Annotated in this window: 42 protein-coding genes and 2 pseudogenes; 18 read left to right on the top strand and 26 right to left on the bottom strand. The window is 56.4% G+C overall.

The genetic code is table 11. From position 1 onward, the window contains the following. Window positions 1-92: 92 nt before the first annotated feature. Together IGS16_RS09240 and IGS16_RS09235 are read right to left on the bottom strand one after the other, a co-directional pair. Window positions 93-2,021: a bluetail domain-containing putative surface protein gene (locus IGS16_RS09240; protein WP_297085092.1), complete on the bottom strand. Its 1,929-nt coding sequence runs from the start codon at window positions 2,019-2,021 to the stop codon at window positions 93-95. A gap of 191 nt (window positions 2,022-2,212) precedes the next feature. After that, window positions 2,213-4,327: a serine/threonine-protein kinase gene (locus IGS16_RS09235; protein WP_297085091.1), complete on the bottom strand. Its 2,115-nt coding sequence runs from the start codon at window positions 4,325-4,327 to the stop codon at window positions 2,213-2,215. Between the two features lie 405 nt (window positions 4,328-4,732). Here IGS16_RS09235 and IGS16_RS09230 point away from each other — a divergent pair, with 405 nt between their 5' ends. The 4 genes from IGS16_RS09230 to IGS16_RS09215 all read left to right on the top strand — a co-directional run bounded on the left by IGS16_RS09230 (window position 4,733) and on the right by IGS16_RS09215 (window position 9,534). Then, on the top strand, window positions 4,733-5,686 hold the full coding sequence (locus IGS16_RS09230; protein WP_297085090.1) for a glycosyltransferase family 2 protein: 954 nt from the start codon (window positions 4,733-4,735) through the stop codon (window positions 5,684-5,686). A 154-nt stretch (window positions 5,687-5,840) separates the two neighbouring features. Beyond that, complete coding sequence (locus IGS16_RS09225) at window positions 5,841-6,989, top strand: AAA family ATPase (RefSeq protein ID WP_297085089.1); 1,149 nt, start codon at window positions 5,841-5,843, stop codon at window positions 6,987-6,989. Further along, complete coding sequence (locus IGS16_RS09220; protein WP_297085088.1) at window positions 6,986-7,591, top strand: hypothetical protein; 606 nt, start codon at window positions 6,986-6,988, stop codon at window positions 7,589-7,591. Before IGS16_RS09225 ends, IGS16_RS09220 begins: the two co-directional genes overlap by 4 nt. Before the next feature lie 341 nt (window positions 7,592-7,932). Further along, entirely contained in the window at window positions 7,933-9,534 is a 1,602-nt protein-coding gene (locus IGS16_RS09215; RefSeq protein WP_297085087.1) for a hypothetical protein, read from the top strand. A 43-nt stretch (window positions 9,535-9,577) separates the two neighbouring features. Here the strand turns inward: IGS16_RS09215 and IGS16_RS09210 are convergent, their stop codons facing one another. The 5 genes from IGS16_RS09210 to IGS16_RS09190 form a co-directional block, all read right to left on the bottom strand. Next, a complete protein-coding gene (locus tag IGS16_RS09210) occupies window positions 9,578-10,663 on the bottom strand; it encodes a hypothetical protein (protein WP_297085086.1) in 1,086 nt (361 codons plus the stop codon). 71 nt (window positions 10,664-10,734) lie between these two features. Then, window positions 10,735-11,883: an SH3 domain-containing protein gene (locus tag IGS16_RS09205; protein WP_297085085.1), complete on the bottom strand. Its 1,149-nt coding sequence runs from the start codon at window positions 11,881-11,883 to the stop codon at window positions 10,735-10,737. Window positions 11,884-12,048: 165 nt separating this feature from the next. Continuing rightward, a complete protein-coding gene (locus IGS16_RS09200) occupies window positions 12,049-12,513 on the bottom strand; it encodes a hypothetical protein (protein WP_297085084.1) in 465 nt (154 codons plus the stop codon). Window positions 12,514-12,804: 291 nt separating this feature from the next. Beyond that, the gene (locus IGS16_RS09195) at window positions 12,805-14,022 is read right to left on the bottom strand and encodes a hypothetical protein (protein ID WP_297085083.1); all 1,218 of its coding nucleotides are present in this window, start codon (window positions 14,020-14,022) and stop codon (window positions 12,805-12,807) included. A 48-nt stretch (window positions 14,023-14,070) separates the two neighbouring features. Continuing rightward, complete coding sequence (locus tag IGS16_RS09190; protein ID WP_297085082.1) at window positions 14,071-15,309, bottom strand: SH3 domain-containing protein; 1,239 nt, start codon at window positions 15,307-15,309, stop codon at window positions 14,071-14,073. A gap of 290 nt (window positions 15,310-15,599) precedes the next feature. Between IGS16_RS09190 and IGS16_RS09185 the strand changes: the two genes are divergently transcribed. Continuing rightward, the gene (locus IGS16_RS09185) at window positions 15,600-16,163 is read left to right on the top strand and encodes a hypothetical protein (protein WP_297085081.1); all 564 of its coding nucleotides are present in this window, start codon (window positions 15,600-15,602) and stop codon (window positions 16,161-16,163) included. Between the two features lie 110 nt (window positions 16,164-16,273). Here IGS16_RS09185 and IGS16_RS09180 read toward each other — a convergent pair whose 3' ends face one another. Both IGS16_RS09180 and IGS16_RS09175 read right to left on the bottom strand, forming a co-directional pair. Next, window positions 16,274-16,927, bottom strand: coding sequence for an SH3 domain-containing protein (locus IGS16_RS09180; protein ID WP_297085080.1), 654 nt, complete (start codon window positions 16,925-16,927; stop codon window positions 16,274-16,276). A gap of 345 nt (window positions 16,928-17,272) precedes the next feature. Then, the gene (locus IGS16_RS09175; RefSeq protein WP_297085079.1) at window positions 17,273-17,908 is read right to left on the bottom strand and encodes a hypothetical protein; all 636 of its coding nucleotides are present in this window, start codon (window positions 17,906-17,908) and stop codon (window positions 17,273-17,275) included. Window positions 17,909-18,582: 674 nt separating this feature from the next. On the opposite strand from IGS16_RS09175, the gene IGS16_RS09170 reads away from it, so the two are divergent. Beyond that, window positions 18,583-19,113, top strand: a complete 531-nt coding sequence (locus IGS16_RS09170; protein ID WP_297085078.1) for a hypothetical protein — start codon at window positions 18,583-18,585, stop codon at window positions 19,111-19,113. 154 nt (window positions 19,114-19,267) lie between these two features. Here the strand turns inward: IGS16_RS09170 and glcD are convergent, their stop codons facing one another. Further along, window positions 19,268-20,743: a glycolate oxidase subunit GlcD gene (gene glcD / locus IGS16_RS09165; RefSeq protein ID WP_297085077.1), complete on the bottom strand. Its 1,476-nt coding sequence runs from the start codon at window positions 20,741-20,743 to the stop codon at window positions 19,268-19,270. Window positions 20,744-21,063: 320 nt separating this feature from the next. On the opposite strand from glcD, the gene IGS16_RS09160 reads away from it, so the two are divergent. Then, complete coding sequence (locus IGS16_RS09160; RefSeq protein WP_297085076.1) at window positions 21,064-22,290, top strand: homocysteine biosynthesis protein; 1,227 nt, start codon at window positions 21,064-21,066, stop codon at window positions 22,288-22,290. Between the two features lie 26 nt (window positions 22,291-22,316). On the opposite strand, the gene IGS16_RS09155 is transcribed toward IGS16_RS09160, so the two are convergent. After that, window positions 22,317-23,612 (bottom strand): hypothetical protein, encoded by a 1,296-nt coding sequence (locus IGS16_RS09155; RefSeq protein ID WP_297085075.1) that lies wholly within the window; start codon window positions 23,610-23,612, stop codon window positions 22,317-22,319. 387 nt (window positions 23,613-23,999) lie between these two features. On the opposite strand from IGS16_RS09155, the gene IGS16_RS09150 reads away from it, so the two are divergent. Both IGS16_RS09150 and IGS16_RS09145 read left to right on the top strand, forming a co-directional pair. Then, window positions 24,000-24,956 (top strand): tetratricopeptide repeat protein, encoded by a 957-nt coding sequence (locus IGS16_RS09150; RefSeq protein ID WP_297085074.1) that lies wholly within the window; start codon window positions 24,000-24,002, stop codon window positions 24,954-24,956. 64 nt (window positions 24,957-25,020) lie between these two features. After that, window positions 25,021-26,082 (top strand): low specificity L-threonine aldolase, encoded by a 1,062-nt coding sequence (locus tag IGS16_RS09145; protein WP_297085073.1) that lies wholly within the window; start codon window positions 25,021-25,023, stop codon window positions 26,080-26,082. 305 nt (window positions 26,083-26,387) lie between these two features. Here the strand turns inward: IGS16_RS09145 and IGS16_RS09140 are convergent, their stop codons facing one another. The 5 genes from IGS16_RS09140 to IGS16_RS09120 all read right to left on the bottom strand — a co-directional run bounded on the left by IGS16_RS09140 (window position 26,388) and on the right by IGS16_RS09120 (window position 30,539). Further along, window positions 26,388-26,792: a hypothetical protein gene (locus IGS16_RS09140; protein WP_297085072.1), complete on the bottom strand. Its 405-nt coding sequence runs from the start codon at window positions 26,790-26,792 to the stop codon at window positions 26,388-26,390. Between the two features lie 758 nt (window positions 26,793-27,550). After that, window positions 27,551-28,951: a hypothetical protein gene (locus IGS16_RS09135; RefSeq protein ID WP_297085071.1), complete on the bottom strand. Its 1,401-nt coding sequence runs from the start codon at window positions 28,949-28,951 to the stop codon at window positions 27,551-27,553. Between the two features lie 98 nt (window positions 28,952-29,049). After that, complete coding sequence (locus tag IGS16_RS09130) at window positions 29,050-29,586, bottom strand: hypothetical protein (RefSeq protein ID WP_297085070.1); 537 nt, start codon at window positions 29,584-29,586, stop codon at window positions 29,050-29,052. A 4-nt stretch (window positions 29,587-29,590) separates the two neighbouring features. After that, a complete protein-coding gene (locus IGS16_RS09125) occupies window positions 29,591-29,977 on the bottom strand; it encodes a hypothetical protein (RefSeq protein ID WP_297085069.1) in 387 nt (128 codons plus the stop codon). A gap of 106 nt (window positions 29,978-30,083) precedes the next feature. Beyond that, a complete protein-coding gene (locus IGS16_RS09120) occupies window positions 30,084-30,539 on the bottom strand; it encodes a hypothetical protein (RefSeq protein ID WP_297085068.1) in 456 nt (151 codons plus the stop codon). Between the two features lie 528 nt (window positions 30,540-31,067). Between IGS16_RS09120 and IGS16_RS09115 the strand changes: the two genes are divergently transcribed. The 3 genes from IGS16_RS09115 (at window position 31,068) to IGS16_RS09105 (ending at window position 33,434) form a co-directional block, all read left to right on the top strand. Continuing rightward, window positions 31,068-32,003 (top strand): carbohydrate ABC transporter permease, encoded by a 936-nt coding sequence (locus IGS16_RS09115; RefSeq protein WP_297085067.1) that lies wholly within the window; start codon window positions 31,068-31,070, stop codon window positions 32,001-32,003. A gap of 286 nt (window positions 32,004-32,289) precedes the next feature. Continuing rightward, window positions 32,290-32,850: a pantetheine-phosphate adenylyltransferase gene (gene coaD, locus IGS16_RS09110; RefSeq protein WP_297085066.1), complete on the top strand. Its 561-nt coding sequence runs from the start codon at window positions 32,290-32,292 to the stop codon at window positions 32,848-32,850. After that, window positions 32,751-33,434, top strand: coding sequence for an ATP synthase F0 subunit B (locus tag IGS16_RS09105; protein WP_297085065.1), 684 nt, complete (start codon window positions 32,751-32,753; stop codon window positions 33,432-33,434). The genes coaD and IGS16_RS09105 overlap by 100 nt, the downstream gene beginning before the upstream one ends. A gap of 23 nt (window positions 33,435-33,457) precedes the next feature. On the opposite strand, the gene IGS16_RS09100 is transcribed toward IGS16_RS09105, so the two are convergent. Both IGS16_RS09100 and IGS16_RS09095 read right to left on the bottom strand, forming a co-directional pair. Then, window positions 33,458-35,686, bottom strand: coding sequence for a hypothetical protein (locus IGS16_RS09100; protein ID WP_297085064.1), 2,229 nt, complete (start codon window positions 35,684-35,686; stop codon window positions 33,458-33,460). 85 nt (window positions 35,687-35,771) lie between these two features. Next, window positions 35,772-39,752, bottom strand: a complete 3,981-nt coding sequence (locus IGS16_RS09095) for a hypothetical protein (protein WP_297085063.1) — start codon at window positions 39,750-39,752, stop codon at window positions 35,772-35,774. A gap of 998 nt (window positions 39,753-40,750) precedes the next feature. Between IGS16_RS09095 and IGS16_RS09090 the strand changes: the two genes are divergently transcribed. The 5 genes from IGS16_RS09090 (at window position 40,751) to IGS16_RS09070 (ending at window position 49,491) form a co-directional block, all read left to right on the top strand. Continuing rightward, window positions 40,751-42,661, top strand: coding sequence for a SpoIID/LytB domain-containing protein (locus IGS16_RS09090; protein WP_297085062.1), 1,911 nt, complete (start codon window positions 40,751-40,753; stop codon window positions 42,659-42,661). Between the two features lie 612 nt (window positions 42,662-43,273). Continuing rightward, a complete protein-coding gene (locus IGS16_RS09085; protein ID WP_297085061.1) occupies window positions 43,274-45,736 on the top strand; it encodes an Ig-like domain-containing protein in 2,463 nt (820 codons plus the stop codon). Between the two features lie 370 nt (window positions 45,737-46,106). Beyond that, window positions 46,107-48,737: an alpha-glucan family phosphorylase gene (gene glgP / locus IGS16_RS09080; RefSeq protein WP_297085060.1), complete on the top strand. Its 2,631-nt coding sequence runs from the start codon at window positions 46,107-46,109 to the stop codon at window positions 48,735-48,737. A 109-nt stretch (window positions 48,738-48,846) separates the two neighbouring features. Then, the gene (locus IGS16_RS09075; RefSeq protein WP_068512486.1) at window positions 48,847-49,200 is read left to right on the top strand and encodes a type II toxin-antitoxin system prevent-host-death family antitoxin; all 354 of its coding nucleotides are present in this window, start codon (window positions 48,847-48,849) and stop codon (window positions 49,198-49,200) included. A gap of 3 nt (window positions 49,201-49,203) precedes the next feature. After that, window positions 49,204-49,491, top strand: coding sequence for a type II toxin-antitoxin system RelE/ParE family toxin (locus tag IGS16_RS09070; protein WP_297085059.1), 288 nt, complete (start codon window positions 49,204-49,206; stop codon window positions 49,489-49,491). Window positions 49,492-49,497: 6 nt separating this feature from the next. Here the strand turns inward: IGS16_RS09070 and IGS16_RS09065 are convergent, their stop codons facing one another. The 8 genes and pseudogenes from IGS16_RS09065 to IGS16_RS09030 all read right to left on the bottom strand — a co-directional run bounded on the left by IGS16_RS09065 (window position 49,498) and on the right by IGS16_RS09030 (window position 55,313). Continuing rightward, a complete protein-coding gene (locus tag IGS16_RS09065; protein ID WP_297085093.1) occupies window positions 49,498-50,172 on the bottom strand; it encodes a response regulator transcription factor in 675 nt (224 codons plus the stop codon). A gap of 71 nt (window positions 50,173-50,243) precedes the next feature. Next, window positions 50,244-51,677 carry a HAMP domain-containing sensor histidine kinase gene (locus IGS16_RS09060; RefSeq protein WP_297085058.1) on the bottom strand — a complete coding sequence of 478 codons (1,434 nt, stop codon included), beginning with the start codon at window positions 51,675-51,677 and terminating at the stop codon, window positions 50,244-50,246. A gap of 407 nt (window positions 51,678-52,084) precedes the next feature. Then, window positions 52,085-53,233, bottom strand: coding sequence for a cysteine desulfurase family protein (locus tag IGS16_RS09055; RefSeq protein ID WP_297085057.1), 1,149 nt, complete (start codon window positions 53,231-53,233; stop codon window positions 52,085-52,087). Then, window positions 53,230-53,385 carry a hypothetical protein gene (locus IGS16_RS09050; protein ID WP_297085056.1) on the bottom strand — a complete coding sequence of 52 codons (156 nt, stop codon included), beginning with the start codon at window positions 53,383-53,385 and terminating at the stop codon, window positions 53,230-53,232. The genes IGS16_RS09055 and IGS16_RS09050 overlap by 4 nt, the downstream gene beginning before the upstream one ends. Beyond that, on the bottom strand, window positions 53,382-53,981 hold the full coding sequence (locus tag IGS16_RS09045) for a Uma2 family endonuclease (RefSeq protein WP_297085055.1): 600 nt from the start codon (window positions 53,979-53,981) through the stop codon (window positions 53,382-53,384). The genes IGS16_RS09050 and IGS16_RS09045 overlap by 4 nt, the downstream gene beginning before the upstream one ends. 303 nt (window positions 53,982-54,284) lie before the next feature. Further along, window positions 54,285-54,617 (bottom strand): annotated as a pseudogene (locus IGS16_RS09040) (DUF86 domain-containing protein); the annotation flags it as partial. Next, window positions 54,589-54,921, bottom strand: coding sequence for a nucleotidyltransferase family protein (locus tag IGS16_RS09035; protein ID WP_297085053.1), 333 nt, complete (start codon window positions 54,919-54,921; stop codon window positions 54,589-54,591). The pseudogene IGS16_RS09040 and the gene IGS16_RS09035, both read right to left, overlap by 29 nt. Before the next feature lie 143 nt (window positions 54,922-55,064). Continuing rightward, window positions 55,065-55,313 carry a hypothetical protein gene (locus IGS16_RS09030; protein ID WP_297085052.1) on the bottom strand — a complete coding sequence of 83 codons (249 nt, stop codon included), beginning with the start codon at window positions 55,311-55,313 and terminating at the stop codon, window positions 55,065-55,067. Window positions 55,314-55,402: 89 nt separating this feature from the next. Between IGS16_RS09030 and IGS16_RS09025 the strand changes: the two are divergent. After that, window positions 55,403-55,776 (top strand): annotated as a pseudogene (locus IGS16_RS09025) (ISKra4 family transposase); the annotation flags it as partial. Window positions 55,777-55,832: the final 56 nt, after the last annotated feature.

The raw sequence follows: 55,832 nt of genomic DNA, 5'->3' as shown, positions 1-55,832 counted from the left end.
GAGCTTCATAGGGTCAAATGTAAAGTTTTATGTCTCAATTCAACACTTCTGGTCTTGCTGCGAAACAAAACACAGTTACACACAAAATATGGTTACACAAAATAATTGCTAACCCGCAGCGCCCCCCGGTTGGCATCGCCCCCATCAAACTGCATTCCCGGCATCGCCACCAGAAAATCATTGCGGGGACTGAAGCCTGCCTTTTGGTCATTCAAGGTCAGATACGCTGTACCTCGATAGATAAAGAACGTCGCCTCCAGCGCCCTCAGCGCTTGATTGCCTCGCTGCTTCTGGTTTTTGTCGGCAAAGGCGAGCCGGGTGGCATCCAGCAGCGTTCTGGCGCGAATTCTGCCTGCGTTGAAGAGCTTCCTGGGCAGATCGGGAGTGGCAAGATTATTGTCAAAATCAAACTGAATGACATCGGTCTGCCCAAAGTTCAAAATGCGATCGGGTCTGCGAACTGGAGAGGTTCGCAGGGCTGCTCTGAGCGTTGCGCCTGCAAATACATGCACATCCGCCCCCGGCCCGCCGTCGTAGGTATCTTGCCCCAGCCCGCCAACCAGCGTATCGTCGCCGTCGCCGCCCATCAGCAGGTCGTTGCCTGCCAATCCCCAAATTCGGTTATTCGCGGCGTTGCCTGTCAGGGTGTCGTCGTTTTCTGTGCCGATAAATTCGATTTGCAGGGGTGTGCTACCCGTACCGCCGCCTGTACCGCCGCCTGTGTCGCCGCCTGTTCCACCACCTGTACCGCCGCCCGTACCGCCACCTGTTCCACCACCTGTACCACCACCTGCGCCGCCGCCTGTTCCACCACCTGTGCTTCCGCCCGTACCGCTATCTGTGCCGCCGCCCGTGCCGCCGCCTGTTCCACCTGCTTGAATCGTGATAGTCGCGGTTTCAAAGGCTGCGCTGAAGGGAGTAGAGCCGCCGTTTGTGCTAGTATTCGTGCGATCGCCATTCGATTTGCCATCCGTCGTATCCCACGCCCGAAAGGTGAAATTCGACGTGCCACTAAATCCTGCATTCGGCTGAAACCGCACCCGCGTCTGGGTTTGCAGCGCCAGTTGATAGAAATTTACCGAGGCCCGCGCCGATGTCGTATTGTCGCCCAGGAAAATGACATTGGGTTCTTCGTAGGGATCGATCGGTTCCGTACCGCCCGGTGGCGTAACTCCTTCAAACGCCGTATAGTTTCGCAATGGCCCAGACAGAATTTGATTGCCGTCGGCAAACAGCGTGTAGCGATTGCCCAGAATTGTCAGTCGGTAGTCGGCAACCTGATTGGTGTTAAAACTGACGGACTCTGCTGCTACAAACAGGTTGTTCGGCTCTCCGCCGGGATTGGGCGTGATGCCGTCGCCCTGGGCAAAGATCTTGCCCGTTGAGCTACTAATCTGCTGAAAGCCCAGTTCAATCGCCTTGGTGTTGGCCTGGGTTGTCACGAGGATGCTGAAGCCGGCCCGGTTTTCGTTGCTGCGAGCCTCCGAGACTAAGTTAATGCTAAAGGCAACCGTAAAACCCTTCTCAACATCTAGTGTTGGAAAACCGGGGTTGACCAGATTGCCGCTGGTGTTTTTGTTGCCGTATCCAGCATAGGTCAAGTTTCGGATGCCTCCAGGAAGCGCAGAGTTACCTAGCGTATTCAGATTTACGCCTTCAGCGATCAGTGATTCGGTGGTTGTCCCCAAATTGCCAAAGGCCAGCCAGGGCTGGTCGGTGGGTTTGGTGCCCAATAGTCCGCTGTAGAGGGTGTAGGCTCCCAGGATGAGGGAAGAACTCTCGGAGACAGAGCCGAAATCAAGCCAGGTGGTGCCGCCGTCGAGGGAATATTGCCAGGTGCCGTTGGTATTGTCTGCGCCCGTGATGGCGATGCCCGTGGGGTCGCCGTTGGTATCGGTGATTTGGCTGCCGACGAGCTCCGACAGGCTGATGCCGAGGTTGGCGGCTGGGGAAATATCAGAGGCGATCGCTCCCAAGGTGAGCGTTCCTGACGGAGCCAGCACAGGTGCGAGATTTGCCATAAAACCTTCCTATTTCCCCTAGTTTCCGAAGCCAACGAAAATTCTCTCGCAGCGATTCCAGATTGGCACAGTCAGTTTGAGGTTTTCGTGAAGTGCGGCTAACGCTACGTAATCTTTGGGAGAAGGTTCCTTATAAACAATTCAGCAGAGGATTTATTTCCGATTTCGTGGAAAGGCTCACTGCTAATTCCTCAGTTCCCTGGCCGCACTGGCTCATCAGACTGGCGCGGCGTGGGGCGATCGGGGTTGGCGGGGGTCGTGATCACGCGATCGACTGCCAGATTAAGCCGATAGCGCAACCCATCCCGACCTCTAGGCACCACGACAAATTCGTAATAGCCGCTCTGGGGCAAGGTTCCCGCCCAGCGGGTCGTCTCAGAATCTTCCAGCATCGGCGGCACCTGGGCGCTGGGGCTAGGCGGGTAGATGGAAAGCAGCGCTGCGCCAGCATTGGTTTCCAGGTCAAACCGGGCGGGTTGGTCGGCTTGCAGGTTGGCAATGTAGACCCTGCCTTCCCCAGGTTTCAGATTGCCGGTTGCCGATTCGCTCAGCGCTCCGGGTGCAAACTCGATGCGGCTAAGGGTTTTGCCTGCCTGCATCGCCGCCACTTGGTCGGCCGCCATCCCCTGCCACACCTGGCCGATGGGGGCGTTGATAAAATCCTGCCCGCGCAGGTCGGGGAAGCGGTTAAAAAACTGCGCGTCGGTTAGGTCATTGAGGGCGCGGCTACTGACGTAGAGCTTGTTCACAGCCTCTCGCCAAGCCGTGCGATCGCTCGCCGAATATTTCCCCAGTTTGCGCCGAGCCGTGCTGCTGAGTTCCTGCTCGAAGATGTCCAGCCATTCAGCGGCGATCGCATCCCATTTTTCGCGCCATTCCGCATCTTCCTCGCCCTTGCTGAGGCTGCGGCCACCCAGTTCGGGATAGCGCTGGTGAAAGGTGGTGTCGGTAATTCGTACCAAAAAGCCAGAGTCTATGCCCAAATCTTGCCGTCGTTGGGTGAGGGCTGCTTTGCGCTGGCGCTCCTCTGCCGAAAATTCTGGCTCTGGCGAAGGGCTGACGGTTTCCACCGCGTCGGGCGGCGACTCGCCTCCTGGCAGCAGCGATAGCCACACGTCGCGCGTGCCCCACACCGCAGCAGACACCCCAGCGGCGATCGCCACCGTCGCCAAAATCGGCCCAATGCCAATGCCGCCCAAGGGAGCCTTCGTCGCAGGCAGACGGGGCGCGGGCGCAGGCGCAGGCACGGCCGCCGTGGGTACTGGGTTCGGCGGCGGCGAAGCCGGAGGCTGGGGCGAAACGGCGTAGGTCGGCTGGGTCGAGGGCGGCCCGTAGGCTCCAGGCGGCAGCGTTCCCGGTGTGGGCGCAAGGCTGGGATTCGCGCCGGGAAGTCCTTGCAGCGCTTGCAGCACCTCAGCGGCGGTCTGGAAGCGATCGCGCGGCGAGTCCGCCAGCATTTTCATCAGGGTACGGCTAAGCGTCGGACTCAGCTTCACCCATTGCCGCCAGTTGCCCGCCGACAGATCGCCCAACTCCCCTGGCTCCTTGCCTGTCAACAGCACCAGCACCGTCACCGCCAGCGCGTACAAATCGCTGTGGGCATAGACCTGACCGTGATCCATCTGCTCATCGGGCGCGTAGCCTACCTTCCCGACGCGGGTCGGCGTAGGGGCGCTGGGGGTATATTGCGAGGCGACGGACGCAGCGACCTGCTTTACGCCGCCAAAGTCGATCAGCACAGGCAGTTGATCGGCGGTTCTCAAAATCAGGTTATCTGGCGAAATATCACGATGCACCACGCCTAGCCCGTGGATGTAGTGCAGCACGGGCAGCAGGTCGCGCATCAGTTGCGTCACTTCGGCTTCGGAAAAGGTTCGCCCCTGGAGGCGGCGCTGATCCAGCAGTTGGCGATAGGTCTGCCCATCCACATAGTCCTGCACTAGAAACAGGCTGGGCTTGCCGTTAAACTGGGTTCGGCAAAGTTCTCGAAAGCGCGGAATCTGGGGATGCTGGAGCTGATACAGCACGCCCGCTTCTCGCTGAAACAGTTCCTCTGCCTTTTGCAGGGCGTAGCTGCTTTGCACCTGGGGCGCAAACTCCTTCAGCACGCAGGATTCCCGAAAGCGGTTCTGGTCTTCGGCGAGATAGGTCCGCCCGAAGCCGCCGTGCCCCAGCTCGCGCACAATCTTGTAGCGATCGCCCAATAATTCCTGCCCGCCCGCCACCGCCGATAGCGCCTCTCCACACCAGTTGCAAAAGCGACTGCCGGGGGTGTTGGCGTGGCCTTGGCTGCAATAGAGCGACATGGCGGGAAGGGTGGGGGGGTTAGGGTTGAGAAATCTGGAATGGCTGAGCAGTCGTTTGATTCTGGTAATTCTGAACTGCAAGCTGACCTGGCTAAACCTAGCCTAGTCTAGCAAAGGGAGTCGGGAGGAACTGCAAAGGAGCCTGGCCGATCGATAGACGAATCGTCCCGGGCGAATCTGCCCAGGCGAATCGGCGGTTGCCCATTCGTGTTTTACTGGCATTTATGATTGGGTGTTTAATCCTTCTACAACCGTTTTTGCGAACGGTCTGGACACTGGATCAACGTAGTAATCTGGATCAACTGTTGGAACTGTTTTGCGCCTGCGATCGCCCTCTATAGCAATCGGGATGGGGGGCAATCGGGATGTGGGGCAATCGGGGTGTGGGGGCGATGGGCTGAACCTATGACCAAGCTGATTATTCAAATTCCCTGCTACAACGAAGAAAAGACGCTGGGGCTAACGCTATCGGAACTGCCGCGCCATGTTCCGGGAGTAGACGTGGTGGAATGGCTGATTATTAACGACGGCAGCCGCGATCGCACGGTGGACGTGGCCAAAGCCTACGGGGTCGATCACATCGTCAACTTTTCGACCAATCAGGGCTTAGCCAAAGGTTTCATGGCAGGCTTAGAGGCTTGCCTCAGGGCAGGGGCCGATATTATCGTCAACACCGACGCAGACAATCAATATTGCGCCGAAGACATTCCCCGGCTGATCCAGCCAATTTTGCACAAGCAGGCGGAAATCGTCGTTGGCGAACGCCCGATCTGGGAGACAAAACACTTTTCCACCACCAAAAAGGTGCTGCAAAACCTGGGTAGCTCCATCGTGCGCCTGGCCAGCAATACCGACGTGCCCGACGCGCCCAGCGGGTTCCGCGCCTTTAGCCGCGAGGCCGCCATGCAGCTTAACGTGTTCAATAACTACACCTACACGCTGGAAACCATTATCCAGGCGGGGCAAAAAGGAATGGCGATCGCCTCAGTGCCGATTCGCACCAACCCCCAAACCCGCAAATCGCGCCTAGTTCGCAGCATTCCGTCCTATGTGTGGCGATCGGCCACCACCATTCTGCGAATCTTCATGCTCTACCGGCCGCTGCGCTTTTTCCTGATGGCGGGCACGCTGCCGATGGGACTGGGCGCACTGCTGGGCCTGCGCTGGCTGCTGCTGTATTGGTTTGATGACCCCACCCGCGCCCGTGCGCCGAGCCTGATCCTGGCGGCGGTGCTAGTGCTGATTGGTTTCCAGCTTTGGATGTTTGGGCTGGTGGCAGACTTGATGGCGGCAAATCGGCAACTGCTGGAGGAAAATCGGCTGCGGCTGCGGCGCATCGAGTTGGAGAATAAGGAGTGAGATCATGTCAAGCTGCTTTGACCCTCGGTAAAGGTAGGTGTGAATTCTTGCTAAATTTGGAGTACCTATCTAAAAGTACTCAACAAGCATTAACTCAAGGTAGAAAAGAAATCGCTAGGAAACTGAAAGCTAAAGAGGTATTCATTCGTAGAAAATGATTATTACTCACATAATCTTAAAGAACTGGAGAAACTTTCGAACAGTAGATGTAAGCCTGAGAGATCGCGTTTTTCTTGTTGGGCCTAATGCTTCAGGTAAATCTAATTTTCTCGATTCTTTAAGATTCTTACGGGATCTTGCAAAAGACGGAGGAGGATTACAGAAAGCCGTAAGAGATCGAGGTGGACTTTCCAAGATCCGATGTCTTTATGCGAGGCGATATCCCGATGTTGAAATAGAAGTGCGTCTATCAGAGAATGAACTGGTAGAACCCACTTGGAGGTATGGCGTTGGAATTAAGCAAAGAAAGGGAGGACAGAATGAGCCTATCCTCTCTTATGAAAGGGTCTGGAAAAATGGTGAGCAGTTAATTAATCGCCCAGATGCTGAAGATGAGAGAGATGAGCTACGGTTAACTCAGACGTATTTAGAACAGATTAATGCAAACGCTGAGTTTAGAGAGGTTTCAAAGTTTCTTGAATCTATTTTATATCTTCATCTAGTTCCTCAGTTGTTACGATATCCAGAGGCTTTTAGTGGGCCGGGAATTCAAGATGATCCATTTGGAAGAAACTTCTTGGAGCGGGTTATTAGAACGCCGGAAAAGACTCGCCGTTCTCGCCTGAGAAAGATTGAAGACGCTTTGAAGATTGCAGTTCCTCAGTTAAAACAGTTGACTGATGTCAAAGATGAAATGGGTATTCCTCATTTAGAAGCAGTTTATGAACATTGGAGACCTGGAGCTGGCAAACAAAGGGAAGACCAGTTTTCAGATGGGACATTACGCTTGATTGGTTTACTGTGGTCTCTTCTTGAAAGCAATTCTTTACTGCTTCTTGAGGAGCCTGAGTTGTCCCTAAACTCTGGAATCACAGCTAAACTGCCTTCTTTAATACATCGTTTACAAAAGTCAAGAAAAAGACAGGTTATGCTGAGTACTCATAGTGCTGATTTGCTTTCCGATGAAGGTATTGGAGGTGAAGAGGTTTTATTGATGACCCCAACTTCTGAAGGTACAAAAGTTGAAGTGGCTTCTTCAATTCAAGAGATTCGTGATCTTCTTGATGGCGGCCTTACCATCGCTGATGCAGCCTTACCTCGTGCTACACCTTCGCAGGTTGAACAGTTGAGTTTACTCAAATGACAGATATCCCTATTAATTTAGCGGTTGAGGATGATTTAAGCGAAGCAGTGTTGAAGGAAATACTTAAGCAGTCTCAACGTCCTTTTTCTATTGGAAGTTGTCTAAAAAGAAATGGTTATGGTTATCTTAAAAAAATTCTTCCAGGTGTAAACCAAGCTGCAAAGGGCTCACCCTACTTGGTGCTAACGGATCTGGATAAGAATGAATGTCCATTGGCTGTGCTCTCAGATTGGCTGCCTTGTCCAAAACACCCAAATTTAATTTTTCGAGTTGCAGTTGTAGAAGTAGAGGCTTGGTTGCTGGCACATCGTGAAGCATTTGCAGAGTTTTTGGGCATTTCAGTAAACTTAATTCCTCACAATATAGATTCTGAGCCTGATCCCAAACGTTTGTTGATTGAGTTGACTAAAAGGTCAAGGAAGCGCCACCTGCGTGATGCGATTGTTCCTTCTCAAGGTAGCACTGCCAAGATTGGCAGAGATTACAACGGTCAACTGATTCAGTTTGTTAACCAAAACTGGCAGGCTAATACCGCAAGAGCTTGCTCTCGAAGTTTGGATAGAGCAATGAGCGCAATCACTCATTTTGAACCTACTTGGTAGGTTCAGTACACGAAATGCTCAGGGTTCGGCATTGTCTAGGAGATCCGTTCTCCCTTTTGAATCAAGCAGGAAAAATCCTCAATAGCAGGGCTTTTTCATTCTAAATTTCGACTTTTGTGTATCTACGAGAATGCGACGTTCCAGGATTCGGTGATTTTAACCTTCGATGACTGAAATCGCCTAAGCTCGTCGGCTAAATCTAGAATGAAATGACCCTGTCCTCAATAGTTAGTTGCTAAAGTTAGTTGCTAATTTGTGCGTTGCACTAGGTGAAAAGAAACGAAAATCTAGCGTCACTATTTCTCTAGCAAGCCGCTCTATCTCCCTATTACTCTGAAGCAATGCGTGACCTCTTCGCCCGCGAGGCGCTGTCCCAAATTCCCAAGATCCTGACGCTGGGCGATCGCAATCCCCACAGCCCTACCTACGGTTGCTTTGACCGCAACTTCTGGCATTACAAAATCATCGACTTTCCCAGCGGCATGGCGCAGGAGTTTGTGCTGCCGCTGGCGTTGGTCTACGAGACGGACGCGCCAGAGAATCCTTATTATCGGCAGGCTGCCATCCGCGACTGGGTGGAGGCAGGAATCCTCTACGCGGCGAAAAGCGCCCACAAAGATGGGTCGTGCGATGACTATTTCCCGTTTGAGCGGGCGGGCGGGGCGGCGGCATTTTCGCTGCTGGCGTTTGTCGAGAGCTATCGGCGGCTGGGGCTGCAAAACGACGAAATCATCCGCTTTCTCGTGCGGCGGGCAGACTGGCTGGCGCACCACCAGGAGAGCGGCCGGCTGACCAACCACCAGGCGCTGATTGTGCTGTGTCTGGAGCTGTTGTCGCGGATGCTAAACACGTCCCACTGGGACAGCGCCAAGGCGCAGCGGCTGGAGCAGGTGTTGTCCTGGCAAAGCCCGGAAGGCTGGTTTCAAGAATACGAAGGCTGCGATCCGGGCTATCACACGCTGACGATTTCCTGCCTGGCGTGGCTGCATCGGCTGATTCCCGATGTTCGCCTGAAGGAGTCGCTAGAAAAAGCGGTGGGGCTGGCGGCGCATTTTGTCCATCCCGACGGCTCCTTTGGCGGCGAATACACCAGCCGCAATACCTACAACTTTTTCCCCTACGGCTTTGAGTTGGCGGGGCAGTGGATGCCGGAGGCGCTGAGCATCAACGATCGCTTTTTGCGCGGGCTGGCAAATGGCAAAGCGCCCTGCTATGCCGACGACCACATCATTGGCCACCACACCTGGAACTATCTGCTGGCGTGGCAAGACTTTGTGCCGCAGCGCCCGACGGTGGACTATCGCCCCAAGGAAAGCCTGTGGCTGCCAGAGGCGAAAATCCTGATCGATCGGCGGGGCGATACGGAGCTATATCTGGGGCTGAATAAGGGCGGCGTGTTTAAGCTGTTTCGGGGCGATCGCCTCCTGCTCTCCGACACGCAATTTTCCTTGCAAGTGCGGCAGGGGCGCAAGCTAAAGAATGCCGTGGCCCACCTCGTCGGCCGCTACGACATTCACCTGGAACCCGATGACATCACGATTCAGGGAAATCTTGGCTGGGCCAAGCAAAAGCAGATGACCCCGCTCAACCTGATGATTTTGCGCGTCGTCATGCTGACGGTGGGGCGCTTCTTCCCCAACCTAATCCGCAAACTATTGCAAAAAATGCTAATTGTCGGCAAAAAGCCAGCCCCCTTCCGCTTTTCGCGGCGGCTGCGCTGGGTGGGCGACGGAGAGAGCGGACACTGGCACATTACCGACGAACTTCGCGCCGAGGATTGGCGACCTGTGGTGAACGCAGGCATCGGCGGCGACCAGACCTCGATCTACGTCGTCATGAGCCGCACGTTCCAAGCGGGCCAGCTTCAGCCTTGGCTCGACCTGACCGACCGAGTTAGGGCATTGCGTCCCAGTGAAACGCTAGTGGTGGAGCGGGAGATTTAGCAGGTCAGGGGCGAAGGGCGATCGCCCCCTTTTCAAAACCGCCCTAATTCAGTAAGGTTTCGTATGTGATTTCCACAACGCGCCCGTTTTCTAGCGCGAAGGAAAACCACTCGGATTCATACGCTCCGCTGACGTAATAAGTCAGCATTTCGCCACTTGCCACAGAAGGCGAACCATAGGCATTAGTCACCGCCTCGTGGGTGTCTCCCACGCGCACCCCTGCCCCCGTCGCCACATCACGATGGGTGGCAGTCATTTGAAAAACGCCATCCTCGGATAGCCCCAGCGAAAAATTGGGATATTCCAAGTAAATTAGGGGGCCGCAGCAGCCCGTGTCCTCAACCCTTTCAGAGAGCGGCTGGCCTAACCGCTGCTTTACCTGGGCGACTGTCATATCGACAGAAATGCCGCCCAACACAACCTGCTCTCGCGAAATCACTGGTGTGTCAGAGACGATAAGATCCGCGTCAGCCGTTTGCAGCGCATCGAGTAAGCTAGAAATGACCTCGTTCGACAAGCCCAGGAGCGTCAGTTGACCGGTCTCAATGCTGGAACCGTGACCGATCTTGTCCATAATCGTCCACTGACCATTTTGCTTCCTGAGCAGGTAATACCCATTAATAATGGGCAGGTCTTCATATCCCCCCTCAGCTTTTGCCAGAGCATAGTTCTCGACAATGGCGATCGCTCCCACCGACAGCGGCACCAGTGTTCGATCTGGCGTGTTATAGTCTGCCAGAGCTTGCTGAAGTTCTGTCTTAAGCGATGGTTCATTGAGCAAGGCCTGTCGTACTGCTTCTTGCTCGCTGGCGCTACTTTTAGCCGCTGCTGCTGGGGTGGCTGGTGTCTGTAAGCGATCAGCCTTCGCCGCTAATCCTTCAGGTGATGTCCCAGTGGACGTAGACGCTGCCGATGCACTGGCTGTCTGCTGGGCAGGAGCGCTGGGTGCACCGTCGGCACCATCTTCTTTCGACAGCGAGGCTGAGGTTGTAGATATTGGGCAACCCGCGAGCAGAAGGGCGATTCCCGCAGGGATCGCTTTGCGAATCGCCCCTGGCAGCGCCATCAGCAAAATCCTGACGGGTCTGCCCATCTGTCGATCTGGAACCGAGGGAGTCTGTGTTTTCATTGCTGTCATAAAATCTTTTGGAAAGGTTCTCTACAGCTCGTTTGGTTCGTTTTAGCTGGGTGCTAACAGGCTTAGGGGTTGAGCGATCGCCACGTTTTGAGGGTCGGCGACAAATCCAATCGATTGAGCAGCGCCTCGTTAAAGTTGGCCCTAGCTTGGGGATGCATTCCTGGGGCGATCACCTGCTGCAACACCTGGCGGCGAACTTCTTCTGTATGTCGGTTGAGGGCTGCTTCGAGGGCGTAGAACTTATCGATGGCGAACCCATTAAAACGGGCGATCGCCGCTTCAGCAAAGGCTCCATCCGCACCGCGATAGAGATAGCGCACTAGTGTATCGGCGGCTTCGACAGCGAGTTCTTCTTCCTTTGCCTGCAATTCATCCAGGTTCCGTTGCACTTCTGCAAGCGAACTGCCGCAGGACACCCGCGTCAGATTCATCGACACCCAGCCCACCAGCGGCTGCCGAATTTTGAGCCAGCCGTCCAGCGGTTCCATAACTGTGAGCGCTGTCCCGTTGGGGAGTTGCCCGATGACATTATCCGAAGCCACCCCAGGTGCAAGTCGGATATTGGTCGGTGGATTGGGGTCGTCAAGTCGGGTCACACAGGGCATGATGGGTTCGCGCATGGGGAAATCGGCAATCGAGAAGTCTGCCCCAGCTTGCCGAAATGCATTCAGCAACGGTTGAATCATTGCCTCTGGCACCCCTAAAGTTGCCATCCGATCTGTCACGATTTCTCCTGCAATGCCAGCACCGTCGAGCATGATCCATCGCCCATTTTGCCGGATAAGCAGGTAATACCCATCAATCACTGGGAGGTCACCAACGCCCCCAGATGCTTCCGCGAGGGCGTAGTTTTCGACAATAGCGATCGCCCCCACTTGCAGCGGACGGATATCTGCTGGGTCGCGCCCTGGCACGCGCTCAAATTCTTCTCTGATGGCTGCATTGAGCAATGGATCGTTAAGTATTGCCTGCTGCACAGCCCAATTCTCCTCAGTGCTGCTTTTGGTGGCTGCCGTTGGTGATTCAGTGGTCTGCGAACCGCTTTCTGTGGGTGCTGATGGTGTCTTAGAACTCGCCAAGTCTGCTGCTGGCTGCGGCGATGCTGAATTGCCAGCAGCGCTCCCATTTTCAGCTAGCGAGGCTGGGGTTGTTGCGGCGGGGCAACCCGTGAGTAAGAGAGCGATCGCCCCTACCGCTGCTATTGAGGTCATTTGGCTTAGAACCAGGGGTGGTTTACCGGCTGATTTGCTCGAAGCTGGACGAGTCCAGGTTTTCATAGAAGGTCTTGGATAATTTCGTATTAGGTGTGAATGGGTGGGTGCTTCGTCTACAGCGTCAAGTCCAGAGTATTCAATGCATCCTCAGAACCGCCAGACTTAGTTCAGCAGAGCGTCGTAGGTAATCATCTGAATGCGATCGCCCTCCAGCCTAAAGCAGAGGTTTGACCCTTCAAACTCAACGACGTAGCACATCCACTCTGCGGTTGAAGTCCCCGCTTGTCCGTAGGTTGCAATCAGCTTTTGACGAGTGTCACCAACGCGCACACCGTCAGCCGTTGCCATCTCTGAGCTGGTTATCTCGTAGGAATACACGCCATCTTCAGTCAGCCCCAGCGAGAAGGTGGGATAGTCCAGAATAGTTAGGGTGCCACAGCAGCCAGTTTCGTCTCTTAAAACTCTCATGGGTTCTCCAAGGCGCTGGCGGACTGCGGCTTCGTTCATCGAGAGTGAAATTCCGCCAATGGTGGCCTGCTCAAACGACAAGATGGGCCCGTCTGCTTGGGCGATTGCTCCTTCCTGGACTCTCTGGGGGCTGGGTGCAGCGGCAGTATAGTTTGACAAGGCTACCGCTTCCGGTTGCTGTTCAGAGATTGATTCAATTGGCGATGCCACGCTAATGCGGATTGGCAAACTACAAGCAGAGAGCAGCAGAAGACCGAGTGTTGAGCAGCCTAGCATCGCCGGGATGGCGATCGCCTTGGTGCAGCATTGGACAATAGTTGTAAGTGCTTTTTTCATACTTGCTTGGGCTAGTGCGAGGTTAGGTTAGATAGGTTAATCAGTCTGAGCAATCTCATGAGCAGAAATATAGCTCTTGGGGATGCAGCCCTTTTCGGGAACGAAAGACCAAGATCAATTCAGCGATCGCCAGGTTTGCAGAAGCGGCGATGGCTCTGCGCCTAGGTCGCGGCTTTGCCAGGCCCGCTCAAAGCTCTCTCGGGCTTCGGGATGCATTCCGGCAGCAATCACGCGCTGCAATACCTGGCGGCGGACTTCTTCACTGTGCGGGTCGAAGGCTGCCTCTAGGGTATAGAAGTGATACATCGCAAACTCATTGAATTTGGCGATCGCTGCATCAGCAAAGGCTCCCTCTGCACCGCGATAGAGATAGCGCACCAGCGTGTCAGCAACTTCGACGGGCAAAGGGCCAAAATCATAATCCATGTGCGTCGGCGGTGTCAGCGCTTCTAGGTTTCTCAACACCTCTGCTAGCGAATCGCCGCAAGACACCCGCGTCAAATCCATCGACACCCAGCCCACCAGCGGCTGCCGAATTTTGAGCCAGCCGTTGTAGGACTGCATCACGCGCACCGGAGTGCCATTGGGCAGTTGACCAATGACTTGCCCCAGCACGCCTGAGGCAGGTGCGAGCTGGCGCACGTTGGTCGGTGGGTTGGAGTCCTCTATCTGCGTCGTGCAGGGCATCGGGGCATCGCCATAGTCGTAGTTCTCGTTCAGGTAAATCTCAGGATCTTCAGCCCGGAGCGCATCTACTAGCTGGGTAATGATGTCCTCTGGCACTCCCCAGTAAACGAGATCGGCTTTGGTGATTTCTGTACTCATGCCCAGGAAATCTGCTACGACCCAAAAGCCGTTTTGCTTGACCAGCAGCACATTGTAGTAGTCCAGTCGATCGCTCTCCTGAATGCTGTATCTTGCGATCGCGTAGTTTCCATCAATGGCAATTGGTCCGACCTCAGTCGGCGGCAAGGGCCCCGAAGAACCGTCTAATCGCGCTGCTAAACGCCGATGGTATTCAACAAGTGCTGGGTCACTGATCACCGCTTGTCTCACGGCATCTTGCTCACTGGCGCTGCTTTTGGCAGCAGTAGAGGTTCCAGGAGTCTGCAAGGAATCGGCTTTGGGCAGAGAAGTTTCGGCAGCGCTAGCGGCTGATTGAGCAGAAGCATTGCTAGGTGAATCGGCTACGCTCCCTGTCAGTGAGGCAGAAGGAGGGGTCGTGGGACAACCCGTGAGCAGAAGGGCGATCGCCCCTGGCAACAGCATCAGCAACCGTCTGACAGGTCTGCTCGGCTGCTGACCTGGCACTAAGTGGGTCAATGTTTTCATCACTGTCATACTTCTGGAAATATCCTTTACGGTTCCACCAGGTCAATTTCAATTCAGCGAGTCTTGAGGATTCAGTTCTTCCCAAGTCGCGAGAGAGGGCGAAAAATCTAGTCTCTCTAGCGATGCACTGGCAAAATTTGCTCTGGCATCGGGGTGCATTCCAGCAGTAATTACCTGCTGCAACACCTGGCGGCGCACTTCTTCGGTGTGTTGGTTGAGGGCTGCTTCGAGGGCGTAGAACTTATCGATGGCGAACCCATTAAAATGGGCGATCGCCGCTTCAGCAAAGGCTCCATCCGCACCGCGATAGAGATAGCGCACTAGTGTATCGGCGGCTTCGACAGCGAGTTCTTCTTCCTTTGCCTGCAATTCATCCAGGTTCCGTTGCACTTCTGCAAGCGAACTGCCGCAGGACACCCGCGTCAGATTCATCGACACCCAGCCCACCAGCGGCTGCCGAATTTTGAGCCAGCCTTCCAGCGGCGCGATGACTGTAAGAGAAGTGCCGTTGGGGAGTTGCCCGATGGCATTATCCGAAGCAACTACAGGTGTGAAACGAACATTGGTCGGTGGATTGGGGTCGTCAAGTCGGGTCACACAGGGCATAATGGGTTCATACATGGGCATATCAGAAACCTCAAAGTTTGCCCCAGCCTGCCGAAATGCGTTCAACAACCGTTGAATCGTCGCCTCTGGCAAGCCCAAATTTGCCATCTGAGCCGTCACAATTTCTCCTGGAAACCCGATGCTGTCGAGCATGAGCCACCGATTGTTTTGCCGGATAAGCAGCCCATAGCCATCCATTGGCAAATCGCCTACGCCAGCAAAGTATTCTGCCAAGGCGTAGTTTTCAACGACGGCGATCGCCCCCACTTGCAGCGGATGGATATCTGCCGGGTCGCGCCCTGACACTCGCTCAAATTCTCGAGTAATAGCTGCACTGAGCAATGGATCGTTAAGTATTGCCTGCTGCACAGCCCAATTCTCCTCAGTGCCGCTTTTGGTGGCTGCCACTGGTGATGCAGTAGCTTGCAAACCGCTTTCTGTCGGTGTTGATGGTGTCTTAGAACTCGCCAAATCTGCTGCTGGCTGCGGCGATGCTGAATTGCTAGCGGCGCTGCTAATTTCAGATTGTGAAGCAGAGGTTGTAACTGCTGGACAACCCGTGAGCAGGAGGGCGATTCCCGCAGGGATCGCTTTGCGAATCGCCCCTGGCAGCATGTCCGAAACTAGACTCCAGCCCAACGTCCATTGCCGAGTCGTCGCCGAACCGACTTGCGTTTTCATAAAAATTTCCTGAAAATTCTGTGCGTTTTGGAGCGTGCGTCTCGTGACCGTGACCCAACAAACAATCGATCCGAATCCAGCGCCACCGGATGCCTCGCGGCTCCTGAAGGGACATTCCCATTCACAGTTCAGAATTCCCAAAATTCACGCTCAAAGCAGGATGGTTTTACGTGAACTTTGCAGAAAAATAAGAAATTGACGAAATCGAGGGCGATCGCCTTGATTTCATAATTAAGAGCATTTGTGGTGTGACTATGGCAAACTCCCTATGAGAAATGCATGAGGTAGATATGCCCCTCTCACGACAGTTTTGGCGTTTGATGGTGACGACGATCGGCGTGATTGGACTGGTGACGGGTTGTGCCCACTTGGATAGTTCTCAGCTTGAGCTTGCTCAAAGTGGCTGGATCGATACGCTACGGCGGTTTGGCGAATGGTCTACCCTCTGGCTGTGTTCTGTGGTTGGGGTGTGGATCTTCTTTCGGCTCCCCCAAGTGGATCTGGGCTGGATCGGTTCAGAAGTAGGGGGTCACCATCGAGATCAAAACTTCGGGCTGCTGGAACGTTGGGAAACGCAGCCCCTCCCTGGCGATGAAGAAAAAGCCAATGCCCTGGCGACCTATTGGGCGATCGCCTATCTCATTGGCGCAGCCTACATCCCCTGGGCCAGCACGCTCCAGCTTCCCGTTGTGGTCAAAAATCTGCTGATTCCAACCGCGCTAGCCATTTTGCTGGCGTGGCTACTGTGGAAAATTGCCAACTCCAACGCGCCTGCCAGCAAAGCCCTCAAGCAGCTATGGCGTACGCTAATGATTCTTAGCTTGGTGAACTGGCTGGTCTGGTTGATCGTGTGACGGGTTCCCAGAAACGGAAAAAACTGCTGTGCAGCGATGCTGCACAGCAGTCTTGAAAACGAAATCGAATCAGTCGTCTAAACGCGGTTGGTCAATCCCAGAGGCAGCCCCTAGCGGTTGGCATAGCCCGTGAACGCTGCGTCAATGTACTGAGACTGCACCCAGCCGCCCTCGGCCAGTTCCACCCAGTTGTTTTCGCGGCGACCTGTCAGCGCAACGCGCTGCCCGTCGTAGAGCGTGCTGGTGACGCGGTAGCTGCTGTCTGGGCCAGAGTGGACATTGACCGACTGGTTCGCAGAACGGACAACCCCCTCCGGACGCACTTCACGAGCGCCCACATAGCGGGGGTCTTCGGCGACCGTGCGGGTCACGGTATCCCGGCCGCGGAATAACGCCAGCAAGAGGGGGAAGCCCACGATCGGCAGCAGCAGCCACCACCAAGGGAAGTTCCGGGCAGCACCCACCGCATCGTCAAACGTCACGCCGCCATCGGCCACGCTGTAGTAGCAGGTCTGACGAGCATCTGCACCGTCCTTGGTCACCATCAACACCACCTTCGCATCCTTACCAGGACGGTCAGAAGCACCCGCTTCCACTACTTCCTTAAGGGCAAAGCCATTCTGCTGAGCATTTCTAATGCAGGAATCGGTAGCCGTCTGCACCACCGCTGGATCTTGAGCAAAAGCAGGAGCCGCCAGCGTTGCACCTGTCAGCAGCACAGCCACGCCAGCCGAACGAATTGCTAAAGACGTTAAGTTCTTCATGTTCAAACAATCCTATTTAGAAAAGAGGGGCAAAAAACTAAATGGGAATCAATATTTGGACGAAATTTGGACAAAGTAGACGAATTGGGCGGATAAGATACTTCTCCAAAATCGCCTAACCAACTAGAAAACCAAGCGTTAGAAAGGACAAGTCATCAAACAAAATCGTTAAATCGAGTTCGTCAAGCAAGCAATCCAAATCAACAACTCAAGCCAACATTTGTTGTAAAGCAGATGCACCCAGGCTTGATTGAGGACGGGCTATCAGGTCGCAACTGCAATCACAACTGCAATCACAACCGTCACCACAACTGCAAAAGCAGTGTGACCCGATAAACCACCCTGCTATTTGCTAGTCAGCGAAGAAGCCAGCTCGACGACCTTGCTCAAACCAGCCAGATGATCAGAAATCGACTTGACATCGACAGAACCCGTGCTGATGCTGCTGGCATCGTCTGCGAGCTGCTTAATCGCCTGAGCCGCCTGAGAAACCAGATCCTTGGAGCCGAAGACCTTGGTTTCGATCTGCTCCTTCAGAGCGTTTCCAGCATCGTCAGCAAACGCCTTCAGATCAGCCTGGAGCTTGCTTGCAGCAGCCTTAGACGCATCAGCCACGGTGTCAGATTCGACTTTTAAGGCATCCAGCGCAGCGACCGACTCATTCAGCTTGGCGCTAGCTTTAACAAAACTCTTGGAGAGTTTGGCTTGCTCAGCAGAACCCGCAGGCGCAGTCGCCAACTTGTCCAGAGTTAGCTTCAGGTCATCTGCCAGCTTCTGAGCATCTTTGAGACTCTTCGGCACGAGTTTGCTGACATCCGAAGCGTAGTCATCAATAACTTCCTGGGTATTGGACAGGGTTTCGATGAAGCTCTTGAGTTGGGAGGACAGCGTTGGCTCGGCAACCTTGGCTAGCACTGGAGGTGTGATGCTCATCGGAGCGGCGATCGCCCCATCGCCGACTACCGCAGACAGCAGTAACAAAACTCCAGCGAGGAATCCAACAAGAACCCGATTGAAAAATGAAGTCATAAAACTACAAAATCCCTTTGAACTCAATAAAGCTGACTCAGCAGAATCTAATCACAGAACGTAGACTCGCCCTATTAAGAAATCCCAAAGAAATTAATGGTATTGCATCACAACTAGAGTCGAGCAAGCGCGATGGAATAGACCGAAACCTTCAAACAATGAGAATCCTAGAAACAGAATCCCTAGAAGTGGAATTAATAAAACATTAGAAAATGAACACTCTATCGATCGCGCTACTCCTGCACTACTCCACGCAACTTAACAATGACATCGCAGCAACTATTTCTATGTTTGAGCAGAGTCAGAAAATCTTTAAGAAACTTGATGACCGTAGATTAATAGAGCGCACTCCTGAGGTCAAGTCGCCTGTGCTACAAGGAGGAAGGAGGGGTGATCTACGAATTTTTCAAGCGTCAATCTCAAATTTACTCTTTGAACTTACGGAAGGTTTTCGATTTAGATGTATCCGATTTTTGTCAACACTACGGAATCCCGAACCACCTGTTTGAAGAATAGATCTGAAGGGCGAATTTCATCCTTTTCTAGACAATCAACGTTTCAAATCCAATCCAAGCTCCGCTTCTGACTTCATGCGAACGCAAGAAGCTAACAGGTGTGATTGAACCATGCAAACTTACCTACTGCTTAGTCTGGTTGTCAGTCCGTTGATTGTCGGATCTGTGCTTGCTTTTGTGATCAGCGCATCGTGGGTATCGATTTTGATGGTTTTGCTGGGTGCGATCGCCGGAGCAATTTTGACTGTGCCCTCAGGGATTTTCTGGTTACAAACGCTGCACCAGGAGTGGATACAATCCCAGGCTGCCGGGTTTGTTTTTGTCCCGATCATTCTTCCATTCTTTGCGTATATCGGGGCGATCGCAGGCGCAAGTTTGGTGATTTTCCTCTATGGCTACGGCGGAAACCTTGCGTCTGGCATGTGGCTTCATCTCGTGGCAAGTTGCCTCACGGTTGTCGTGGCTGGGTTGATTCCCTCGGCGATCGCCGCGATTCCCTCTTTTCCCAATTCCGCGAATGCAGCAGGGCAAGCAGACGAACGATTGGTGTTTGTCCCTCTGTTTGCCATAGGCGCTGGAATTGCAAGTTCCTGGCTGGCAAGCCAACTCGCTTACCGGCTGATCCTCTTAATCATTCACTAATTATTCAGGGATACAGCAGCTTGGTTAACTAAAGCCCAGCGCCGAAGAGATAAAGCGAGAAATAGGCGAGCAATAGTTCTATCAACTCATTTTGGGCGAAGATGCTTGGGCGCAAGTCAGATCGTTGGTTCGGTCATGAGGCTTATCTTATCCTCTAGAACCGTTCTAGGGTGGGAAATGCGCTAGGGGCGATCGCCCTTGCGGCTTCTCCACAGGTCTTGGGCGTAGGAAAGATCTTGCCCGGATTCGCCAGTCCTTTGGGGTTAAACACCTGGCGGACGTATTGCATCGTCTCCAGATCGGCAGCAGAGAACATTTCGGGCATATAGCAGCGCTTGTCTGCGCCAATACCATGTTCACCCGAAATACTGCCGCCTACTTTCACGCAGAGCTTCAAGATGTCGCCGCCCAACGCTTCGACTTTCTCCAGTTCTCCAGGAATCGCGTTGTTATAGAGAATCAGCGGGTGCAGGTTGCCGTCGCCCGCATGAAACACGTTCGCCACACGATAGCCGTGCTTTTGGCTCAGCGCCTCAATTTCTTGCAGCACATATTGCAACTTCGTCCGGGGAATCACGCCGTCCTGCACGTAGTAATCGGGGCTAATCCGGCCCATCGCAGCAAAGGCGGCCTTGCGGCCTTTCCACAGCGTCAGCCGCTCTTGCGGATCGCTGGCGGCAGTGATGTTCCGCGCCCCGTTTTGGCGACAGAGGGCTTCGACGCGCTGCGTGTTGGTGTCCACTTCTATTTCAGAGCCGTCTAGCTCAATCAGCAAAATCGCCTCAGCATCGCGGGGATAGCAGTTCGTGCCGACGACATCTTCCACGGCGTTGATGCTGAAGTTGTCCATCATTTCCATGCCGCCGGGGATAATGCCCGCGCTGATGATGTCTGACACAGTTTGTCCCGCTGCTTCCACGCTAGAAAAATCCGCCAGCAGCACGCGGATGGTCTCCGGGGCTTTTAGAATCCGCAGCGTAATTTCTGTGGCAATACCCAGCGTCCCTTCGGAGCCGACGAAGATTCCAGTCAGGTCGTATCCGGGCATTTCAGGGATCTTGCTGCCCAGATCCACAATCTCGCCCGTCGCCGTCACCCCCTTCAGCCCCAAGACGTGGTTCACCGTTACGCCATATTTCAGGCAGTGAACCCCGCCGGAGTTCTCCGCAACGTTGCCGCCGATGGAGCAGATGATCTGGCTAGACGGGTCGGGTGCGTAGTAAAAGCCTGCGCCGCTGACGGCTTGCGTCACCCAGTTGTTGATCACACCCGGCTGCACGACGACGCGCTGATTTTCTAGGTCAATGTCCAAGATCTGGTTCATGCGGGCGGTGACGATCAGCACACAGTCTTCCACAGGCAGCGCCCCGCCGGAGAGTCCCGTGCCTGCTCCCCTGGCGACAAAGGGAACCTGATGGCGATCGCACACTCGAATCACCTGCGCTACTTGCTCTGTTGTGCGCGGCAGCACCACCACCGCCGGCCGCTGCTTGTAGCTGGTCAGCCCGTCGCATTCGTAGACCAGCAGTTCTTCCTTGCGCCGAATCACGCCGGACTCGCCCAAAATCGCGTCAAATTCTCGCAAAATCGGGGTCCAGTCGCGTTGGGAAGACGTTTCGAGTGCCAGCATGTCCAGATGTTCAGAGTAATAGGAGAAGGAGTCAGGAATTGAAGATTAACTATAGATAAGGGGTTGACCGAGATGCGAACGAATCATTTGCCCTAACCTTATCATCAGGCGTTTTGCTGAAAGATGCTAGTCGTCGCCAAGGATGCAGATTCTCCTATACCTTTCCTATCTAGCCTATCTAGGAAGGACTTGAAATCCGCCCAACTCTTGCGCCCCTAGCGTAAAGATCCCCTCCCCCTTACCAAGGGGGACTTCTAGCGCCCCCATCCCGAAGCCTGACTCCTGACCCCTGCAACCCCACTCCTGCAACCCGATCCCGTATGAAAACGATCGCCGAAATTAATGACAAGATTCAGCAGCAAACAGCCGTGGTGTGGACGGTGGAGGAGCTAAAGGCGCGGGTGGCAGAGTTGGGTGTGGCCCAAGTGGCAAAGATGGTGGACGTGGTGACGACGGGCACATTTGAGCCTGCGGAGTCATCTGGGGCAGTGCTGAACCTGGGGCATACGGACCCGCCGATTAAAATTCGCCAGTGCTGGCTGGATGGCGTGATGGCCTATTCGGGCTTTGGGGCGGTGGACTTGTATCTGGGCGCGAGTCAGATGGCGGAGATGGGCGGCGCGTGGGATACGCCTGATCCAGAGGAACTGCGCGAGGGCAAAGGGCGCAATGTGCCGCGAGAGCGGGGTGGCGGCCACGTCATCGCCGATTTGATTGCTGGCAAACCTGTAAAGCTGCGGGCAATCGGCCAGGTGACAGACTGCTATCCCCGTGCATCGGTGGAGACGACGATTACCCGCGACACGATTAACCAGTTCTACTTGTTTAACCCGCGTAATTTATACCAGAACTTCATCGTGGGCGTGAACGGGGGCGATCGCCCACTTTATACCTACCTGGGCCCGCTCCAGCCGCGCCTGGGCAATGCGGTCTATGCCAATGCGGGAGCGCTGTCGCCCCTGCTAAATGACCCGGATTTGAACCTGGTAGGCATTGGCACGCGAATTTTTCTGGGGGGCGGCGTGGGCTATGTGGCCTGGGAGGGAACCCAGCATTTTCCGCTGCAAAAGCGGCTGCCCAACCGCACACCCATCGGCCCAGCAGCGACACTGGCGCTGATTGGCGATGCCAAGCAAATGAGCGATCGCTGGGTCAAAGGCTGCTATTTCAGAGGCTACGGCCCGTCGCTGATGATTGGCATTGGCGTGCCCCTGCCCGTCCTCAACGAAGCAGTGGTGGAACGCTGCGCCGTCCAAGATGCCGATCTGGTGGCTCCAGTGGTGGATTTTTCGATTCCCCGGCGGGTGCGCCCCACCTTTGGGCTGGTCAGCTACGCTCAACTCAAATCAGGCCGCATTACTATTGATGGCCGCAGTGTCCGGTCTGCGCCGCTGTCTAGCATTTTTCTGGCGCGGCAAATAGCCCAGGAGCTAAAGCAGTGGATCGAGGCGGGCGAATTCATGCTGGCGGAACCTGTGGCCCCCATTCCGGGCGATCGCACGTTTCTGGCACAAGATCGACTGGGGTCGCAAATCAGCCTAGAGTAGCGATCGCTCCAGGAACCAAACCCACACTAAGAATCTTTCTGGCGCTTCACAGGCTTAGATATGCCCTCACGCCGCACGGGAGCCGGCGCTGCCCCACCCTCGCCAGCGCGAACGGGACGAGACGGCCCACCGCCCCGATCGGGGAATCGCTTCTTGCGAGCGAAGTTGTTGCGTGGGCCGCCACCCTTAGACTTGCGCTTCTTGGGTGGTACCAGACCAATCAGCGTGCCGCCTTGCAAAGTCAGGTTGTTACCCTGTCGCTGTACGTGCAAATCCCAGAAATAGCCGACAGTTTTGCCTTCCAGAGTTCCATGCAGGATGATTTTGAACATCCGCTCCTTGTCTTCACCAGGTTTGTCGGTCTTCTTGGGGGACTGTTGTACACGCACAACGACGCGGTTGTCTTCGGGAGAAACTGACATTACCTCGCCCCGCACCGAGAAGTAACCGTCGGTAAGTCCATCCGGCATCGCGGACTCTGGCACTGTTTCAGATTCAGATGAGGCTTCACCCGTTTCTGGCTCATCTGCCTCTTTGGGTTTGGTTAAACTTTCGGGTTCCCAGACTCCCACAATCTGAGCATGAAGATCCGTCGCCTTTTCGCGAGTGCGGGGATACACCACCCACAGGTGAGCTTGGGTCAGGTCGAGATGCTTTTTCACCAGGCTCATCACTCGACCCAGCAGCACAGCATCGATCACAGTGCCGTCTTCTGTTGCTAGCGTGCCACGGGTAAATTGCTCTTCGGAGGGTGTATAGATGCCGCGTACCAGCCCAATTGCGCGATACTGCATGGGTTCGCTAGCAGGCGGAATGGGGTGATTTCGCGGGGTGTTCTTTTCAGTTACGCCTGCGTCAATAGCTTTAGAGGCTGCCTCAGCGTTCTCTTGAGTTTCCACCTCCGCCACGGGTTCAGTCGTCGCTGGGGACTCAACCAGTGTTTTGTCTGGCGTTGCTGCGGGTTCTGCGACCGAAGGCTTGATGCTCTGAGGCTTGGGGTCTTCTTCGGGTTTGGCGGCGGCCGGGCGGGCAGGCGGCTTGGGCGGCTTGGGTGGTGTTAGCGGCTTCACAGTAGCCGTCTTGTCATCCTGCGATAGGCTTTCTGAGGCATCCGGCTGGTGGGCATGAGCGTCAGCACCGTTGGGCGTGGGCAAATCGGATGGCACGGTCGGGGCATCGCTGGACAAAGCGGGGGCGGAAATCTGATCCATATCGGTCGGTACTGGTGAGGATAGCTCAGGTGCAGATGATGCCTGAGACGGTTCATTGGGGGACGACGATGACCCAGAAGACTTGGACGACTGAGCGCGAGACGAACTCATGCAACCTCCTTATTGCGGGAACCCATCCACCCGCAAACGCTGACAGGTAAATGCCAGTGAAACAACAAGCGAACCACTTGGAAATAAACACTAGGTTAACATCCAGGTTGATGCTGGCTGCCAGTCTTGATAGGCATTTTTATCGATTGGGCGGTTTCTGGGCCAATCGACTCAGGGTGGCTGGGGCATTTCCCCCCCTAGCAGGGAGTGGACCTAGACAGAGCCAGGCCTGCCCCATTGCATAGCGCGGGGCATCATTATTCCCTGCTGACTTATACAGAGGCGATCGCCCCGCGTCAGGGATTTCGGCTGATGTTTTCAATGTTGGATCATAATGGAATGGCATTTGACAAATGACGAATTTCTATTTGAGTTTGGGGTTTGGCCGTGTTTGACAAGCGCAATCGTTGGATTGTTAACGGGGTGATGGCGATCGCCGCCTTCGCTTTCTTGGCCCTGCTGTTTCTGCCGTTCATGACGGCGCTGCGGTCAGGAGTGGCCAGTTCGGGTGCGTCGCCCAGCGCCACGCCCGGCGCGTCTCCTGCGTCGCAACAGGCGGAACTGGCAGATCAGGCGCGGGGCTATGAGCTGGTGCTGCAACGAGAACCCGACAATCAAACCGCGCTGCGGGGGCTGCTGGAAACCCGCATTCGCCAGGGCGACGTGCAGGGCGCAATCGAGCCATTGGAAAAGCTGGCCAAGCTCAACCCTGACCAGAGCGACTACACCGTGCTGCTGGCCCAGGCAAAACAGCGCGTGGGCGATCGCGAAGGAGCCGCCCAGGCCTACCGCAGCATTTTGGACACCCAGCCGGGAAATATCAACGCGCTGCAAGGGTTTGTTGACCTGATGCTAGAGCAGCAGCGCCCCGAAGCGGCCGTCAGCCTGCTGCAAGACACGCTCCGCACCGCCGATGAGCGAAATCGGGTGGCTCCGGGCAGCGTCGATGTGGTTTCGGTGCAACTGCTGCTGGGGCGGGTCTACGCGCAGCAGGGCAGGACGCAAGAGGCGATCGCCCTCTATGACCAGTCCATCGAGCAAAACGCCCTCGATTTTCGCCCAGTGCTGGGCAAGGCGCTCGTTCTGCAAGCCGCCGGACGCACCGAAGAAGCCAAGCCCCTGTTCGACAGCGCCGCTGCCCTAGCTCCAGCGCAATATAAAGATCAGATCAATCAGCTTGCCAGCGGCGGACAGGGGCAAACTGCTGCATCGCCCTTGGAATCGGCTCCAGCGGATGCACCCGCAGGCACAACGCCCCTGCCCAGCCCAACGACCCTCCCAGCAGGCAGCCCTGCGTCCGAGAGCAGCCCTTCTTCGCCATCCCGCGTCACAGGCAATCCCTAAACGGTTCACAATCTGCCACATCCAACCCCCTTAAAATCTGCAACCAGCACTCTCTCAGCCACCCATGAACTTTTGCAGCGATAACGTGACCGGAGCGTCGCCCGAAATTCTGTCTGCGCTGATTGCTGCCAATGGCGGGGCCGCTATGCCCTATGGTGATGACGAAATCACGCAGCGACTTCAGCAGCGGTTTTGTGACCTGTTTGAAACGAACCTGTTGATGTTCCCGGTGGCCACGGGGTCTGCGGCAAACGCGCTGGCTCTGTCGGTCGTTGCGCCGCCCTATGGCGCGATCTACTGCCACGCCGAAGCCCACATCAACGTAGACGAGTGCGGCGCACCGGAACTGTTTACTGGCGGCGCAAAGCTGGTGACGCTCCCAGGGGAAAACGGCAAAATCACGGCGGAGGCACTGGCCCACGCGCTGGCCCATGCAGGCATTGGGTTTGTGCATCATGTCCAGCCTGCCGCCGTCAGCATTACCCAGGCAACCGAAGCGGGCACAGTGTATACGCTGGAAGAAATTCGGGCGATCGCCCAGGTGGCCCATCAATACCACCTGCCGCTGCACATGGACGGGGCGCGGTTTGCCAATGCCTTGGTCAGCTTGGGCTGCACGCCCGCCGAGATGACCTGGAAAGCGGGCGTAGACATGCTCTCCTTCGGGGCAACCAAGAATGGGGCGATCGCCGCCGAGGCCGTCCTCTTTTTTAATCCAGAACAGGCTGCCGGATTTGAATATCGCCGCAAACGGGGCGGACACCTGTTTTCCAAGATGCGCTTTCTCTCCGCCCAGCTAGAAGCCTATCTGACCGAAGACCTGTGGCTGCGAAACGCCGCCCACGCCAACCGCCTGGCCCAGCGCCTCGCCTCTGGACTGCGGCAAATTCCCGACGTAACTCTCGCCTATCCTGTCGAAGCCAACGAGCTATTTGTCCGCTTTCCCGACCCCATCCTGAAAGGACTCCAGGCAGACGGCTTTCAGTTCTATGCCTGGGAGTCAGACGGTCGCTCGATGGTGCGCCTGGTAACCGCGTTTAACACGGCCGAAGCAGACGTAGACGCATTCCTCAGCGCCGCTCAGCACCACAGCCGACGGATGGTAGAAGGGGCGATCGCCTCCTGACCCTGGGAACTCTTACCAAAAAGCTGGGATTTATGACCTGCGTATTTGTGCGGCGATTTTGGTGGCGATCGCCCTCAAAAAAACACATGGGCATCGTTCTGTAAGATCCGAACTCTAGGGCGATCGCTCCCGTTGCTTATCACCTCTCTAGAGACCAGTGCTGACCTCAACATTAGCCAGGCCGCTTGAGCCTGTTTTTCCTTCCGCCGGGCACGCGTCAGATGCCCTTAGCGTCTAACCGAGCCCTTTTTGCGCCTTGTTTGAGCAACCTTGCCCTTTTTGATCTGCTCTTTTTTCTCTTTCAACTAGCCAGCTCGGTGCAGCGACGCGGGCACGCTCAGGTGACAGGTTCGCAGCGGCGGGAAGATCGTCTCTCCGTTCACCTCTACACCGACGGCTCCCTCTACGCCCAGCGCCAAGGCGACCAGTTCGTGCTTGGTCTGTGGGTTGGGAAAGCGGCCGGTCAGCAAGACGATCGCCCCCCGCTGGCTGACGCGCAGCCCCAGCAGGTCAATCTCGCGGCAGTGCTGTCGGAAGCAATGCTCGACCCGCTTAGAAAGTCCGTCGTAGTCATATTCGCCGCATAGCCCAACCCGCTCTGGCGGAATGCGTCGAAATAGCGGCAGAACAGGAGAAAAAACTGACAGAGCGCCAGAGCTGTCGCTACTCTGGTTCCCTTCTGGCTCTGAAAAGGATTGCCGTAAGCTCATCTTAAAGGATGTCACCTGAGGGGTTATCAAAGCCAAGACATCAACAAACGGGGAAGACACGAGATCGAAAAGACACAAAACAAGCGTGATCCTGAACCTGCAATCCGGAGGGCGATCGCCCAAGTCGTCAGGCCCTAAAGCCGCCCCATCATAAGGGGAAACTCCACTGAGAAAAAGGCAGCGGGGAACACGTTTGGGCAGCGGCCCATCTTGCTCCTTGGACATCAGTCATATGCAGACATATGTAAACAGACGTATGCAAACAAATCAGATATGGTGCAGAGGGACGCTCCGGGCAGTGCAGGGATTGCACCTTCAAAAGCTGCTATGCAGACACGAGATCCCAGTCGCTTTCCGAAACCGAAAAAGCCTGGTAGGAAAAGTTATTTCTTGATAAAAACTTTTCGCAGACTTTTGGGCTTTCCGTATTTCAACTGAGTGTGTCGCACAACGTATACACAAACATACCGTATAGTCCGCAGAAGATCAACTGATTTGTGTAACAATCATCACTTAGACTGATCCGCTTGCGGATCTTCGAGCATCAAGTCCGTAAAACTCCGTATAGCTCCGATGACGATAGGCTAAATCTTCATGGTGTCACTTACAGTCGGGCACGACTGAGGATTGGCTCAGAAAGTTCCCGACGGGCAGCCCCTCAGAATTGAGCTTGACTTTCTGAGACTAAATCCTCCAACGTCCTGCTGCCGAAGTTAGATCACCTGAAATTACCCTTTTCCAACAGAATTCCGTTAGGATTACGGCTGGTCGAACGACAGCAAGCGACTAATCGAACTGTCGGTGTTTTTAGCTACAGAGCGATCGGGCGAAATTTCGGATAGCGAAGACGAGGGTTGTATCGCGTGTGAAGCCGTGGCAGAGTTCGTCGATGGGCTGATTAGCAAGGCTTTCGTGGGATTGAGGGCGATCGCCCGTTGCACGGCCACCATCCGGCGAGCCTGGTCGCGGGTGATACTTTCGGTCGTGTTGCCCAGCCCTGGTGCATTCCAGCGCTGCGTGTCGGGGTCGAGAAAGGCGCGGGTGCGGGCCCACAGAATCGCTTCTTCGCCCGTGATCCCCTGCTGACGCGCTTCGAGCAGACGATCGAGATAGCCGCCTCGACTCAATGCCGCACGGGGCGATTGATTCGCCAAATCAATACCGTTTAGCTGTTCTGCCAGACTTAGCTCTAGTCCTAGCTTGGCGGCAATTTGCTGGAGTTGATGCGCTTGCCGCTGGAGCCGCTGGATTTGCTTGCGGTCGGCTTCGACCGGGGAAGCAGCACCGTGCTGATAAGAAAAGGTGCCCAGGTTCCACACGCCGTTGCCCGGATCGGTGTGCCCCTGGTAGGCGGCTGTGTAGTCGCCGCGCGGCGTGCGTGTGCCCTCGGCGCTGCCCACGGCGATCGCCACCAGCGAGTCTACTCCACCCGCAAAGGCCGCCTGGAGCATTGCAGACAGCACCGCAACCCCCGGATCTTCTGGCAACGCTGGAGCCAAGACCGGGGCAATTGCCGCCGGAGCCATTTCCAGATCAAAACTCAGCGCCGGATCTTTGGCAACGGGCGGTGATACCGCCAGCGTCATAGAAACAGGCACTTCAGACCAAGAAACGGGCGGAGAGGTTTCTGGCGGCGGTGCCTGTCCCAAGGACGACACATCGGGCAGTAGCGCAGGCGGCGCGACCTGGATATTCGCAAGGTTGGGAGCGGCTGCGCTGGGCGGCGGGGGTGGCAGCTTTAGCTGGGCGGCGGTTCGTCCTTTTCCTAATGGTGGTTCGGTCGCTTGAGGGGGCACGGCCAGCGGTACGATAGGCGGCTGAGCAGCAGGTTCGGGTGGCGCGGAGGGGGCGATCGCCGCAATCGTAGAGCCTGGTGGATTGGAATCTGTGGGGCTGGAGGCAGGAGGCGATAACTCCAGTGATAGGGGAGTCTGGGAAGGGGCGATATCGCTCCGCGAGGCTCGCGCCAACGCCGTCTGGTTTACTACCGACCCCGCCAGCACCAGCGCCATCGATCCCGCCAGCAGTCCTCTAAAAGTAGACCAGCGGATGGTACAGGGCGACTCGACAACCAGCGTCAGCGACGGGCCGGGCGAGTCGTCCGCCCAGTCCAGCGGATAGCCGCCGACGATATAACCCAGGATTGCCAATTCTGCCATGTTGGAGGTCGGTCAGGGAACGGTTTCGATTTTGGATTGGCGATTTTGGATTGCCAGTTAAGCGTCTACTGAGACTGGGGCGATTCGCGCAGCGATCCCTATGGAAATCGCAGCACTCGGGTGAGCAGCGCGGCCGATGGTTCCACCAGGGCCCAGCGGCCGTCGGTTTGTTTTCTGAGAGCGGCAAAATGCAGTACCTCGCCCCGCCCCAGCGGTTGCCCTTCTCGCACGCTGCCCAAGCTGGGCCGCCGCAGCCCACACAGCCGCAGCAGATACGCAGGCACTTCGGGACTGGAAAACACCACGCAATCGCCCGCGGTTGGTTGTATCTGTCCATCAAACGGGGCATAGACTTGCCCGCCTGCCAAATCGATGGAAATATCGCCTAGCCCCGCCAGCACACGATGACCTGCGATCGCACTTCCCGGCTGGATTTGCCAGGTCTGATGGATGGGCACACTGCGAGCAGTTGGCGGTTCCTGGGCTATGCCGCAAGCTGCCAGAGGAAGCAGCAGGGCGATTCGCAAAGCGTTCGCGCAAGCGGTGCGGCACACTTTCCCTACGGGAATCACCCCCCAGATTTGCCATCGACTCTGGCGGTTGCTGTGAGCGTTCTGGGTTTGCCGCCCACTCAAGACGCTACTTCTTAAACACAAAGTCATAGCCTGCATACTCGTTGCCCTCATACAGCACCACAAACCAGGTCTGCGGGTCAAATGCCAGCGGATAGGCCTCGCGCTCGGCGGGCACTCCAGCGCGAATTTCGATCTGCGGCAGCCGACAGTAGGGTTCGCTGATCACCGCTTTCACCTGCTCCCGGCTGCTGCGCTCAGGAATGCTGAGCAGTTGTGAAAGCTTGTCGCGGTGCAGCACCGACTGCGACTGCACCACCTCCAGACACTTGTTACTGACCGGCTTGGGGCGGCGATCGCCCAAATCCGTCATCAGCATCGCCAGCATCAGCAGCGACCCACCCATCACCAAATAGGATGAGGGGTTTTTGCGTTCGGGTTTACGGCGCTTCATCATTTCCTCCTTCGCCAACTAGCACGAAGCAAGACAGCACAATCAATAGCCAGGCCGCTCCAAGAAGTACGCTCATAGGAATTAAGGGGGGTGAAGGGGGTTAACTTTAGAGCCAAAATCCGGTCAGGAAGAGTCCAGCAGCAATCAGACAGAGGCGATAGCCCAATAGCAGCGACAGGCGAGGAACTCGGAACGACAGGGCCGTTGCCACGATTGCAGGGGTGAGCAGGGCGATCGCTACGGGAACCCAAAGCTGCGGCAGCGCCATTAGAATTTGGTGCGTCGCCACCCGAAACAGCACACCACCCGCCAACCAAACCCCCGCTTCGGCACAAAACGACAACGGCTCGGTCGGCGGTTGCAGCCATTTCGCCAGCCTTCGCCCCCAAGCTGGATAGCCAGCCGACAATTGGGGGCGAGTCCGTCTGACCGCTCGCCCTCTAGAAAGAGCCGGGTCAGCCGACGCTGAAGAACGCGGAGTAGCTGGGGAAGCCGCTGGGGATGAACCGTTTGCTTTGGGCGGAGCGGGGGCAAGCTGAATTTGCATAGGGCGGATTTGCATGGGGCACGTTAGCGCGAGGGAAGATCGGGAAGCCCGAAGCCTGATCCATCCGAAAATTGGAAGCATTGCAGGCGATTCGGGAATTCAGAACACCAACTTCAGGTCGGGCTTGCAACAAAGCGGGTTTACAGTAGTGCAATCCAAAACAGGCAGTACAAGATAATGCACTGCAAGATATTGCAATCCAATAAGGAGTGGGTAGTAAGCGGTGAGCAATTCGCAGTGGGCAATTAGCGGTGGGGTGAGTGAAATTGGCGATCGCGCTATCGTTGCAGAGCAACATCGCCCCCAAAAAACTGCGTTCCTTTAGTTTAGTACAATTGTACTTAAAACGTAAATGATCTAACGCCCTAGCTTTTGTGCGCTTTTTCTGGAGGCCGGTGTCTGGCTCGTATTCCCGTTCTCTGAACGATTTCCGCCCCTCTTTTCCCACGCCATCGCGCCTATCTCGTGCGCCCAGCGACGCAGCAACGTTATGATTCCTTCTGTATCACACACTTGCTGGGCCGTTCCCTGATCCTCAAACCCATGGCCTCCCCCCTGTCTACTGAACACGCTTCGGCTGCCCACTCAGACCGCACTAGGATATGGCTTTCACGGCTCACGCCCTACCTGTTTCTCGCTCCGGCGCTGCTGGTGTTGGGGCTGACGATTTTTTACCCCGCGCTCAACGCCTTCTACCTCAGTTTCACCCGGTTTGAATTTGACATCACCCAGTCCCCTGCCTGGGTCGGCACGGCAAATTTCCAGCGCCTCGTCCGCGACCCCATCTTCTGGCAAACGCTGCGAAACACGCTGCTTTACCTGATTTGCGTTGTTCCCATCTTGGTGACGCTGCCACTGGGCCTGGCCATCTTGGTAAATCGGGCATTACCGGGAATTGGCGGGTTTCGGGCAGCGTTTTATACGCCTGTGGTGATTTCGATGGTAGTGGCGGGGATCGCCTGGCGCTGGCTCTATGCCGAAACGGGGCTGCTGAACCAATTGCTGCGCTGGCTGAGGCTATCGGAGGCGGGTGTGCCCTGGCTGACCAGCCCGCAACTGGCCTTGTTTAGCGTCATGGCGGTGACGATTTGGAAAGGGCTGGGCTATTACATGGTGATTTACCTGGCGGGGCTGCAAGCAATCCCAGCGGATTTGTATGAAGCGGGGGCGATCGATGGCTCCACAGGCTGGAAAAAACATTGGGATATTACGGTGCCGCTGATGCGGCCCTATCTGCTGCTGGTGGCGGTGATTTCTGCCATTTCGGCAACGAAGGTATTCGAGGAGGTGTTTGTGATGACGCAGGGCGGCCCGCGCAACAGTTCCAAAACAATGGTTTACTACGTGTACGAGCGGGCGTTTCAGGATTTGGAGTTGAGCTACGCTTGTACGATAGGGCTGGTGCTGTTTCTGATTATCTTGGGGCTGTCGGTGCTGCGGCTGATGCTGCGTTCGGAATCGCCAGATTTGCCTGGATGACGCATGATTTCTGACGATTTCTAACAAAACCTCGGCAAAACCCTTGCAAAACTTTAGATAAAACTTTCCGGTTAGCTTCTAGAAAGCTTCGCCGTATAATGTCTGGGCATCTATCATTTTCATGAACCGAATTGTTCTGAGTGCATCCCATTCATTAACCCGACTAAACTCGTCCTATAAGCTGCTCGGTTACATTCGATACTTGTTTCGCTGATTGGACAAGATTTGCTTCTTGCCTGCATCGTCACCGTTGCCATCGATCCTTAAAATCTGACTACACAATCCTGTGATAGCGGTTTATCCTGGTAGTTTTGACCCTATTACCCTGGGGCATCTCGATATCATCGAGCGCGGCAGTCGGCTATTTGGTCGGCTGATTGTCGTCGTTATGCGGAATCCAAGCAAAACGCCGCTGTTTCCGGTTCATCAGCGGGTGGCGCAAATTCAGCAGGCGACTCAGCACTTGTCGAATGTCGAAGTTGACACATTTGATGGATTGACCGTGACCTATGCCAGAATGCAAGGAGCAAAGGTCTTACTGCGGGGGCTGCGCGTCCTCTCCGATTTTGAGAAGGAGTTGCAGATGGCCCACACCAATAAGACCCTGGCTGAGGATATCGAAACTTTCTTCCTGGCGACTTCGAGCGAGTATAGTTTTCTGAGCAGCAGCCTAGTTAAAGAAATCGCCAAATTTGGCGGCCCCGTTGATCATCTCGTCCCTTCCGCCGTCGCGTTAGATATCTGCCAATGCTACGCCAAGACTCCCCCAACCGCATCGCCCCAGACCGCAACGGAACCAGCGCCAACGCCAGCCTCAATGGAGAGGCAAGCCGAGTCGGTGGAGTAGACATCCAGCGCGAACTGGCCAAGCTGGAAGAGATGATCCTGGAAGGGTCACGGCTGCCGATTATCAATCGGACGCTGATCAACGAGGATCAAGTGCTGGATCAGCTGGAGCTGGTGCAGATGAACCTGCATCCGGCGTTTGAAGAGGCGAAGAAGCTGCTTCAGCACAAGGAAGAGATTTTGCTGGAGGCGGAGCAATACGCCCAGGAAATCATCGAAACGGCAGAGCGACGGGCGGCGCAAATCCTCGACGAGATGGGGCTAGTGCGGCAGGCGGAGCTAGAGATGAAGCAGATTCGCCAGCGCGTGCAGCAAGAGTGTGAAGTGGCCCATGAGCAGGCGATGGTGGAAATTGAGCGGATGCGGCGGCAAACTCAGCAGGAAATTGAAGAGATGCGGCGGCGGGCGATCGCCGAGTGTGAGGAAATCCAGGCTGGCGCAGATGACTACGCCGATCGCATTCTGCAAGACCTGGAGCAGCAGTTTTCCGACATGCTGCGGGTTGTTCGCAACGGCCGTGGGCAGCTTCGTCCAGAAGCCCCAGCCCGAAACCTGCCGCGGGGGGGCGATCGCCCTAAGAAATAGAGTCTTGGGTCTGAGTTTTAGGGCTAGCGACTGAAGTCTAGCCCTGATCTCTGATCTCTGCCGCTCTGCTTTCTGGGTTCAACCAGCGCCCCTTGCAGCGGCTCGGTCAGCTTCTGGTAGGTGGTGGCCAGCAGCATATCCAGGTAGGCGCGGAGGCGCTGCCACTGTCGGAGGTTAGGGCGATAGGTCTGGTTGTCTTGCTTGAAAAACAGCGGTGCTTCTAGCAGTTGGGCCGCAGTAGACTGGCTGGCGGTGGTAGGCATGAGCAGCGCTGTGTCCAGCATCGGCACCAGGCCGGGCGGCAGATGCCCCTCCAGCAGCGCGAGAATGTGCTGACGACAGGCCGTGGTGTCGATGCCGCGCCGTTCTAGCGTGTGCAGCACGCTGTTGAGGGTGACAGGGTGTTCAGGGAAGGTTCGCAGCAACTCCATCAGCAGATAATAGTCGCTGGTTTGGTGGCGCGGCCGATTCAGCACCTGCGGATGCAGCGGCAACACCGCCAGACCGTAGGCGACGCGGCTACAGGCAGTAGAGGCATGACCCGCTGACAGGTAAGTGTCCTGGATGATGGTGGCGTTGGGCAGCTTTTGATGCAGCCAGCGGGCGATCGCCACTAGCGAGGCGCTGCCCCCAGAGCAAATCACCTGGCGAATTTCCAGCCGCGACAGGCCGGTTTGCCGCAGCAGTGTGTTTAGCTCCCGATTCAGCCGCTCTATGTAGGGCAGCAACACCCGACTGCTGAGGTCGTGGCGCGTCAGGCTGAGGATCTGGTTGCCCAGCGTGAGGCTGACTTGCTCCTGCTGCTGGAGCGCAATCTTGACTCGCTCGGCAATATGCAGCAGCCAGAGTCCCAGATCGGAACTCCGTAGCCGTTGCAGCATTCGGTGGCGGTGGGCCGGGTCGGGATCGCCTACTGCGGGCAGGGTCAAGTCGTCCCATCCTACGGCGAGCCAGGGGTCGGCTGCTGCTTCGGGAGAAACGGGAGGTTCGTGCCAGTCTGCTCCGCCCGGTTTGTGGGACAAGACGTTGGACGATGTTGGGCGATCGCCCCCATTCTTGGGAGTTTCGACAATAGGGCGCTGCGGGCCGTGGGTCTGGCGCACCCAGGCAGGATACACCAGTTGAGTCAGAATGTCCTGGTCGAGGGCTGTGCCCGCGTAGGGCAGCGTGCGAGTTACGAAGTCGCAGGGGCTGAGGTGCTGCAACTGGCTGGGTAAGTTCACCAGTGCTAACTCCGTCAGCGTTGCGCCTGCGCTCAGCACCAGGGTTCCGCCCTGCCAGTTGCCGGTGTAGAGGTCGGCGGGCTGGGCCGGGGCAGGCGAGAGCCTCAGCGGACGTGCATCGGGGCTGGGCAAGCCAGACAACAGCGTGGCGATCGCCTCTTCCAGCAGAAAAATCTGCTCAGGCCGGCGAACCAAGTGAGCCGACAAAATCGCCTCCCGCAGGTTGAAGCTATAGGTATCTGACCAGTTGGCGGGATAGCTGACAATCACGCCCGTCAACTGCCGCAGCGCAAGCTGAAACTGGGCTTCTTCCAGATCCACCGCGCCGCAGGTAAGCAATGGGGTTGTCGTGGCAACGTCTTCGGAGGCATAGCCGCCCGTCGAGAATGCAAGGCTCACCAACAGCGTCCGCAGCGCTTGCTGAAACAGGCTCAGCGGCAGGGCTTGGGTGTCGCTCCAGCGGGCGACGGGTTCCCATTGCAGCGTCTCGGTGGAATAGTAGGGCACGCCGACTTGCAGGTAGGGCTTGAGGTGGCTGAGAGTGAGCCGATGGGGCTGTTGGGTGCGCGGCTGGCCGAGGCTGGCAGAGAGGGGGGCGATCGCAATGGGAGCCGTATTTTGATCGCTCTCATCTGCCGCGCTGAGTTGCACCTGCACGGGCAGCCGAAACGTCTTGCGGGCGGGCAGGCGATTGCGCTCCGACGCAGGTGGCAATTCCAGCCAGTAAACCGGGTACAGCGCTCCCGCTGGATATCTCAGCAGCACTGCCGAAATGCCCGTTGTTCCAATGTCCAACCCCAGATACCACTGGACATTCTCAGCTTGCTTTGCCGATGCTTCAGCGGGTTTGCCTGCCTGGGGCGAACCGGAGCCAGACACCTCCGATAAGGCAGACAGCAGCCGCGACAGCGCCTCCGGAGCAATCCCCAGAGTTTGCATCAAATCCTGTAGCGCTAGATCTGGCTCATAGTCTTCTGGATCAAAGCTTTCGAGCCAGGGTTGCGATGGGTCAGATGCAGACAGCGGCAACTCGTCCGCAGGAGCAGAAGGAAAACCTGGGTTCGGGCCCGAATTGCCTTCAGCGGCGAGCGACGACTCCCAAGCTGGCTCAACGTTACTGGGGACGGCGGGTGTTGGGCTGGAGCCGTCCGAAGCCTCTGGGTTCGCGGGGGTTGGGCGGATTAGAGGATTTTTTTTTTGCCTCGCTGGAGGAATCGGGCGAATCCGCAGGCTGCGCCTCATCCACCGGATTCACTGGATTCCCCAAGTCAGCCGCAGGGGCGGGTTCTGCGTCATCAAACAAACTGGTCAAATCGGCTGCGGTTAGGTTGGTGCTGGGCGACCCCGGCGGCGGCACAGGAGTTACCTCGCCCACCGACGGCAAATCTTCAAACAGGCTCTCCAAGCCGCTCAGCGTAAACGCTGCCTCACCCGGCGGCGGCGCAGGCACCGATAGCGATAGATTTTCCAGGATGCTATCCGGGAGGGAGTCGCTGGGTGCGGGGACGCTGGGTTGGCGCGGACTGGGCTGCGGGGCAGGCGGCACTTCTGCAAACAGGTCTTCAAGGCTGCTGGGAATTGCCGGAGGGGGAGCGAGGTCGGGGGAGTTCGCAGGAACGCCCTGGGACGGCGCAGGCGAGGCAGGCACAGCAAAATCCGCCGAAAAATCGTCGAGGCTAGCGGAATCTAACCCAAAGTTCTCGGCAGGCGTGTCTGCGGGCGTTTCTGCGGGCGCTTCTGCGGGAGATACAGCGGTACTGCCTGCGCTAGAACCTTCTAGGCTAGAGAATAGGTCATCGGCAAGCAGATCGCCGGAAAAATCACTGGAGAAATCGCCAGAGAAGTCATCCGAAAAATCGTCGGCGAAAGAGTCCTCTAATGACTCCTCCACCAGGGACGACTGATCCGCTGGGTGGAGGGGTGTTTGCACATTGGCGATCGCCCCCATCCCGTCCGACGGTATAGGCTCCGTTTGCATCACCGCCTGAAAGTCGCTCAGGCTCAGGTCTTCTCGGTCGGGCGGCAGTTCGGTTTCATCCAGCGCGTTGACCCAATCCGCCAGCGATTCTGGTGTGGTCAGAGGAGCGATCGCTTTTTCGGGCAGGGGGGTGGAGAGTCCCGGCGGCCCGTCCAGCAGCAGCGTCATCTCGTCGTCCGATCCATCTTCGACAGGAAACAGGCTGGAGATAAACAGATCCTCTTCCGTTGGGGCATTCTGAGCGAAAGAACCGCCCTGCCAGTAGGATTGGCCCTCGTCGGTCAGTTCGGCAGCCGAACCCGCAGCGGGGAACGGATCGGGCGATTCGCGCAACGATTCCTGCGGGAATTGCCCCCAATCTGCCAGCGAATCTGTAAAGCTACTGCTCGTTTCAGAGTCCGTTTCAGAGTTCGTTTCAGATACGTCTGTGGCGGGCGCTGCTGCGGACGAACTGAGGGCAGCCAAGTCGGTGCTAAAGGCATCCGCCGCCAGCCCCTCCAGATCTGATAAATCAGCCGCCAACTGCTCCAGCGTGGTCTGGGTCACCTGTACATCGGGACGGGGACTGGACAGCACATCGTCGCCGCCCAACAGGTCTTCGCCCGGATTTGCAGGCTCGTAGCGATCTTCGGCATCGGTCGCCAGTCCATTCGCTGGCAGCCCCACCGCCGACTCTTCTGCGGATTCTGCCGCCATCAGTTGCAGCAGGTCGTTGAGGGAACGGATCACCTCCGGCTTGTTGGGCTGGGGCGAAGACAGTCCACCGTCCGGCTCCTCGGCGGGAGGCGGTTCCGGAGATTCCCCAAACAGCAGATGCTCGACTGCTTCGGGCGATCGCTCTGTGGAGTGAGGTGGCTGAAAGGCAGAGGACTCGGTTTGCGCCGTCGGCTCGGCTGGCTCTGCTAGTTCTCCAGCACGGGCTTCCCCAGCAGGGACATTCATGAACTCGCTCAACAAATCCACCAGTTCATCAACGCTGGGGCTGGCGATCGCCGCATCGGTCGCATCGGCTGCATCGCTGGCTGGGTCTGCCTGTCCGCCAAACAGAGCCTGATCCAGGCTTTCCAGGCTGCCCAACTCAGCATCAATGGGGGGCGTATCGCTCAGATCAGTCAGACCAGACAGATTAGACTCATCAGACTCATTCACCGAACCGGATTCTGCTACGTCCGTCAGATCGGGGGCGGGCTGAACGAGCGATCGCTGTTCCGCATCCGACAGGTGTTGATCGACTGGCTCATCATCTGCCGTGTCTGCCGTCTCTCCGGTGGCCCCAGCCGCGTCTATGCCAAACAGGCTCTCGTAAAACGCATCCAGTTCGTCATAGGAGTCTGTACCGCTAACGGAGTCAGCATCCAGCCCAAATCCCGTCGTCAGGTCGGCGCTATCGGGTGCGTCGGTGGAGCCTGCCTGCTCTAGCTCGACATCCAGTTGGGTACTAATTTGCCCCAGTAGATCTAGCGCCGAGTCCAGATCTTCAATTGACAAGCCTAGGCTGGCGGGGGCTTCTTTAGCTTCTTCTATCGCTTCAGCCTCTTCGGCATCCTCTTCAGCCTCTTCGGCATCGACCTGCAAGACCGTGCGCGGATCGCCCAGTGGCTTATCCGCCGGGAAATCCGTCATCGCCGACTCGTCAATCTGGAACATCGTCAGGTCTTCGTCGCCATCATCTAGCGATGCAAACTCCGCGTCGTCCTCCAGTTCTGGCAGTTCCGGCACCGATGCCAGTTCCAGCCGCTCTAGCTCCTGAGTCAGCAGTTCCAAGGCTTCCAGATCATCAATTTCGTCCAGCAGTCCCGGATAGGCAGTGGAACCCATCGGGCGGGTATCGGCGGACATTGGGTCTGACCCGCTTTCGGGGGCCACACGGTCAGCCGCACCAGATTCCGGGCTGGGTTCCGGAACCTGGAATACCGTCAGTTCCTCATCCAAATCGGATTCTGGCACCTGGAATACGGTCAAGTCTTCATCCGAAACAGGTTCCGGCACCTGAAATACCGTCAGTTCGTCTTCCAGTTCGCTGAGGAGTTGGTCGATTGGGTCGAGGCTGTCGGACTGCGGGCGGGCAGAGGAAGCGGTGGTTTCCAGCGAGGCGGGTGGCCACTGTTCCGTCGCTGGCTCTGTCGTTGGCTCTGGGGCGGGCGGGCGGGCCGACGACTGGGGCAGGCTAGTAGCAGGCTGCCATTCGGCATCTTGAATCGATGCCTGGAGATAGTGGGAGGCTTCTCGGCTAAGCTGTTCGGCTAGGCGGTTCACCATTGCCGCAAAGATGGACTCGCCCTGCTGCCCCAGGGTATTCATCTTGTCCAGCCCCAGGCTGAGCGATTCCTGATAGGTTTCGATGTTGCTCTGGAGCGACTCGAAGATGACGCGCAGGCTGTTATCTAGCTTCAGCAGCAGTTGGTCAGACTGAGCCTGGATGCGCTGAATTTGCTGGAGGCGCTCGGCGGGCGTGAGGGCGGGCACCTCAGTTGCAGATAGGGACACAGCCGGGTCGGCTGTTTCTGATGCAGTAGAGGGGCGATGTGGCTCTGCAACGCTGGCACCAGCACCCGCAGCCTGGGCCTCGATCTCCGTCAGCATTTGGGCGACCTGCCCTGACAAATCTGCCTGCAACCGGCCCATCAGCGTTTGCAAAAACTCGGAGATGAGGCGCTGCTGGTCGGCGGCGGGCAGCGTGGCCGCAGGCGGCGGTGTGGCATCCGTCAGCACGGCCTGTTGGCGCTGAGATTCTAGCTCGTGAATTTCTTGCAGGAGGCGATCGCGCTGACGATACAGCACTTCCAGGTCATTCCGCAACGGCTGCATCACCGTCGTCCGCAAGTAGGTTATCTCTTGCAGCATGGCTTGCAGCACCTGTTGGGCCGATTCCGCAGGCGAGGTCGGCGACAAGGGCACCGCATAGCCCTGATTCATTGGGTCGTGGGAGAGGGCGCTCCCCACTGCGGGGGTTCCCTGCTGCTGCATTTGGGCCAGATAGCGTCGGGTTTCCTCCAAGACGCGGCGCTGTTGGTCTGCCTCGCCGCTCATTACCCAAGGCAGCCGGGGGCTGGATTTGCCCAGCACCTCGTCGATCGCCCGAATTAAGTCCTGAAGTTGCGCCGGTTGATACGTCACGGTTGTCTTGAGGGGAACGAAGGAAGCGGCCTGGAGTTGCCGAAGCTGACAGGTGGATGGGTTAAAGATTTGCCTGGACTGGGTTTGTTTAGAGTAGGTTTGCCTAGAGTGGGTTTAGCTATCACGCCTGCCGTTGCGGACTGGATTGACCTTCTGGATCGACTTTTGGATTGACTAAGGGTTAGCTTAACGGTTCGCCCATGTAACGCTCGCCGCTAGCAATTGGCTGACGTAAGTAGTCGCTACGCAGAGACCAAGTCCATTGATATCCCCAAGTCCATCGATCCAAGTACGCCTACTCAAGTACGTCTATATCGCTTATATCGCTATAGGATTCCCCAAAAACGCTGCCATTCTTCCCATGCTGCAAGAAAAATCAACGTTTTGGAGCTACAGTTTGGGTTAAACACTTGCTCAAGACTTGAATTTCAGGGCTTGAGTGTAAGACGTGAATGCGAGGCTCCTGGGGTGAGGCACATCCAGCACGGTAGAGCGTGCCCAAATTTTAGTGTGTAATTGCGTCATTAGAACCACGGTTTATGGGCGATCGCTCTTCTAGTCTAGATCGGCGTTCTTCTGAAGAGACGGGCGTTTTGAAAGATTTGTCGTAGCTTACTCTCTCTTGAGAGGGACGGACTTTGAGTTTCACGTTAAGATTTTGAGTTTCACGTTAAGATAGCGCAGGGTCATAGCGCACCTAGCACATTGACCTGGCATATCCTGGCTAGCCACAACCGTTGCCGATCGGCATATCGCGCTTCATAATTTGTACTGGGTGCGGTTCAAGATTCCGTATTTCTCTCGTCTTGAACGGTTAGCGCGGTCGATGGGTTCTTTGATAAAGCAATTTGATAAAGCAAGCTGACAAAGACAAAGCAAGCTGAGAAGACAAACTGAGAAAACAAACTGAGAAAACAAACTGAGAAAACAGGTCAGTCGGTCAAACGCAGAACAAATCAAGAGCAAGCATGGGCAGCCCCCTTATATCACTTGGAACAATGGGACGTAGCAGCTTTGTGAACCGGGATAAAGCCCCCGCAAGCCCGGATGTCTCCACTCAGCGCCCTGCCTTTGGGCTGTCGGGGCTGACGGGCGCAGCCATTGCGGCGGTCTGTTGGCTGGGCATGGGCGATCGCGCTTTGGCTCAAACTGCGCCCCCGCCCAACCCCGTGCTGAAAATCGGCATCGTGCAGCGCTTTGGCGACGAACCACAGGACGTGCTGACGCTGCAACCCGCTGAGGGCGATCGCCTCTCGCTCCGCTTCAAAACCGACGAGGGGCAAGACCAGACCGTGACCACTGCTGCCCCGGTGAGGGTGGGTGTGGTGATGGAGCCGCTGCCAGAGCCAAAGGTGGTGGAAAAAGTGGTGTTGGGCAACCACCGCAGCTTTGAGAGCGCAGAAGACCAAGCCAACCAGTGGCGATCGCGCGGCATCGAGGTCGAGCTGGCCCAGCCGCGCCAGTGGCAGGTGTGGGCCAAGCGCGACACCTACGAAACGCCACTGGTGCGTCGGCTGTTGCTGAAAAATTTGCAAGCTCAGGGCGCGCGCACCGCCTTTATCGATCGCCAGGTGCAGCGGCAGGTGCCCCGCGCCGTGCTGGAGGTGGAGGGCAACCGCCTGATGCGCGATGAGGTGGAAATTCTCTCTTCCTACAGCCGCGTGTTCGTCACCGAAGGCGAACTGCCCCCCAACGCGGCTCGCAATGCCAATGTGCCAAACCGTCGGCTCTACGGTGGCAGTCTGCGCCTCCAGCCCAACGCCTACGGCAACTATACCCTCGTCAACTACGTCCCCACGGAAACCTACCTGCGCGGGGTCGTGCCCCACGAAATTGGGCCGTCTGCGCCGCCCACCGCAGTCCAGGCCCAGGCGATTTTGGCGCGTACCTATGCCCTGCGAAACCTGCGGCGATTTGCCATCGACGGCTACGAGCTTTGTGCCGATACTCAGTGCCAGGTTTATAAGGGGCTGACGGGCGCGGTGGAATCGGCGGATCGGGCGATCGCCGCCACGCGGGGGCAGGTGCTAACCTATCGCAACGAGCTAATCGACGCGCTCTATTCCTCCACCACGGGCGGCATCACGGCTCCTTTTGCTGACGTGTGGAACGGGCAAAACCGTCCCTACCTGAGGGCCGTGGTGGACTCCGTAGAAGGCGTGTGGGATTTGGCCAATCGCCCCCTGTCGGACGAGATGAATCTGCGAGCGTTTCTAAACCTGCGGCAGGGCTTTAATGAAGCAGGCTGGGACAGCTTCCGCTGGCGCAAGGAAAGCACTCTGGAAAACATTGCCGAAGGGCTACGCCGCTATTTGCAGAGCCAGCGCCATCCCTTTGCCAACCTGACGCGGGTGGAGTCGGTGCAGGTGGTGGAGCGATCGCCCGCCGGTCGAGTGCAAAAGCTGCTCATCCAGAGCGATCGCGGTCCGATCACCCTGGAAAAAGACGAGATTCTCCGGGCGCTCTATGCCCCCACTAGTACCCTGTTCTACCTGGAACCCGTCTACGCCCAGGTGCCCATTCCCCAAAACGCGCCTAGCTCAGCCGCACCAGAGGACGGAGAGGCGGGTGCTGAGGTCAATCTAGCCCCTTCGGTGTCTAAGCCATCCCCCATTGCGGCCGAACCCGACCCCGCCGAGCCATCGCCTATCAAAGCTGCAAAGCCCGCCGAGGAAGCGACAGGCGATTCGCTAGAAGCGCAAAACCGCGTGCCGACGATGACGGTACTCAAGGGCTATGCCTTCGTTGGTGGGGGACTGGGCCACGCCGTTGGCATGAGCCAGACAGGGTCCTATCGATTGGGACGACTGGGCTGGTCAGCCGCCCGCATCCTCAGTTTCTACTACCCCGGCGCTCAATTGGTCACGCTCAACGAAAACATTGTCTTCTGGCGCGACCCGTCGAACTAACGCTGGAACAACCCTGGAACACTGTTGGGATGTGTTCGCAGAGGGAGCAGGATAGGAGTTGTTTTTTATACTAGCCATCGGCGTGCTGTGCTGACTGTTGAGCAAGACTGTGCGGCATTTACTGTCGTGTTCACCTGCGTATATCCCCGCAAGCCATCTGCTGCCCTCGTATGAGACGAAATCGTTGAAAAGCTCAAGAGGGCTTCTAGAAGAGCATTTAACCGGTTTTGGCAGCTAAAAAGGTCTTAATTCTGTAAGTCAATTAGCTTGATTCCTTTCGACGTTTTGAAGTATCCGGAAAAATCCTGAGAAAAGTTTTTTTAAGCCTTACGTAGATTCTCTTAACTTAAAGGCTCCGTAAAACTTACTAGATTTCCTTTGCAAGGGGCGATCGCCCTCAGGTATTTGTATAGGAAGTCACGCTTAGCGTCGTTTTGTGGGAGGGCACGGACTCTCTTGGGAGTTGCGGTCGTCACAGGGCGGGGCCTGTTTGGCGTGCGTAAACGTCAATTTCGCGTCTAGGCCGGAGCTGGCAGTCACTCTCTAAGGCCACTGTCTGGCGCTTCGACATTCACGACCCGCTGAAGTTTTACAGATTTACGAGAAGCAGTTATGGCTACTTTTTCGGTTGCGACGTTCCAAGAGCTAGTCAACGCTATTAATTCGGCAAATACAAACGCCGAAGCAGATGTTATTGAAATTACCAGTAATATTGTCCTGACCAATGCGCTGCCCTTCATCCGGGAATCCGTCAACCTGACAATTCGCAGCAGCACTGGCAACACCTTCAGCATCAGCGGCGATGCCAACAGCAACGGTATCAATGACGACGGAGATGTCCGACTCTTCTTTATCGAAAGCGGCAACGTCACCTTTGAAAACCTGACGCTAACCCTGGGTCGGGCCGAAGGGGGCGACGGTTCGGGCGGCGGCGGCGGCATGGGCGGTGCCCTGTTTATCTACGATGGCAATGTCACCCTGAGCAATGTCACCCTCAGCGAAAACGTTGCCGTTGGCGGACAAGGGCTGGCTGGACTGGGCCAAGGCGGCGGCGGCATGGGCGGCAATGGCGGGGTAGCCCACCCCTCTGGGGCCGCAGGCGGTGGTGGCGGCTTTGGCGGCGACGGCAGCCCTGGCAATGCCAACGGCACGGGCGGCGCGGGCGGTTCCGGCGGGCTGCTGAATAGCGCAGGCATTGGCGGCGTGGGCGGCAACAGCGCAGGCACAGACGGCGGCGGCGGCTCTGGCGCAAGCGGCGGCTTTGGCGCAGGCGGCGGTGGCGGCGGTGGCGGCAGCTTTGGCGGCAACGGCGGCGATGGCGGCTTTGGCGCGGGCGGCGGCTCTGGCGCGACCAACCCCAACGGTAGTCAGGGCGGCAAGGGCGGCTTTGGCGGCGGCGGCGGCGGAACGACCCTAACGCTGTCGAGCGAGGGCGGCTTTGGCGGCGGCAATGGCAATAGCAACGGCGGCGGCGGCGGCGCGGGCATGGGTGGTGCCATCTTCATCCGCACGGGTTCTCTGACGATGACCGACACGCGCTTCATCAATAACAGCGCTCAGGGTGGTGCGGGCGCAGGCGGCGATGGTCAGGGCTTGGGCGGCGCGATTTTTGCGCTCAACTCGTTGACCAATAGCAACGGCAACAATCTGGGAATGCCGACCCGCCTGCCCACGGTGACGGGCGATCGCCTCTTTGCCCAAGGCAACAGCGCCAGCAGCGACAACAACTCGCCCGCCAACAACGACAATTTCTTTGGCGTGATTCTGTCGGCAGAGTTGCCAGGCCAGGCTCCCCGCGTATTCGCCATTTCCCGCGTCGGCCCCGAAGCCACCAATGCCCCAACCGTCAGCTTTTCGGTCATCTTCAGCGAACCCGTGACCGGGGTTGATGTCACCGACTTCAGCCTGACGACCACCGGGCTGACTGGGGCAACCGTGGCCAGCGTCACGGGCACAGACGGCAAGTTTACGGTAGTGGTCAACACGGGCACCGGCAATGGCACAATTCGCCTAAACGTGCTGAATGACGATTCGATCAGGGATTCGGAGAATTTAGCGCTGGTAGCTGGGGTCAATGGCACGGCTGCCTTCACGATTGATCGGGTTGCCCCGACAGTAGACATTGTGGATGTTGCACCTGATCCCCGGACAACAGCGCTGGGCACAATCACAATTCAATTCAGCGAAGCCGTCAGAAACTTTGACCTGAGCGACTTGCAACTGACCCGCAGCGGTACTGCTCTGGATTTGAGTACCGCTACGCTGTCAACGGCCGACAACCGCACCTTTACGCTGGGGAACCTAAATCGGCTGACCAGCCGCACCGGCACCTATACCCTGACACTAAGCGTCAGCGACATTACCGATCTGGCTGGCAATGCGCTCGCTGCCGCTGCCTTCGACACCTGGGAAATGACCGCAGACGATGTGGGGCCAGGAAACGAGGAACTGCTACCTGTGCCGACAGCGCCCAGTGGGCAACTGGGAACACCCCTAGTGTTTTCGCTGGGCCGTCGCCCCAACGTTGTCCGAGGCACCAACCGAGCGGAAACCCTGCGGGGAACCAATCGAAATGATCGGATTATTGCGCGGAGCGGCAACGACCGCGTGATTGCTCGCGGCGGCAGTGACTTGGTGGATGGAGGCAGCGGCAACGATGACCTGCGCGGCGGCGGCGGCAATGACCAACTCGTCGGCGGCGCGGGCGATGACACGCTGCGGGGGCAGGCAGGCAACGATATCTTGATCGGTGGCGCAGGCAACGACGTGCTGATCGGCGGCGGCGGCAAGAATATGTTCGTGTTCAATAGCCTGGCCGAAGGCATTGACACGATTGCCGATTTCAAGACGACCGATGTCATCGACCTGCGCGGCATCTTTCAGCAGCCCGCCTTTTTAGCAGGGGGCACGCCGTTCCAGCGGCTCAGCGCCTACGTCAAGCTGTCGCAAGTGGGCACAGCGACGCGCATTTTTGTCGATGCAGACGGCAGCGGCGCAGGAACCAACTTCGTGGCGATCGCCAACCTGAACAACACCCAGGTCAGCAGCGTCACCTCCGTTAACTTCGTTATCTAGCAACATCGATGCAGTCTTTTGTTTTCTAACTCCTGTTTTCTAGCTCAGAGTTCTCCTGAGGAGCGGCCGCTGGTCGCTCTTTTTTTGCTTATTTTTTGCCTATTTGTAACGCAACGCAATGCAGTAGAGAAAAAGTATTAAGCCCCGCATCCTTAGAATCTGCTCAGGACACAATACAGGAGTCAGATCGATTCTCGATTGTGGATTTTCGATTCTGGATTACTAGTCCATCAGCTCCAAAGCTCCCAGCAATCTCATCCCCAGCCCCTCACCATTTCCCCTCAGAAGAATTCCCCCCCTTCCCTCCATATTCTTCGTTCTTCCCTCTTCGTTCTTCGTTCTTTTCTCTTCCCTCTTCGTTCTTCCCTCTATGAAACCCATCCGCACCTTCAACGTCACCCCTGCCCTGCCGCCCTTGCTCGAACCGCTGCGGCGCATTGCCTATAACCTCCACTGGGACTGGAATTATGAAGCCACCGACCTGTTTCGGCGACTAGATCGGGATCTGTGGGAAACCAGCAAACACAACCCCGTGCTGATGCTGGGTACGATTAGCCAAGCACGACTGCGGGAGGTGGCCGAAGACGAGGGATTTTTGGCGCAGATGGAGCGCGTGGAGCGGCAGTTGGATGACTATCTGCGGCAGCCGAGCTGGTTTCGCAAGCGGCGATCGCCCAAATCTGCCACGCCCAACGGCAAAACGCCCCAGGCGATCGCCCCCGACGCTGGGCTAACCGACTGCTACGCCTACTTTTCGGCAGAATTTGGGCTGACTTCGTGCCTGCCGATCTACTCCGGCGGCTTGGGCGTGCTAGCGGGCGACCATTTGAAATCCGCCAGCGACCTGGGTTTGCCGCTGGTGGGCGTGGGTCTGCTTTATCAAGAAGGCTACTTTGCCCAATACCTCAACGCCGACGGCTGGCAGCAGGAGCGCTACCCCATCAACGACTTTTACAACATGCCTCTGCACCTAGAGCGCCACCCCGACGGCTCCGAGATCCGCATCACAGTAGACTATCCTGGCCGCCAGGTCTATGCCCGCATCTGGCGCGTGCAGGTAGGCACGGTTCCCCTTTACCTGCTGGATACGAATATCGAGCCAAATAATCAGTACGACCAGGACATTACCGATGAACTCTACGGCGGCGATATCGACCTGCGAATTCACCAGGAAATCATGCTGGGCATTGGCGGCGTGCGGATGCTGCGGGCGCTTGGTCTCAGACCCACTGCATATCACATGAACGAGGGCCACTCGGCGTTTTTGGCGCTGGAGCGAATTCGCCTGATGATTGAAGAAGACGGGCTGACCTACGAAGAAGCCGAAAAAGTGGCCCAAGCCAGCCAAGTCTTCACAACCCATACGCCCGTGCCCGCTGGTATTGATCTATTTCCCCCTGACAAAATCATTTACTACCTGGGGCACTATGCCGAAAAGTTTGGGCTGGCGCGGGAGCAGTTTCTCTCGCTGGGACGCGACAATCCGGGCGATCTGGCGGCTCCCTTTAGTATGGCGATTTTGGCGCTCAAGATGGCCTCATTTGTCAACGGCGTGAGTAAATTACACGGCGAGGTATCGCGGTCGATGTTTGCCACGCTGTGGCCGGCGCTGCCGTTGGCAGAAGTGCCGATTACCTCGATTACCAACGGGGTTCATGCCCGCAGTTGCGTGGCCAAGTCTACCCAAGATCTCTACGATCGCTACCTCGGCCCAAGCTGGAACATGGCCCCTGCCAGCGATCCCTTGTGGGAGCGGGTGAGCAGCATTCCTGATGAAGAGTTTTGGCGAAACCACGAGCGCTGTCGATCGGAACTGGTGCTGTTTGTGAGAGAGCGGTTGCAGCAAAGTTTGCGCGATCGCGGCGGTTCCCTCATCGAACTCAGCCAGACGCAGGACGTGCTAGACCCCAAAGTGTTGACCATTGGCTTTGCGCGGCGCTTTGCCACCTACAAGCGGGCGACGCTGTTTATGCGGGATGTGGAGCGGATCAAGCGGATTATGCTGGGGCTGGGCGATCGCTTCAAGTCCAACCATCCGGTGCAGTTCATCATTGCGGGCAAAGCCCACCCCAAAGACAATCCTGGGAAAGAACTCATCCGCCAAATTGTCCACTTTACTCGCGAGGCCGACATTCGCCACCACATCGTGTTCATTCCCAACTACGATATTCACGTTTCGCGGATGATGGTGGCGGGCTGCGACATCTGGCTGAATACGCCGCGCCGCCCCCGCGAAGCGTCGGGAACCAGCGGCATGAAGGCGGCGATGAACGGACTGCCCAATCTCAGCGTGCTGGATGGTTGGTGGGATGAAGCAGACTACGTTCGCACAGGCTGGGCAATCGGACATGGCGAAGACTATGACGATCCGGAGGAACAGGACGAGGTAGAAGCAAATGATCTCTACGACCTGCTGGAGCAGGAGATCGTGCCGCTGTTCTATGACCGCGACGAAAACGACGTTCCCCACGGCTGGATTGCCAAGATGAAGGACGCGATTCGGCTGAATTTGCCGACGTTCAACACGGCGCGAATGGTGGCGGAATATGCAGAGCGGGCCTATTTTCCGGCGAGCGATCGCGCTCGTGCCATGATTTCCAACGACTATGCCCCCGCCAAAGACCTGGCCCGCTGGCATCACCACCTGTTTGAACACTGGTACGACATAAAGGTTGATCGGGTAGATGTGTCTTCAGATGGAAACGTCCAGGTGGAGCAGGAAATTCTCGTCACCGCCTATATCCGACTGGGCAAATTGACTTCTGACGATGTGCAGGTGGAACTGTACCTAGGCGCAGTGGATGAAAACGGCGAGATTGCCAACGGGCAGCCTGTGGTGATGGATTATGCTGGGGCCGATTCCGAGAATCCTGAAACGAGTGTGTATCGGCGGGCGATCGCCTATCGCAACAGCGGCTTTCAGGGACTTTCGCTCCGCATCTTGCCCAAGCACGAAAACCTCAGCAGCCCCTATCAGCCGGGATTGGTGCTTTGGGCGTAGTTTGGCAAAAGACCAGGAGAGTCATAGAGTGATAGGGCTAATCCTTAGCTCTTGGAACGATCACCGAATGCATTAGCATTGAATCAGGTTCAAATTCAGTGCAGAAACCGTGATTAATGTAAGCAATATCTATTCGCTGACGGACTTCAAGCGCAATGCTAAAGAGTTTGTAGAGCGCATTCGCCAGACAAATTCTCCGCTCGTGCTGACGGTCAACGGCAAAGCAGAGGTCGTCGTGCAGGATGCTAAAGCATTTCAAGAAATGGTCGATCGGCTGCGATTGGCTGAGGCAGAATTGCAGCAAATCAAGCTAGAACTGCTTCAGCGCGACCTTGCGCTTGGAACAGCCCAACTTGACCAGGATGAAGCTTCAGACTATGACGACGCTTCTTTGCCCTTGCTGAGAGAAACAATTCGAGCGAGGGGAGAGCGCCGCCTCAAACAGGCTCGCAGCGATGGATGACGCATGAACCGCTACAGGCTGTCGCGCAAGGCAGAGCAGGATTTAGAAGACATTTGGGTTTACACCGCCAACCGAGATCCAGTTGGGGCAGATCTGATGCTCGCAAAGATCCTCGATCGGTTGCCGATGCTGGCGCAGTTTCCAGCGATGGGGCGAAGCCGTGACGAACTGCTGCCCAATTTGCGGAGCTTTCCCATCAAGCCCTACGTTGTGTTCTATCGAAGCACCGAAAAAGGGTTGGAAATCGTCCGAATCCTGCATCAATCTAGAGATGTAGACACCACGCTTTAGCGCGTCTTAATCCCGCAGCACATAGCCCACGCCGCGCACAGTTTGGATCAGCCGTTTGTCGCCCTGGTCTTCGAGCTTCAGGCGCAGATAGCGGATGTAGACCTCGATGATGTTGGAATCGCCCATGAAGTCGTAGCCCCACACTTCTTCCAAAATGCGATCGCGCGTGATCACCTGTTTGGGTCGGCGCATGAGATGCTCCAGCAGGTCAAACTCTTTGGCGGTGAGTTCGATCGGGCGACCATTGCGGAACACCTCACGGGTGCGGCGATTCAGCGTCAGGTCGGCAAACTCCAGCGCGTCGGGGTCGGGTTCCTGGGTGCGGCGTAGATGGGCGCGGACACGGGCCAGCAGCTCCTCAATGCTGAACGGCTTGACGACGTAATCATCGGCTCCGGCATCCAGACCCGTGACGCGATCGCCAATTTCGTCCTTCGCCGTCAGCAAAATCACCGGAATCTTGCTGCCCGTCGAGCGCAGGCGGCGGCATAGCTCTACCCCCGTCATCCCCGGCAGCATCCAGTCCAAAATTGCCAGATCGGGCGGCGTTTCTCGCGCCAGCGTCAGCCCGCTCAAGCCGTCGTGGGCGACGTTTACCTGATAGCCCTCGCAGCCCAGTTCTAGCTGAATGAAGCGAGCCAGTTTTTCTTCGTCTTCAACTAAGAGGATAGTAGACATGATCGGGAGATTCTAGCGATTTTGGATTTTGGATTTGAGATTTTGGGTTGGCAATCCAGAAGTCTACAAAGCGTTCAACCCTGTTGCTCCAAAAGCGGCAGCTTTACAGTAAACACACTGCCTACACCGGGGGTTGATTCGACACCGATCTGTCCGCCCATCCCTTCGACCAGGGACTTGGCGATCGCCAGCCCCAGCCCCACGCCGCCGGTGGCCCGACTGCGGGAGGCATCGACACGATAAAAAGATTCAAAAATTCGCGCCTGGTCTTCCTTGGAGATGCCACAGCCGCGATCGCGCACCTGAATCATCGCCCAGGGCGCTTTGCGGCTCAGGCTGAGGCTGATGGGCTGGTGGGGTTCGGAATACTGAATCGCGTTGTCGATCAGGTGGACCAGGACGCGCAGCAGGTGTTCGCGGTCGGCCCGGGCAACGATTGGCTGGCTGGGCGCTTCCAGCTTCAGCGATCGCTGCTTGAACTGTTCCGTCATGCGGATCACGTCGTTTACCACGTCGCCAATCGCCACGGGTTCCAGGTTAAACAGCACCGCGCTGCTATCAGTGCGGGCGAGTTCTAGCAATCCCTGGAGTAGCTCAATCGTGCGCTCGGTTTCGGAAACCGCCATCGACAGCATCTCCTGCTGCGCCTCGGTGAGGTTGGGGCTGCGGCGGAGGGTGCTTTGCAAATAGCCGTAAACCAGACTCAGCGGTGTGCGGAGTTCGTGCGACACGTCGTTGGTAAACTGGCGCTGCTGTTCGGCGGTTTGCGACAGGCGATCGACCAGTCGGTTGCAGGTGTGAACTAACTCTTGCACTTCGACGGGCACCTGCTTTGGGTCGAGGCGAGAGATGTTGGTGCTGCCAGCGCTGTAGGCTTCGGCGATCTGGTTTGCCTGTCGCAGGGGCGAGAGCGATCGCCAAATTAGCCAGGCCGCCAGCCCGCTCATCGTCACCACGCCCATGCCCGTGCCCATCATCAGGTCGCGGTTGACCGACTGCAACATGCTGTAGTCGCGGGTCACGTCTTTGGCGACATAGAGCTGCCCAATCATCTGCCCGTCATGCTGTAGCGGATAGGTACACCAAATGATGAACTGCCCATGTAGCCGCAGGATTTTGGGCGTAGAGGTCGTTTCCGACAGATCCAGCAGCGCGTCCTGATCTTCAGAAACCTGGAGATTGTTGGAGCGGGCCAAGATGTCGCCGTTGTTATCTCGAATCCACAGCCACGTACTGGCCGACGACAGTCGATTGACCATGTCCTGCAAGTCGCTCTGGGAGGCAGATCCGTGGGCGATCGCCACTTCCTGATCGGGCATCTGCTGCACCACGGCCGACAGCTTGGCCCGGTGATCTGCCAAAAACATTCGCTCCGTCCGCCAGGACATCCACAGCATCCCCAACCCAAGCCCGCCCCAAATTGCGGCGATCGCCCCCAGCGTCAGCCTCATTTGCAGAGACAATCGCAGCGGGCGTTGAGAATTGGCTCCGTCAGCCGGGGAGAACATGGGTTTTGGCAAATATAGCGGGTACATCGCAAGCCCAGCGGCTATCTTCGGAATGTTTCCAATTTAACTGGATGCCCGAAACCAGAAATGAGTTTTTCCTGAGCAGAAGGAACGAACTCGCTGAGCAATGCAGCATTTTCTTGCGGGGTGAGGCACATGCTGCCCTCACGAGGCAAGGGCTTATTGACCATCCGTGTGCCTCACTAGCTTCAAAAACGCTGTAGCAAGGGTGCATGGTCAGAATTTGAAGGTCAGGCAGCGTTTTTGATCTAATCAAAGTTCGGTTTTTTAGGGACTGCAACTAGGTCTGGCTGATCTTCAGCCGAAATATCTCCAACAAAGCTGGCTCTAAATATTCTTCGACCGTCAAAAGAGCTTAACAGATTGAATTACAGATTGAATTAGTCCTAAGCATACAAAGCTTGACGGGTCATTTCATAGGCTTCTATTAAGAAGTCTGCTGCTGTGTAAATCTCCTTATCCTGACTAAACTTACCAATCCCAATACGAAGTGCCCCATCAATCACTTTGTCTTGTAGCTTCATTGCACGTAGCACATGGGAAGGTTCTTCCACCCCGGAAGAACAAGCTGATCCAGTTGATACCGCTAATTTAGAACGAACTCTAGCGATGACAGCACTATTGGGAATACCAGGAATTGAAATGTGAAGATTTCCTGCCAGTCGATGCTCTGGATCTCCATTAATGACTAGGTTAGGGATCTTCTCTAGGAGCAGATCTTGAAGTCGATCGCGCTTCATGGCGATCGCCCGCTCATCTTCTTCCATCTCCAGCGATCGCAACCGACACGCCTCCCCTAACCCGACAATTCCTGGCACATTGAGGGTGCCCGATCGCATTCCTTGCTGATGACCACCCCCCAATATCAGTGGTTCCAGGTGGCAGCCCTTGCGAACGACCAGTGCCCCAACCCCTTTGGGACCATAGAGCTTGTGGGCAGAGATTGCTAGGTAGGTGATGCCCCACGCTTCAAATTGAATGGGAATTTTGCCGACTGCCTGAGAGCCATCACAAAGAAAAGAAATGCCGTAGTGTTGAGCAATCTGCCCAATCTTCTGAATCGGGTAGATGTTGCCAATCTCGTTGTTCGCGGCCATAACGCAGAGCAGAGAAAGCCCCGCAGAGCAGACTTGCTCCAAATGTTCCAGGTCAAGCCTGCCTTTGGAATCTACTTGAAGATAAACTAATTCAGCCCAACCTCGCTTCTCCAAAGCACGACAGGTGTCAAGGACAGCTTTGTGTTCAATTGGCATTAAGCCGATTCGATGAGGTTTCGTTGGGTTAGGGGTTAGGCTTCCCTGAATTGCGAGATTGATGCTCTCGGTCGCACCGGATGTCCAAACGATTTCCCTCGGTGAAGCTCCGATCAGGTCTGCAACCTGTTTGGCCGCTTGCTTGACCGCAGCTTCAGCACGATCGCCCCACTCGTGATCCACACTACTGGCATTGCCAAACTCTTGCGTCATGAAGTGATAGACGCGATCGGCAACGCGCGGGTCAACGGGTGTAGTGGCGTGATAGTCGAGGTAAATCACGGGAGGGTGGGCTGGAGCGATGCGACAAACGCCCGATGCACTGGCGTCGCAGTACCTTGCTGCAACACCGCGAGGACAGTGGCGAGATCGTTGGACAGGGGGCGATCGCCACTCTCTAGTGGATGTAATTGCAGGAGTCGTTCTGAGGTCATGAGGTTGGTGGGGCAGGAGGGGACTGGGTTTCCAGGGTGACCTCTTCGTAGAGGTCGGCGAGGGTGCCGCTCCAGTCGATGCTGGTCAGTTGCAGGGTGGGCTGGTCGGCGGTGTAGGGTTGCAGAACCCACAGACCTGATGAGTTACGGCGGAAGGTTTCGACTCGTTGCTGACGCGTGTTAATCAAAACGTATTCCTGCAAGCTGTTGAGGGTTTGACAGTGGATAAATTTGTCGCCCCGGTCGAACGCTTCGGTGGAGTCAGACAGGACTTCCACAATTAGACAGGGAAAGCGCTTGTAGATCGATGTTTCCTGGTCGCGCGGGTCGCAGGTGACGAAGACATCGGGATAGTAGAAACAATTGCAGGCATCGAGGCGGACTTTCATGTCTGAGATGTAGACGCGGCATCCGGTTCCCCGCAGGTGGGAGCGGAGTAAGGCTGCGACGTTAAGGGCGATCGTCACATGGGCATCACTGGCTCCAGCCATCGCCACGATTTGCCCGTTGATGTATTCATGCTTGACGGGGCTGCGAGCTTCAAGCTGGAGGTAGTCGTCGGGGGTGAGGTGGGGCAGTTGAGCAGCGGTGATCATGACGGCGGGCGACCCTCAAGTTTAATCGGCTTCCAGGCGTTGATCGTATTCTATCAGGGTGGTTTCAGCCTTCAGTAGACCAGTGCCGCGATCGCACTACAGCGAACAGCGATCGCACAGCCAGTTCCTGAGTCATTGCATGGTCCTGACGCGTTTGATACGGTCTGACTAGAACTAGTCAGGCTTGTCAATGGCGACATTGCTCACAGCATCTAATCATGCTTCTAATGCTTCGCCTCCAGGACTGGACAAGCTCAAACGTTGGAAGCTTGAAGACACCAACGCTCGGTTTAGTGAAGTTGTAATGCCCTCAGCCAAAAGTTGACGAATGAAGGGCCAATCTTGGCAGCGCGCCAGATCTTCAGAGGTATAGACGATCGCCTCAACGGGGTAAGGAGCATCGGCCAATAGCCGCAGGACTTGCCCAATCCGGGTTAAGGGGGGCAGGTCGCAATCCTGCACGATAAACACTGAAATGCGCCTCGCCGCTTCGGCAATGACCAACAGCCGCCGAATAACTGAATCCTGAAGCTGTACATTTGCAACAAACTCATCCTTGGAACATTGAGCCATGTAGGTCAGGATCAATTCTGCGGATTGCAGCATATCAAGCAGAAATTGAAGATCCCGCTGCATAAATCACCTGGGCTGAGGAAAGAATCTCGTGACGGCGTAGATAATTACGACTGGCTTCAATTCCTTGACGGGTAATCAAGTCAACGTCTCGATGAAAGATGGTTTGAAGTTCTGCTTGCATCAGATCCAAGGTAAGGAAAGTTGGGTGAGCCGCTGGGTGAAATTGCACCATCACATCGACATCGCTATCGGGGCGAAAGTCATCCCGCAAAACAGAACCGAAGAGGGCAAATTCGGTCACCTGCCATTTGCGGCAGAACTCTGCAATCTTCTCCATTGGTAGCTCGATCGCCTGAATCGTCATCTCACCTGTTTCCTTGCCAGCGTGTACTCTGGCCAGTTTTCTATTACTGTGATAGGCATCCTCTACTTCGCGCCACTAGCGGAAGATGGAGATCGCCACTTTCCAGAGGAGGCAGTTGCAGCAGGCGGTCGGTGGTCATGGCGCTAGGGCTTGGTCGAGCCGAGTTCTAATCGTTGATAGTATTCTATCAGGGCAGTCTGGGCGATCGCCCTCAGCGCTTCTTTGTCTTCTGCCGTCAGGCGTTTCCACAACGCAGGCTCAAACTTGAGCAGCGTCAGTTCCTTAAGTCGCCGCACAAACTTACGCCGCTCGAATTTTTCAAAGGGATAACGCAGGACTTGGAAGGTTACGATGAGAGAATAAGGAGGACAGGGGATCTTAATGGAGTGCATCCCACTTTTGCGATGAGTAAAAGTGCTTAGTTCTAGACTTTGGCGATAGCGATAAACTTTGAGTATTGTACTTTTACCCGATACCTGTCATGGACGCTGAGAAAAAAGCCCAAATCCAAGCCCATGCTCGTGCCCTTGCCGCTCTGCTATACGAGGAAACTGACCCAGAGCAAGTGAAAACGTTGGCAGGGATTGAGGCGGCAGTGCGAGGACATCTGCTCGAACATGTCAGCCCAGAGATCGGGGATTTTTTATTGCAACAAGTAGCGGCACGACAAGTGGACGAAAGCGTCGCATCGAGAGCATCCTTGGACAACTGCAAGTGAGTGAGAAACAAGCTCAAATTCTGGAGGTGAAAGCGTACACACGATGGAGTCCTTACCTGGAGCGGTGTTGTTTGTTGGTGAGTGCCAATGAATCGTATGAGCGGGCGGCAGAAGACATTGAAGTGTTGACTGGGATAAAGGCTGCTTGACTGACAAAACGGTGGCAGGCTGAGATGAAAGCCAGGAGGGAAGC

Source organism: Thermoleptolyngbya sp. C42_A2020_037 (assembly GCF_015272455.1).
In the GTDB taxonomy this organism is placed as follows: Bacteria; Cyanobacteriota; Cyanobacteriia; order Elainellales; family Elainellaceae; genus Thermoleptolyngbya.
The sequence above is the reverse complement of the archived record's forward strand: the minus strand, read 5'-3'. Positions and strand labels throughout refer to the sequence as shown.

What these genes read in the sequence shown, in the direction of transcription:
- IGS16_RS09240 (WP_297085092.1), bottom strand. Translation starts at nt 2,021, where the DNA reads ATGGCAAATCTCGCACCTGTGCTGGCTCCGTCAGGAACGCTCACCTTG.
- IGS16_RS09235 (WP_297085091.1), bottom strand. Translation starts at nt 4,327, where the DNA reads ATGTCGCTCTATTGCAGCCAAGGCCACGCCAACACCCCCGGCAGTCGC.
- IGS16_RS09230 (WP_297085090.1), top strand. Translation starts at nt 4,733, where the DNA reads ATGACCAAGCTGATTATTCAAATTCCCTGCTACAACGAAGAAAAGACG.
- IGS16_RS09225 (WP_297085089.1), top strand. Translation starts at nt 5,841, where the DNA reads ATGATTATTACTCACATAATCTTAAAGAACTGGAGAAACTTTCGAACA.
- IGS16_RS09220 (WP_297085088.1), top strand. Translation starts at nt 6,986, where the DNA reads ATGACAGATATCCCTATTAATTTAGCGGTTGAGGATGATTTAAGCGAA.
- IGS16_RS09215 (WP_297085087.1), top strand. Translation starts at nt 7,933, where the DNA reads ATGCGTGACCTCTTCGCCCGCGAGGCGCTGTCCCAAATTCCCAAGATC.
- IGS16_RS09210 (WP_297085086.1), bottom strand. Translation starts at nt 10,663, where the DNA reads ATGAAAACACAGACTCCCTCGGTTCCAGATCGACAGATGGGCAGACCC.
- IGS16_RS09205 (WP_297085085.1), bottom strand. Translation starts at nt 11,883, where the DNA reads ATGACCTCAATAGCAGCGGTAGGGGCGATCGCTCTCTTACTCACGGGT.
- IGS16_RS09195 (WP_297085083.1), bottom strand. Translation starts at nt 14,022, where the DNA reads ATGAAAACATTGACCCACTTAGTGCCAGGTCAGCAGCCGAGCAGACCT.
- IGS16_RS09190 (WP_297085082.1), bottom strand. Translation starts at nt 15,309, where the DNA reads ATGAAAACGCAAGTCGGTTCGGCGACGACTCGGCAATGGACGTTGGGC.
- IGS16_RS09185 (WP_297085081.1), top strand. Translation starts at nt 15,600, where the DNA reads ATGCCCCTCTCACGACAGTTTTGGCGTTTGATGGTGACGACGATCGGC.
- IGS16_RS09180 (WP_297085080.1), bottom strand. Translation starts at nt 16,927, where the DNA reads ATGAAGAACTTAACGTCTTTAGCAATTCGTTCGGCTGGCGTGGCTGTG.
- IGS16_RS09170 (WP_297085078.1), top strand. Translation starts at nt 18,583, where the DNA reads ATGCAAACTTACCTACTGCTTAGTCTGGTTGTCAGTCCGTTGATTGTC.
- glcD (WP_297085077.1), bottom strand. Translation starts at nt 20,743, where the DNA reads ATGCTGGCACTCGAAACGTCTTCCCAACGCGACTGGACCCCGATTTTG.
- IGS16_RS09160 (WP_297085076.1), top strand. Translation starts at nt 21,064, where the DNA reads ATGAAAACGATCGCCGAAATTAATGACAAGATTCAGCAGCAAACAGCC.
- IGS16_RS09155 (WP_297085075.1), bottom strand. Translation starts at nt 23,612, where the DNA reads ATGAGTTCGTCTCGCGCTCAGTCGTCCAAGTCTTCTGGGTCATCGTCG.
- IGS16_RS09145 (WP_297085073.1), top strand. Translation starts at nt 25,021, where the DNA reads ATGAACTTTTGCAGCGATAACGTGACCGGAGCGTCGCCCGAAATTCTG.
- IGS16_RS09140 (WP_297085072.1), bottom strand. Translation starts at nt 26,792, where the DNA reads ATGAGCTTACGGCAATCCTTTTCAGAGCCAGAAGGGAACCAGAGTAGC.
- IGS16_RS09135 (WP_297085071.1), bottom strand. Translation starts at nt 28,951, where the DNA reads ATGGCAGAATTGGCAATCCTGGGTTATATCGTCGGCGGCTATCCGCTG.
- IGS16_RS09125 (WP_297085069.1), bottom strand. Translation starts at nt 29,977, where the DNA reads ATGAAGCGCCGTAAACCCGAACGCAAAAACCCCTCATCCTATTTGGTG.
- IGS16_RS09120 (WP_297085068.1), bottom strand. Translation starts at nt 30,539, where the DNA reads ATGCAAATCCGCCCTATGCAAATTCAGCTTGCCCCCGCTCCGCCCAAA.
- IGS16_RS09115 (WP_297085067.1), top strand. Translation starts at nt 31,068, where the DNA reads ATGGCCTCCCCCCTGTCTACTGAACACGCTTCGGCTGCCCACTCAGAC.
- IGS16_RS09105 (WP_297085065.1), top strand. Translation starts at nt 32,751, where the DNA reads ATGCTACGCCAAGACTCCCCCAACCGCATCGCCCCAGACCGCAACGGA.
- IGS16_RS09090 (WP_297085062.1), top strand. Translation starts at nt 40,751, where the DNA reads ATGGGACGTAGCAGCTTTGTGAACCGGGATAAAGCCCCCGCAAGCCCG.
- IGS16_RS09085 (WP_297085061.1), top strand. Translation starts at nt 43,274, where the DNA reads ATGGCTACTTTTTCGGTTGCGACGTTCCAAGAGCTAGTCAACGCTATT.
- glgP (WP_297085060.1), top strand. Translation starts at nt 46,107, where the DNA reads ATGAAACCCATCCGCACCTTCAACGTCACCCCTGCCCTGCCGCCCTTG.
- IGS16_RS09070 (WP_297085059.1), top strand. Translation starts at nt 49,204, where the DNA reads ATGAACCGCTACAGGCTGTCGCGCAAGGCAGAGCAGGATTTAGAAGAC.
- IGS16_RS09060 (WP_297085058.1), bottom strand. Translation starts at nt 51,677, where the DNA reads ATGTTCTCCCCGGCTGACGGAGCCAATTCTCAACGCCCGCTGCGATTG.
- IGS16_RS09050 (WP_297085056.1), bottom strand. Translation starts at nt 53,385, where the DNA reads ATGACCTCAGAACGACTCCTGCAATTACATCCACTAGAGAGTGGCGAT.
- IGS16_RS09045 (WP_297085055.1), bottom strand. Translation starts at nt 53,981, where the DNA reads ATGATCACCGCTGCTCAACTGCCCCACCTCACCCCCGACGACTACCTC.
- IGS16_RS09035 (WP_297085053.1), bottom strand. Translation starts at nt 54,921, where the DNA reads ATGACGATTCAGGCGATCGAGCTACCAATGGAGAAGATTGCAGAGTTC.
- IGS16_RS09030 (WP_297085052.1), bottom strand. Translation starts at nt 55,313, where the DNA reads ATGCACTCCATTAAGATCCCCTGTCCTCCTTATTCTCTCATCGTAACC.